This window comes from Desulforhopalus singaporensis (assembly GCF_900104445.1).
Lineage (GTDB): Bacteria > Desulfobacterota > Desulfobulbia > Desulfobulbales > Desulfocapsaceae > Desulforhopalus_A > Desulforhopalus_A singaporensis.
On the sequence record NZ_FNJI01000006.1, the window covers coordinates 57672 to 112395 of the forward strand.

Below are 54724 nucleotides of genomic sequence, written 5' to 3' on the forward strand. Positions count from 1 at the left end.
ACGACATGAAGGAGGTTATCTGTCAGACCGTCGACAACGGGGATTTTTTTGAGATCAAGGAAAATTTTGCACCCAACATTATCGTCGGATTTGCCCGTTACGGCGGACTGCCGGTCGGTATTGTGGCCAACCAGCCGCTCCATCTTTCCGGGGTTCTTGACATAGAGTCATCGGTAAAGGGCGGACGGTTTGTCCGTTTCTGCGACTGCTTCAATATTCCGGTGGTAACCTTCGTTGATGTTCCCGGATTTCTGCCGGGCACCGCCCAAGAGTACGGGGGTGTGATAAGAAACGGGGCGAAGATACTCTACGCCTTTGCCGAAGCCACCATACCCAAGGTTACGGTAATTACGCGCAAGGCCTACGGTGGTGCGTATTGCGTAATGTCCCCGAAGCATCTCCGGGGAGATATAAATTACGCCTGGCCGAGCGCCGAGATTGCAGTAATGGGGGCAAAAGGCGCCTCGGCCATTCTTCATGGCCGCGATGCAAAAGCTGCCGATGACGCCAAAGTCTATCTCGCTGAAAAGGAACAGGAGTACCAGGATAAGTTTGCCAACCCGCTGGTTGCAGCGCAAAGAGGATATATCGACGATATCATCGAGCCGGCAAATACCCGCGCGCGCATTATCAAGGCGCTTGGGCTGCTGGATAATAAACGGGATACCAACCCCATGAAAAAACATGGAAATATTCCCCTGTAACCGCGAAGCTGCGGGTGACCATACAAGGAGAGATGAATGTCTGTTAAAATTTTTATAAAGCGCAAAATAAACAATGACAACATGGCTGAGCTGACTGTACTTCTCAAGAAATTGCGTACGCTCACCCTTGAACAGCCAGGCTACATCTCCGGTGAGACCCTTGCAAGAATCGATAAAAAGGATGAATGCATGGTGATCAGCACCTGGCGGTCGGTGGAGGACTGGAACAAGTGGGTGAACAGCCCGAAAAGAAATGAAGTCCAGGCCGAAATAGACAGGATCCTGGGGCAGGATACGGATTACGCCATATACAGTTCATAACGAGATACTGTTTTCCGGCCTGTCCGGGAGGAGAAAAGAATTCGTTGTGTCACCCTGTAAAAAAGCTCTATCCTGTGACAAGATGCAAAAAAAAATCAACGGGTGATTTGATGGCAGGAAAAAATAAGAAGAAAGCCGCCGCCCTGGCCGCTGTCAGTCTCTTTCTCGAGCAGGAAGAGGCAGCAGCGCTTGAGGAGCAGCAGGCAGCTGTGCCGAAAGCCGGCGGAGCTCAGTACAGTGCATGGGGACATAGTGGTCGCCATGAAATGATGACAATGCGGAGATTGATTCAGTTAAGGACATTTACCCGCTTTTGAAACAGATTTGTATGATAATGTGGTGAGGTAATAGGAGATACAGAATGAGCGATCAAGTAAAGATGACCCAGGTTAACTATGATGCAGACCGGCCAAAAGCAGATAATCCCCTGAAGGTTATGGATCTCTCCCTGCGGGATGGGCACCAGTCCCTGTTTGCTACCCGGGGACGTACCGAAGATATGATACCGGTTGCTGAGATGATGGACGAAGTCGGGTTCTGGGCTATCGAAACCTGGGGTGGTGCAACCTTCGATACGATGCACCGGTTTTTGAATGAGGACCCTTGGGAGAGACTGCGCACTTTAAAGCGTTATATCAAGAAAACCCCCTTTTCCATGCTGCTAAGAGCGCAGAATCTGGTCGGTTACCGGAATTACGCCGACGACCTTGCCTACGCGTTTGTCGACAGAGCTGCCGAGAACGGCATGGATGTGTTCAGGACGTTTGATGCTCTGAACGATTACCGGAACTTCGAGACTGTGGTTAAGCAGATAAAGAAAAGCGGAAAGCATTTTCAGGGATGTATCTGCTACACCCTTACCGAGCCGAGACTCGGCGGGGATGTATATAACCTCGACTACTATACCGCCAAGGCCAAGGACCTCGAGGGTATGGGGGCGGACTCCATCTGCGTGAAGGATATGGCCGGACTGATGTCGCCGTACGACGCCTATCCGCTGATCAAGGCTTTGAAAAAAGCTGTCTCGGTACCGATCCACCTGCACAGCCATTTTACTTCCGGGATGTCGCCGATGACTCACCTGAAGGCAATCGAGGCCGGGGTCGATATCGTCGACACCTGTATGACGCCGTACGCATACAGGACATCCCATGCGGCGGTGGAGCCGCTGGTGATGAGCCTTTTGGGGACCAACCGCGATACCGGTTTTGATATCCGTAAGCTAGCCCGGATCAATGAGGTGCTCGAAAAGGAGATCCTTCCCAAATACAAGCATCTGCTCGACGATTCGAAGGTGTCTATTATCGATATCAACGTGCTGTTGCACCAGACCCCGGGCGGTATGCTGTCCAACCTGGTCAACCAGCTTCGCGAGATGGATGCACTGGACAAGATCGATGAGGTGTATAAAGAGCTGCCGCGGGTACGAAAAGAGCTCGGCCAGATTCCGCTGGTTACCCCGACCAGCCAGATAGTAGGTGTACAGACGGTAAACAATGTGCTGCATGATACTCCCGATGAGAGGTACAAGATGATCACCGGTCAGGTGAAGGATCTCTGCTACGGGCTGTACGGCAAAACTGCGGTGCCGATCGACCCTGAAGTACAGAAAAAGGCGCTCAAGGGTTACGCGCGGGGCGAGGACCCGATCACCTGCCGGCCCGCCGAGGTTCTGGAGCCGGAGCTGGATAAGGCCAAAAAAGAGATCGGCGACCTGGCGGTGGATATGGATGACCTTATCCTTTATGCTCAGTTTCCTGTTACCGGCAAAAAGTTTCTCGAATGGAAATATGGCAAATCCGAGCCGCCGGCAAGTGTCAAGCCTATCACCCTTGAAGATGTGAAGAAAAAGGATGAGCTCATCAAAAAGGCCAAGGCCGGTCAACTGGTCGAGGCAAAACCGGATACCCCTGAGAAATCTGAGAATATCAGAACCTTCAACGTATTTGTCGACAACGAATACTTCAGCGTGGAGGTGGACCCGACCGGGGATGTCAGGACGGTACCGGTGGCCGCCCCGGCCCAGGCCAATCCCGGAGTCGCTGCTGCCCCTGCACCGGCACCTGCCGCGAAAAAACCGGAGCCGAAAGAGGAAAGAGCCGCAGCCCCCGCAGACGGAACTCTGCTTGTTGCACCAATGCCCGGAATGATCGTAAGCTACGAGAAAAAAGTCGGCGATAAAGTGCAAAAAGGCGATACTGTACTCGTGCTTGAAGCGATGAAGATGGAAAACAGTCTCACCGCACCGTGTGACGGCACCGTTCAGGATATCAAGTTCGCAAGCGGCGACAGCGTGGCAAAGGGTGCGGTGCTGTGTGTTATCGTCTGATTCATGGAACAAAACCTGATACACTGAAAACTTTTCGGTTGTTGCAGGAAGTTTGCGGTGTATCGTAACGTTGTGTTATGACAGGGAGCTGGCAGTCAGCTCCCTGTTCTTTTTTAACGAGAGGATGGTGTGATTATCAAGGAACTCAACGGGGTCGTCCCGCAGATAGGAAAGGATTGCTTTCTCGCGGAAAATTCGGTGCTGGTAGGTGATGTGGTGATCGGGGACTACTGTTCGATCTGGTACAATGCCGTCCTGCGCGGGGATGTGAACTATATACGGCTGGGGAACAAGGTGAATATTCAGGATGGCGCCGTAGTGCACTGCACCTACAAAAAATATCCGGCCAACCTTGGTAACAATGTATCGGTTGGGCACAATGCTATTGTTCACGGATGTACCATAAAAGACAATGTTCTTATAGGGATGGGATCGATTGTCATGGATGATTGTGTGGTAGAGTCCAACACCATCATAGCGGCTGGAGCTGTGGTTACCCAGGGGACCGTGGTTGAAGGCGGGTCCATTTATGCAGGGGTTCCGGCGAAAAAGGTAAAAGTTATCAGCGAGGAGCTGATTTCCGGTGAAATCGAGCGGATCGCCAATAACTATCTCATCTATTCCGGGTGGTATAAAGGCTGATCTTCCCCCTTTGGGAGCACCATATGTTAAACGCTGGTCGCAGAAGACCTTGATTGAAAACCCTGCCCTGCCTATTGCGTCAGGATTTTCAACAGCAGGTCCGCCGCCGCAGTTGGAGAGGTGTTCCTGTTCTCGACATCATGTTTGAGGGTTGGAAGCAGCTTTTTTATCTCCGGGTTATTGTAGAACCAGGCGCGTAACCCTTCATCGAGAAGAAAACTCATCCATTCCAGGGCCTGCTCCTTTCTCTTGAACGCCATTTCACCGCACTGTGTTAATTTGTTGCGATGATCGAGCACTGTGTTCCAGATGGTGTCGATGCCGGTTGATTGAGTGGAGCTGCAAGTAAGAACCCTGGGCGACCAGTTGGGCGAGGCCGGCATCAGCATGTGCAGGGCGGTTTCGTATTCTTTTCTTGCTATTTCCGCACGCTGTATGTTGTCACCGTCAGCCTTATTGATAACGATGGTGTCGGCTACCTCAAGCACGCCCTTCTTTATTCCCTGGAGCTCGTCACCGGCTCCGGCAATCATCAGTACCAGGAAAAAATCGACCATCGACGCCACTGTGGTTTCAGACTGACCCACTCCCACCGTTTCAATTATTACAACATCATAACCGGCTGCTTCACAAACCAACATGGTTTCCCTTGTTTTTCGGCCGACTCCTCCGAGGGTACCGCCGGAAGGCGACGGCCTTATGAAGGCGTCGGGATTGATGGCAAGTTTTTCCATACGGGTCTTATCGCCGAGGATAGAACCTCCGCTCCTGCTGGAGCTGGGATCTATGGCAAGTACCGCAACTTTGTGTCCAAGTCCGGTCAACATGGTACCGAAACTTTCGATAAACGTGCTCTTTCCGGCACCGGGTACCCCGGTTATACCCAATCTCACGCCCTTGCCGGTTTCGGGAAGCAATCTGTCGACGATTTCCCTGGCCAGTTCCTGATGGGCGGGAAGAGCACTTTCAATTAACGTGATGGTCCTGGCGAGCATCAGCCGGTTTCCGTTTTTAACTCCGTCAACGTATACTTCTGCAGATTTTAACATGTCGGTCTGTGGTGATGTACCTTGCCGTAGAATGAGTGATGCGCAGAAAAACACGGCGGTTTCAGTGGAGAAGCGAGTAAAACCACCGAAACCGCCGTGCCACCGCACAGGACGGGAAAAGCTTAACTCAGGTATTTTTCCTCGAGCAACCTAAGCGTTTTGTCGGCGGAATCGGGGATTGGCGTTCCGGGACCGAAGACCGCTTTCACTCCGGCTTCGTAAAGGAAATCGTAATCCATCGGCGGGATGACGCCTCCTGCGACGACGATTATGTCTTCACCGCCTATTTTCTTCAGCTCATTGATAAGCTCGGGGATCAGTGATTTATGGCCGGCGGCAAGACTGGAGGCTCCCACCACGTGAACATCGTTCTCAATAGCCATCTTGGCAGCTTCTGCAGGAGTCTGGAACATCGGGCTGATGTCAACGTCAAACCCCAGGTCGGCATAAGCGCTGGCAACCACCTTAAAGCCGCGGTCATGGCCGTCCTGCCCCATTTTGGTCACGAGCATCCGTGGGCGCCGGCCCTGTTTGTCAAAAAACGCGTTGGTGCGGTTCTTGATGTTGTCTATGGCCCGGGTGTCTGCCACAAATTCCGACGAGTAGGCACCGGAGATACACCTTGTGGTTGCAACAAACCGTCCGAACACCGCCTCCATGGCATCTGAAATTTCTCCAACGGTGGCTCGTGCCCGCACCGCCGGCAGTGCAGCTTCAAGAAGGTTGCCGCCGCCTTCGGCCGCAGTTCTCAGATCGGCAAGAGCCTTATCAACAGCAGCCTGGTCTCTGGTCGATTTTATCTCTTTGATCCGGGCAATCTGTTCATCACGCACGGACGCCGGAACTTCGCGGATTTCAAAATCGATTTTCTCGTTGGCGAGCTGGTACTTGTTAACGCCGACAATAACATCGAGCCCCTGGTCGATTCTCGCCTGCTTTCTGGCCGCAGATTCCTCAATGCGCATCTTCGGCATGCCGCTTTCGATCGCTTTGGCCATCCCGCCCAGCTCTTCGATCTCGTCGATTATCTTCTGGGCTTCGTCGATGATGGCGCTGGTCAGGGATTCGAGGTAGTAAGAACCACCGAGCGGGTCTATGACCTTGGTGATGTTGGACTCATCCTGGATAATTATCTGGGTGTTTCGGGCGATCCGTGCGGAAAAGTCGGTCGGAAGCCCGATAGCTTCGTCAAAGGAGTTGGTATGCAGTGACTGGGTTCCGCCAAGTACTGCCGAAAGGGCCTCCATCGTCGTCCTGATGACATTGTTGTACGGATCCTGTTCGGTGAGGGACCATCCGGAGGTCTGGCAGTGAGTGCGCAGCATTGACGACTTGGGATTTTTCGGATTGAAGCCGGACATTGCCCGGTGCCAGAGGAATCTGGCGGCTCTTAACATGGCGATGTCCATGAAGAAGTTCATGCCGATCCCGAAGAAAAACGACAGCCGGGGGGCAAAGGTGTCGATGTCCATACCGCTCTTGAGGGCAGCCTTGACATATTCTATGCCGTCGGCGATGGTGAACGCGGTTTGCAGCACACTGTTGGCGCCCGCCTCCATCATATGGTAGCCGCTGATTGAAATGGTGTTGTACCTCGGCATATTGCTGGAACAAAACGACATGATGTCGGAAATGATCCGCATTGAAGGTTCCGGCGGATAAATATAGGTGTTCCGGGTAAGATACTCCTTGAGAATATCGTTTTGGATGGTGCCGCTCAACTGCTCATGCTTTACCCCCTGCTCCTCTGCGGCAACGATATATCCTGCCAGGATTGGAATAACTGCGCCATTCATGGTCATTGAAACCGACATCTGGTCAAGCGGTATACCGTCAAAGAGTATTTTCATATCCTCTACGGAGTCGATGGCGACCCCCGCCTTGCCGATATCGCCCGCGACTCGCGGATGGTCGGAATCGTATCCTCTGTGGGTTGCCAGGTCAAAAGCTACCGAGAGCCCTTTCTGACCAGCCGCAAGCGCTTTGTGGTAGAACGCGTTTGATTCCTTGGCCGTAGAAAATCCAGCGTATTGTCGAATGGTCCAGGGACGTCCGGCATACATGGTAGCCATGGGGCCGCGAACGTAGGGTTCCATTCCCGGCAGGGTGTTGACCGACTCCATATCCTCAAGGTCTTCGGCTGTATAAAGCGGTTTTACCTTGATCCCTTCCGGGGTCGTCCAGTCAAGGGTTTCAAGGGATTTGCCTTTCATCTGTTTCTCGGCCAGTTCTGTCCACTTTGATAAATTCGGATGTTCTGACATCTTCTACTCCTTGTTAGCTGTTTCTGTACATTTCCCACCACCAGGAGAGTTGAATCAACAGGTGGTAATGACTGGTTGACCGGTCTGTAGAGATTGACTCTAAAGAGTTGCGCTTAGTCACGCTGGCAGAGCTCGACCAGGACGCCGCCGGTGGCTTTGGGGTGGAGAAAGGCAATCTTGGCTCCTCCTGCGCCAATCCTCGGTTTCTGGTCGATGAGCTGGATGCCTTTTTCCTTCAACTCCTCAAGGGCCGCCTCAATGTCGGCAACCCGGAACGCCACGTGCTGAAACCCCGGTCCCTTCTTTTCGATGAACTTGGCCACAGGTCCGTCAGGGGATGTCGATTCGAGCAGCTCGACTTCACTTTCACCTACCGGGAAAAATGCGGTCGTAACTTTCTGGGTATCTACGGTTTCCGCACCTTCGAATTTCAGGCCGAGGATATCGCTCCAGAAGGTCTTGCCGTCATCGATTGAGTTAACCGCTATACCCAAATGGTCTATCTTGAGAATCTCCATATTGTTCCTCCAAAATCAGATTTGTTGTTGGGCGTTGGTGCCATCGATTTTTTACGAAGTGGATTTGGGACCAAAATTGTCGGGGTTGGCCATTCCCTGCCAAACCATTTCAAACATTATGTTCGCCTGCGCGGTGAGAGAACCTTTTTTGCCTCTCAGTATCCACATGAAAAAACTCCTCTGCACAAAGCCCATCAGAAAATCAAGCAGCGTGCCTGCCCTAACGTAGGGGTTAAGGATGCCCTCATCCTGTCCCTGCCTCAATACATCGATCATCAGGCTCATCATCCGCGGCTGGTCAAAAGTTGAATCGGCCATCCAGGTTTTCATCGGCAGTGTCATGAAAACTATTTTCCCGAGCCCTTCGTGCCGCTCATAGTAGTCCAGCTGCAACCAGAAAACTTTTCGCAGTTTTTCCTTGAGGTTTTCAATGCCCTGCAGGTGATCTACGATGCGATCGGTCAATTTGCCCATCCAGATATCAACGAAGGCGAAGACGAGCTGCTCCTTGGAACCGTAGTGTTTATAGATGGTCGTGAAGCTGACCCCTGCCTTGTGCGCAATGTCGCGAATTGAAGCACGGTGGAAATCGGAGTTTGAAAAAATCTCCAGCACGGCATTTTCGAGTCGCTTATGAATGTCACCACTGAGTTGGTCAGCCATGGGATATCATATAGGTTGGGAGTGTTGTTTTATTTATTTGTTTGCAGCGCCGAGTCGGCAGGCTGCGAAAAAATGGTTGTTTGTGTCAGTTTTCTCAATGCAACTCTGCTTGCCGGTGTCTGGGGACCCAGCTGCCCTGGTGCTGCGAGAGTAGTTGTGTAACATTGTTACTCCTCTCTTTCTAAATTATTATCGTTGATTTTTCAAGAAAAATCGCAATAGACTCGCGTTTGCCAAGGAAGAATTTCGGTTGCATAAAACGGTTGTTGTACCTCCGTTGTAAACGAGCGGCCAATTAGATCCGGGTCCACAGGTGTAAAACAGCCGATCAATGATTTCAGGCTACGGGCAGGCTGCTGTCAGCCGCCGAAAAGGGAAAGCAGTACCCCGGCCGAAATCGCAGAGCCGATGACTCCGGCTACGTTGGGTCCCATGGCGTGCATCAGCAGAAAATTGCCGGGATCTTCTTTTTGCCCTACAACCTGTGAAACCCTGGCGGCCATCGGTACCGCCGAGACTCCGGCCGAGCCTATGAGAGGGTTGATGTTGAGATTGAACAGTTTATTCATCAGTTTGGCCAACAGAATTCCTGACGCGGTGCCGATCGCAAAAGCGGTAACGCCGAGAGCGAGGATTGCAAGGGTTTCAATTTTCAAGAACTGTTCCGAGGTGGCGGTGGCGCCGACAGTTACTCCGAGGAATATGGTGATAATGTTGATCAGCGCGTTTTTTGCCGTATCTTCAAGCCGACCGACTACGCCGCATTCCCTGAAGAGGTTGCCGAGCATCAGCATGCCGATCAGTGTCGCCGCTGGCGGTACCATGAGCGAAACCACGACGGTAACGATGATCGGGAAAAAGATTTTCTCTTTCTGGCTCACCTCTCGCAACTGGGTCATCCTGATGACCCGTTCCTTTTTGGAGGTGAAAAGCCGCATGATGGGCGGCTGGATTATCGGTACCAGGGCCATGTAGGAATAGGCGGAGATAGCGATTGGTCCCAGAAGGTGAGGGGCAAGCTTTGAAGAGAGAAAAATTGCCGTGGGGCCGTCAGCGCCGCCGATGATGCCGATGGAGGCTGCTTCCTGGGCGGTAAACAGTCCCGAGCTGATCGCCCCGATAAAGGTGATGAAAATGCCGAACTGGGCGGCGGCTCCGAGAAGGAGGGATTTGGGGTTGGCAATCAGGGGGCCGAAGTCGGTCATGGCCCCAACGCCCATGAAGATAAGGGGCGGAAAGATGCCAAGATGGTCTCCCTGGAACAGGTAGTAGAGCAGTCCTCCGGGTTCTACCGTATGTACGATGTTGTCCTTTATTTCCAGTACGGGTTCCGCCATCAACCCGGCAAAGGGGAGGTTGGTGAGCAGTACCCCGAAAGCGATGGGGACCAGCAGCAGGGGTTCGAATTTTTTCACTATTGCCAGGTAAAGTAGAACACAAGCTACTGCCAGCATTGCAACAGTACCTGCAGTTATGCCGTAAAATCCAGTAGATTTGGAAAATTCCAGTAAGGCTTCCAGCATGATCGGTCTCCTGTTAAGATGATACCACAACCAGGCTCTGGCCGGCGTTAACAGACGCGCCTTCAGAGACATTGATTTCTGCTACGGTCCCATCCCCGGGAGCCTGGATTTCGTTCTCCATCTTCATGGCTTCAAGAACCAGGAGGGTCTGGCCTTTGGTAACCTTTTCTCCGAGTTTTACCATTACCCGTAAGACTGTACCCGGCATGGGGGCGTTGATGGCGCCATCTCCCGCCGGCGCGGGTGTGCTTGCAGGTGCGGGTTTTGCAGGCGCTTGCCGTGCTGGCTGGACTGGTGCGGTCGGGCGGGGGGCAGGATTGGGGGCTGATGTCGCAGGACCACTGGTGCTGGTTTGCTGTAACTCTTCAATCTCTACTCTGTATTCGCTGCCGTTTACCACTACTCTGAATATTTTCATCTTCGGTGTCCTTTCGGTTGTCGACTACAATCTGTTGTTCATCTGTTCCACAAGGCCAGCCCTGTTCCAGGCTGGGGTATCGTGTTCGACGCGTTGGATGTTTTTTATAACGATGCCGGATGGCGGCACCTTCAGGACCAGGGCCAGGGAGGCTGTTATCGCCGCCACCAGCTCCAGGTCGTCGGTCTCGGGGCGCTCTGGTTCTTCCGGGGCTGCTGGTGCGACCTGGTCGAATTTCTTGACGGAGGTGGTGACAGCTCTTTTCGGGTGAAGGATTCTGTTTGTCCAGGAGATGATGAAGAGCAGAATGATCAGTGCCGCAAAGGTTATTCCCATCCCCAGGATAGTGGTGATAACACTTGCTGTCATCTTATCAGAGAAAGCAAGCCCTTTGACAATTGAAGGGTTGGCGAATTGAGCCAGAAGTTCTGTTGCTGTCATAGCGGTGTCCTCTTGTTATAATGACAGGTTGCCGTGTTTTTTGCCGGACGTTTTGCCCGTTTGCCTTTCGGCATGTTGCAAGCGTCGGTGATTCTCTGGCGGGTTGTGCGGGGGGGCTGCGACGTCATTCACGAAACCGTGTTCGGCCCCTTTGTGTGGAGTTGCGAATTTGGCACAGTGTCCTTCCAGTATTTGCTGTTGTGCAGCTTTTCCCTTTATTCTTGCAGGCCCTGTTGCCGGGTTTGCAGCGAGATGGGGCTGGTATTGGAGGAATTTGCCGTTTTTAACGATGTGAATTGGTGCGTCGGTTATTTCAGAGGGGCCGGTGGTGGCGAAATACCGGGAATATGGGGAAAAGATCCGGCAATCAAGCTGGTCGCAACCCTTGACCGCCGACTCTGGCTCAAGGGTCATCTTGCCTGTGGTGCGCTGCTGTTCGATTCCTCCCGCTCCTCCCTGACCGATTTTTTCTTTTTCCTGCCGCAGGGATTCGCTGTTATCCAGAGACATGTCTTGAGCTCCTTGATAGTCTTGTATCCGGCTGATGCTTCAGTATTGCCAGGGTGGTTCGGCCGATGCCACCTGCTCTAATTTTATGGCTGGACCGATGGTCCGCGCCTGTTCCACTCTCCTGTTCTTGTTTTTTGGCTCGCTATCGATGGTGCGGCGGGTTGAAAAAACACCGCTTTCTTTGTTCGTGCTGTTTCGTTGACGTGGTCATCCGTCTAACGTTGTTACTTTATCTGTCTGGCAGTGAAAAATATCAGAGACCAGGATCGCAATGCCGTTCAAAGATACCATATCTCGCCGATAAAAAGACAATTTTTATTTATTTTAGTATTGTTGTTTTTGTTCTGCTGATCGCCGTAATGTTCTAGATATGCACTAAAAAATAAGAACAAAATAAAAAATAGTTATTGTGTTTTGGGCCGATGTGTAACAACGTTACATAACGTAGTTAATGTATTGGCCGATTATTTGTCAAGGGAAATTGAGAAAAGTATAAATTATTTTGTTTAAAAAACTGATGAGAAAATGTTCTGGTGAGAGTGCGGGAGGCAAGATTATCATAACAATTTTTTGTTGCTGGCAAACCTGCCGCACTCTGTGGTGGTGATAGCTCGCGTTAAATATCGGGCGATCCGGTTATAATTACGTGTTATAATGCTTTATTGGATTTTCCCATCACATGGAACAGGTGCCGAAAAGTTCAGGAGGAATATCATGGAAACTGTAAAATTTCGGGCGATGGTTGTCGAGCAGACCGGTGAAAACAGCTATCGAAGATCCATACAATACAGAACATTGAGACAACTGCCAGAAGGTGATGTGCTGATCAGGGTGGCATACTCTTCACTCAATTACAAGGACGCACTTTCGGCAACCGGCAACAGGGGTGTTACCAGGAATTTTCCCCACACCCCGGGCATCGACTGCGCAGGGGTTGTGGAGTCGAGCCGGTTGGACCGGTTTAAACAAGGCGATAGGGTCATTGTCACCAGCTATGACCTGGGAATGAACACCGCCGGAGGGTTCGGGGAGTATATAAGAGTACCGGGTGACTGGGTCGTTTCGCTCCCGGATGGTCTCAGCCTGCGGGACAGCATGGTTTACGGCACCGCGGGTCTTGCAGCGGCGATGTCGGTATATGCTCTTGTTAAAACGGTAAAGCCGGAAGACGGCGACGTCCTCGTTACCGGAGCAAGCGGCGGTGTCGGCTCGATTGCCGTTGCCCTGCTGGCGAAGCTGAATTACCGGGTAGTCGCGGTTACAGGGAAGAAGGACGCTGCCGGTTTTTTGACAAACCTGGGGGCAGCCGGTATCATAAGCAGGCAGGAGGCCCTGGCGGGTAGCGACAAGCCTATTGGTAAAGCTCTGTGGGCAGGGGTTGTCGACACGGTGGGAGGGGAGATTCTCGCGTCTGCACTGAAGTCGACCGGGACGAACGGGGTTGTGACCTGTTGCGGCAATGTGGCCTCCGCCGAACTGGCGATCAACGTTTATCCTTTTATTCTTCGGGGAGTCTCTCTGGTGGGGATTGACACCCAGAACTGCCCGATGGATCACCGGGTCTCCATCTGGAACAGGTTGGCAGGCGACTGGAAAATTGACCGTTTGCAAGAGCTTGCAAGGGAGGTCGGACTGGACCGATTGAGTGGAGAGATAGATCGTATTCTCCACGGAGAGCAGAGAGGCAGGGTGGTGATCCACGTAAATGAAGATATATAAAACAACGAGACTGGGGTATGAACAGGACAGGATTGGTATACGACGAGAGGTTTTTACTGCACGATACCGGATTGTATCATCCCGAGTGTGCTGACCGGATCAGGGTGATCTATAAACATCTGGTTGAAACCGGGATAATCGAGAAGCTTGTTGTCATTGGCGCCGAGAAGGCAAATCAGCGGTGGATAGAGCAGGTTCACAACATTCACTACATAATGAAATTTGAAGAATCGTGCATGTACGGTCTGACGGAATTTGACCACCCCGATAACGCCATATGTCGGGATACGTACGAGACTGCATTTTTGGCAGTCGGCGGGGTGCTTAAGGCGGTTGACCGTATTATGGACGGGACAATCGATAACGCTTTCTGCGCGGTGCGTCCTCCGGGGCATCATGCAGAGCTCGATAAGCCTATGGGCTTCTGTTATTTCAACAATGTGGCAATAGCTGCTCGTTATGTTCAGCAGGAGTATGGGATAGAGAGGGTTGCCGTCATCGATTTTGACGTGCATCACGGTAATGGGACGCAGCACACCTTTGACAGCGACCCGTCGGTCCTCTACTATTCGATCCACGAACATCCTTCGTTTGCCTATCCCGGTACCGGCAGGGAGTTTGAGACAGGCACCGGGAAAGGCAAAGGTTTTACCGTTAACTCCCCGGTGCTTCCCGGCAGGGGGGATAACGACTATTGCAAGCTGCTGACCCAGGATCTTGTCCCGGCAATGAAAAAATTCAACCCGGAATTTATCCTGATTTCAGCAGGGTTTGATGCCCATGAAACGGATCTCATGTCCGGGACGATGCTTACGGCAGACGGCTACGATTTTATTTCCAACCTCATGATGAACCTGGCTAACAGATTTACCGACGGCAAAGTGGTGTCGGTGCTTGAGGGGGGGTATAATCTTGAGGTATTGCCGGTGTTGGTTGAAAATCATATCCGAACCCTGGCCGGACTTCGAAGATAGACGGTGTCGCCGATTTTGGTTTTTTATACAACTTATAAAAAGTGAGTCGAGGGAGGTGCTATGTTTGTAAAGGAAAGGATGGCGACCGGGCTGGTAACGGTCGGGCCGGAAATGAAAATCCTCGAAGCAAGACAGCTGATGATCGAAAAGAATATCCGTCACCTGCCGGTGGTCGATGATGCCGGACAGCTTCTCGGCCTTGTTTCTGACAGGGACATGCGTGATGCCATGCCGTCCAGGTTGCTTGAACCCCAAGACTACAAAAACAGTCTCGAAAAGATCGGCAACAATACGGTATCCGATATCATGACCGTGGATCTCCTGCGCATTTTCCCCTACTACACCATCCAGGACACCCTGTTGCTGATGCAGAAGAAAAAAGTGGGCGCGTTCCCTGTTGTCAATGACGAGGGGACGCTGCAGGGGATCATGTCCACAAGGGATCTGCTGAAGGCTTTTGTCAATGTTCTCAATATCGACGAACCGGGGAGTCTGCTCTGTATAGTTGTGGAAAACAAACCGGGGCAGATGAAAAAGATCGTGGATGTAATAACCGAGGAGAACATTTCCCTTGGCAGCGTACTGGTAGCCAGATACTGGGAGAAGGGTAAGCGTGCAGTTTTCCCGTATCTGCTGACCAATAACGTGATAACTGTAAAGAAAAGACTTCAGGGGTTGGGGTTTGAAATGATCGACCCTATGCAGTGGTATATTGATCAGCTGCCTTCCTGACCGGTGTGGGAGGGTAATTTTTGTAAATTGCCCTCCCGCCCAACCGGCAACCGACCGGCCATGTCATGTCAGCCGCTGCACCAGTATCGGTGTCCTGGCTGCTGAATGCACCAGATGTTCGGGCTACTCAGGTTGTTGCTCCCGGGCCAGTTCTTCTGGGCTCATCGTCCAGAATGGCGTTCCGTCTCTGGTGAGTCGAACCTTGAATTCGAAATGTTCTCCCTGTTTCACCTTTGCCGCTATAAAGACATCCTGGTCGTCTATGACCGCCCAGCTGCCTTTTACTTTTGTTTTTACTCCGGTCTGGATGCCGCTCTGTTTTGGGGACGCGAACTCCCAGGGGCAAAGGTGTACCAAAATCTCGTCGTCGCCCTCCTTGATAATGAAAGCAGTCCCCGGTGCCATTCCCGGCAGCGGCACTATTTTTTTGAATTTTGTTATCGAACCCTTGAGGGAATCACGTTCCTTGTAATCATACATCTGGTTGTATTCGGATTCCCTCTCCCAACCTTTGTAGTTGCTCTGCTCCGCCGCTTTGATGGCTGGCGGGGTGATCAGCAGGAGAAAAAGCAGCGGCGCAATAAAAAAGTGGATTCTGTTCATTTTTTTCCTATCCGGGTTAAGGCCTGATCACTTCTTGATCGTTGTTGCATCTCTATCCAGCCACCTCTGTGTGCTGTTGTAATTTTACTGATTTTGCCGGAAAAAATCTTCGAGAAAATTTTTCCGCCAACCCGCCGTCTGTTTGAGTTGCTTGAACTCGAACGATTTCTTGCCGCGCAAAGTCTTGATCAGACGTTTGAGCTCATTGCTGTTTCCCAGCAGTGACGGCGCGATGCCCAGCAATTGACATTTTAAATCAATGAGGTTGTTGAGCCTCTCAAGGCTTTCCTTGTCGCTTTTGCTCAGCCGGATCGCCCGCTTGGGTTGCGGGTAGGTGGAGTTGTCCTGTGCCAGGGTCGTGTCGACTATGGCCGTGACAACCTCGCCGAACTGCTTTACTGCCCTTGCGGATATGGAGGTTTTCTCTGCAAGTTCCTGAACGGATGTTGGCTTGCTCCTGGCGATTTCGACAAGTAAGGTATCCTTGACGATAAACCCCCGCGGCCTGTTGTTTTTCCGGGCGACCCCTTCCCGCCAGATTGTCAGGTTCTTGGCAATGGCAAGTTCCTGCGCGTTGAGATTATTGCTGCCGCGCAGTTTACGGTACCGATCGGTGGTGGATGTCCCGTTGTAGTTCGCCGGATTGTTAAGGTTGTTCAGCTCCTCTTGGAGCCAGGAGCGGATTTTCGGTCCGATTATGCGGTTAAGCAGGACAACCCTGGTTGCCCGCAGGTAGCGTACATCGTCCAGGGCGTAGCGAATCTGGTTTTCGGTAAGGGGTCTTTTAAGCCAGTTGGTCCTGGTCTCGTCTTTTAGGATCGTGATGTCCAGCAGTTCTTTGATCAGCTTGCACAGGGAAAGGGTTGCCGGCAGATTGCAGAAACCTGCTGCAAGCCTTGTGTCGAAGATGTTTTGCGGTACAGCACCGGTGGCCTGCTCAAGGATCGCCAGGTCCTGGGGGGCATCGTGGAAAATTTTGATTACCGAGCGATTGGACAGCAGTTCGCCAAGGGGGGTCAGATCTTTGATGGCGAGAGGGTCTATAATATAGCATTGCTCATCGGAGAGAGCAATCTGGATCAGGCCGAGCTGGGGGTAGTAGGTGCGCTCCCAGACAAACTCGGTGTCCATGGCGACGGCATCGACTTTGTGGGCCTGGTCCATTAACAGCTGCAGGTCATTTTTGTCTGTAATTATCGTGTCAGGTCTTTCCATAAGCTTGAGGTCGAGTGTTGTTCGTGCTTAAAATAAAGGTAAAATATGATAGCTGTTGTATAGTAACTGCGGCAAGCGCTGCCGGTACTGTTCCTGAATAAGCGCTGTTTTCTGGACACACTCATTGTGTTCTCGGCGGCAGCATACGTTGTGCAGGTAACAGTACCACAGCGTTGGCAAGACATAAAGCCACATTAATGACAAGGGTCGTTCTTCTGCTGTTTTATTTCCTGGGCAGGCGTTAAGGCTGGCTGTAACTCGCTGGTGCGGTATCGGTGGCTCCCCGGTTTTCCTGTGCGGAACCGCTTGGTGCGGCGGGGTGTGCCTTATGTCGGATAACTGGCAACAGTAGGGTCTTTTTTGTTACGGTAAGGGGCATGAATTATGGGTTTTTATCTGCTGAAGAGAATTTTACTGATGGTCCCCACGTTGTTTGGGGTGATGCTGATCACTTTCTGTATCACGCAGTTTGTTCCAGGCGGACCTGTTGAGAAGATGATCTCGCAATTGCAGGGAGTGGGCCGGGCGGGGGCCGAGGTCGCATCCGGGCCGACGCTTTATCAGGGAGGATCGGGCCTTGACCGGGAAAAAATAGAGCAGTTAAAAAAACTATACGGGTTTGACCAGCCTCCGGTTGTGCGGTTTGTGCAGATGATGAAGAAATATCTCATCTTTGATTTCGGCAGCTCGTACTATTATCATCGGAGTGTCGTCGATCTGGTGATCAGTAAAATGCCGGTTTCGATGTCGCTGGGGCTGTGGAGTTTTGTCGTGGTGTATGGCGTATGCATTCCCCTGGGAATCAAGAAGGCGATACGGCACGGATCAAGGTTTGATCTGGTGAGCTCCACGGTAATTCTGATCGGCTACGCCATCCCCGGATTTGTTCTTGGGGTGTTGTTGATAGTTCTTTTCGGCGGAGGCAGCTTCTGGTCGGTTTTTCCGTTGCGGGGCCTCGTTTCGGAAAACTGGTCCGAGCTGTCCGTTACGATGAAGGTCCTCGACTATTTGTGGCACATGGTGATGCCGATTACCGCGTCTGCGGTGGGGAGCCTCGCGGTGATGACCATGTTGACCAAGAATTCGTTTCTTGAGGAAATCAGAAAGCAATACGTGATAACCGCACGAGCGAAGGGTCTTGGGGAGGGGAAGGTGCTGTACAAGCATGTCTTCAGAAACGGGATTATTCCGATTATCACCGGGTTTCCCGGGTATTTTATCGCATCTTTTTTCACCGGCAGCCTGCTGATAGAGACTATCTTTTCACTTGACGGTATGGGACTGCTGGCCTATCGGTCGGTCCTTGACCGCGACTATCCGGTGGTTTTGGGTACGCTCTATTTTTTTACTATAATAGGATTGATTTCACGGCTGCTCTCGGATCTCAGCTATGTCGTCGTCGATCCTCGCATAAGCTTTGAGGCAATCGATGAATAGGGTGGTCGAAAAACAGCATGAACCTCGGGGTGCAGGCAGAGGGCCCCGTTTCCGAAGCTGGCAGCGATTCAAGCGCAACAAGCGCGGGCTGTACAGCCTTGTTATTTTTTTCTGCCTGTTTGGCGTAAGTATGTTTGCTGAGTTTATAAGCAACGACAAACCCCTTGTTGTCCACTACGACCAGCACTATTATGTCCCTCTCTTCAGGTTTTATCCGGAGACCACCTTTGGTGGGGATTTTGCAACAGAGACCGATTATCGGGATCCTTATATCCTTGAAAAATTGGAGCAAGGGGACAACTACGTGATCTTTCCCCCAAACAGACACAGCTATAACTCCATCAACCTGGAAATAGATGGTCCGTTGCCGTCGCCGCCGACCGGCGATAATTTTCTGGGAACCGACGACAGGGGCCGGGATGTGCTTGCCCGGATCATCTACGGATTTCGCCTCAGCGTGCTGTTCGGGCTGGCACTGACATTTACCGGAACCCTGATCGGTGTGGTCGCCGGCGCCATCCAGGGGTACTTCGGGGGCAAAATCGACCTGGTGCTTCAGAGGTTTATTGAGATCTGGGGAGCGATGCCGGAACTTTACCTGCTGATAATTTTTGCGTCGATATTCAAGCCCGGTTTCCTGCTGCTGCTCGTGCTGTTGTCTCTTTTTTCCTGGATGGGGTTGTCCGATTATGTGCGGGCCGAGTTTTTAAAGAGCAGAAATCTCGATTATGTTAAAGCGGCCCGTGCGCTTGGGGTCGGCAATATTACGATAATGGTCAACCATATTCTGCCCAACGGGCTTACCCCTGTGGTAACCTTTCTGCCTTTTCGCGTTTCCGCCTCGATCCTGGCTCTTACCAGTCTTGACTTCTTGGGGCTGGGGGTACCTCCGTCAACGCCAAGTCTAGGTGAGCTGCTCGCTCAGGGAAAATCGAACATCGAGGCGTGGTGGCTCTCGCTGTCGGCGTTCGGGGTGCTGGTCGGAATGCTTGTTTTACTGATTTTCATAGGAGAAGCGTTGCGCGAGACCTTTGACCCGAGAAAGGGATGATCTGTGTGTTTGTTATGAATGGTCTGGGGTGCAGGTGGTCTTGTTTTGATTATCTTGCTGTAACCATAAAGGATTTCCTACCATTGACATCTCGACCGGTTGGATATATTCTACCCTGACGGCCTGAATGTTCGCATGTCGCGCCGGTTAAACCGAAAGATCGGTTCCGACCGTTCTGAAATCACTTAAGATAAGAAATATGATAACTGATTTTCTTGCAAAGTTGGGTAACACCGGGCTGTACGTTCTCACTGATCTGGGACGGATGACCCTGTTTCTGCTGCAGGCCCTGATGGGGATCTTTCGCCGTCCGTTCAGGTTCCGGGAACTGCTCCGGCAGTTAAGGTTTATTGGGGTCGGATCTCTTGCGGTGATTTTTTTTACGGCGATTTCGACCGGTATGGTGCTCGGGCTTCAGGGGTACTATTCGTTGAATAAATTCGGCGCTGAGGGCATGCTGGGGTCTGCGGTGTCGTTGACCCTTATTATGGAGCTCGGGCCGGTGTTGACAGCGTTGATGGTTGCCGGAAGGGCGGGGTCGGCGATGTGTGCAGAGTTGGGCATTATGCGAATATCAGAGCAGATAGACGCGCTGGACTGCATGGCTGTTGACCCGTTTCGTTATCTGATCTCCCCTAAATTCATGGCGACGATAATTTCCATTCCATTGCTTACTGCACTGTTTGATGTGATCGGCATAGCCGGAGGCTACGTTGCGGGGGTAGGGCTGATGGATGTGAGTCCGGGAAGCTATATAGACGGAATGAAAACCAGTGTTACCAATCATGACATCTGGCTCGGTACGGTCAAGTCCTGTTTTTTTGCCCTGTTAGTGGTCTGGATCAGCTGCGGAAGGGGCTATTTCGTACAACAGATAAGAGGGGCCGGATTTGGCGCTGAAAGTGTGAGCCGGGTTACCACTCAGGCGGTGGTGCTCTCTTCCATTTCGGTACTTGTTTTTGACTATCTTCTTACCGCGGTGCTTCTCTGATGACGACGGCTGCAATAGAATTTAAAAACGTGCATAAAAGTTTTTCCAGAAAAGACGGGACGGTGCAGCGTGTTCTTGACGGTGTCGATTTTGCCATCCCCACGGGCAAGACCACGGTTATTGCCGGGGGAAGCGGTCAGGGTAAGTCTGTTACCCTGAAAATTATTCTTCGCCTGATGTCCGTTGATTCCGGAGAGGTTTTTGTACATGGCAGGGAGATCGGAGGGTTGCGCGGCCGGTCGCTTGAGATGCTGCGGACCCAATTCGGGGTCCTGTTCCAGGGGTCAGCGCTGTTTGATTCCCTGACGGTATTTGAAAATGTTGCATTGCCTCTGCGGGAAAGGACGAAGAAAAGCGAAGATGAAATCTATGAACAAGTGAACAACAGCCTTGCCCAGTTTGAGCTGGAGGGCCATGAAGCAAAGTACCCGGCCCAATTGAGCGGGGGGATGAAGAAGAGGGTTGGTCTTGCAAGAGCGATGCAGCTGCATCCTTCCATTATGCTTTTTGATGAGCCGACAACGGGACTTGACCCGGTCATGACCCGGGAAATTTACCATCTTTTTGCCGATACACAGGCGGAGTTTGGCTTTACGTCCGTTATTGTAAGTCATGATATTCCGAAAGTATTCAACCTCGCCGATCAGGTGATTATACTAAACAGAGGAGTTATGGATGTATTTGACAGCCCTGAAGAAATTCAGTGGTCGGAAAAACCCCATGTACAGGAGTTTGTGGAAATGACGATGGGGAAAATCTATCAGAGTCAGCTGGAGGAAAAATGACAAAAAAAACTCTGGAGATGTCGGTGGGGGTGTTCATGCTTCTCGGGTTTGCCGCATTTGTTTATCTTGCGCTGCAGCTGGGAGAGGTGCCGTTTCTGAAAAATAACGACAGTTACATTATCCGTGCGGAGTTTGACAATGTCGCCGGGGTTAAAAAAGGTGCTTCGGTGCAGGTGGCGGGCGTTGTTGTCGGGGATGTGGCGGATGTGCGGCTTGGTGACCGGGAGGTTGCCATTCTGGCGCTACGGCTGGAAAACGGTGTCAAGGTGCCGACGGATTCGATCGCTTCGGTGAAGTCCCAGGGGATTATCGGCGATAAGTATATCCAGCTGAGTCTGGGAGGGGACGAGGAAAACATCGATCCCGGCGGAGTGATAGTGGAGACCGAGTCGTCGCTGGATATTGAATCGCTGATCTCCAAATTCGCTTTTGGCAGCGCTCAGTAACAACATCTGGCGCGCCGGTATTGCCGGTGGGTGCAGTTTAATTTTTACTAATAAATGAGAGATGAAAAAGCTATTCAGAGCTGTTGTGTTCGGATTATTCCTGGTCGGCTGTGTGCTTGTAGGCGGTGGGTCTGCCTATTCCAGCGGACCGACCAACGATCTCAAACCGGTGCTTGACGACCTGATGCAGGTCCTGGCCGACAAAGATCTCAAGGGGGTTGCCAATACCGCCAAGCGGCGCACCAAGATCATGTCTGAGATAAAGCGGGGATTTGATTTTACCGAAATGTCAAAACGGGTTCTGGGACAGACCTGGCGGGATATCTCAAGTGAGGAGCGGGTCCATTTCACCGCGTTGATGACCAAGCTCCTGGAAAATGTCTACGTAGGAAAGCTGGAAGGGTATTCAGGACAGAAAGTGGAGTTCTCCGGTGAAATGATAAAAGGGAAAAGGGCGCAGGTGTCGACCATGCTCGTCGATCATGATATGCAGATACCGATCCATTATATCATGCAGCTCGATGGTGCGAAATGGATGGTCTATGATATAAATATCGAGGGGGTAAGTCTGGTCCGGAATTACCGGGAGCAGTTCAAGTCCATACTGAGAACCGAAAAATTCACCGGCCTGGTGAAAATAATTGAAGAAAAGAACAGATCTTTTCTTGAGACGGGTCAGTGAAATGAACAGGCAAAGGCATAAAGAATCGTCCCTGTCCCGGGGGCTGGCTTTTTTGAGCGAGCGGGACAGGGAGATAATGACCGGCGAGATGGAGGAGATTTTCTGTCGCGGCGGCAGCACCCTCTTTACCATGGATGAGCCGGCGGAAGGGATGTATGTTCTGGTCGAGGGGAGGATCGCGGTGCAGAAACCAACAGGCTTTGGCGACAGGATACAGGTGGTCGCCCTTCTTGACCCGGGTGCTCCAGTGGGTGAAGGAGGCCTTTTGCAAGGTTGGATGCGCAGTTCGACCCTGGTTGCGGTGACGGACTCCAGGTTGCTGTTTCTATCGACCGAAGCGTTTGAGAAACTGGAAACAGATTATCCGCAGCTGGCGCTTAAGCTGGTTAAGTGGGGGATCTCCCGTCTGTCTATGAGACTGAAAAAAAATTCCGAGCGTCTGGCCAGAATTCTCTGATTATCAGTCAACATGCCTGGGTATCGGTGCAATATCAAGCGGTTGAGCACCGTCTGCATAAAGCGGGTAATAGCAGTGGCAATCCGGGGCTGTTAGATTTTCTCAGGGCGGATCTTTTTTTTCTGGCCATTCGTTTACAAATTGATTATTTTTCCTAGTTTTTAATTTCCGGTGAGCAGCAGTTGTTGCTGAAATAACTTTATGAAACTGCATTTTGACGATATCACAGCACGGCCAAGTTACTTTACTGTAAAGGAAAATAGCTGGCATGCAGAGGGTGATGGGTGCTCATTTTCGGGTACTGCAAATATAACTGCATCAAAACTGGATGGCGAAAGAGTCTCTCTCAAAGGGAGGTTCGACGGGGTGTTGACCGCTCCCTGTTCGAGGTGCGGAAAAAAAGTGAGCCGAAAAGCGGAAAACAGCTTTGCTTACCTGGTGACAACAAAACCGGAAACGATTCCGGAACTGCCGGAGATAGAATGCAGTGATGACGATGTCAATACCCTCTATCTCGACACTCCGGTGATTGATATTGCAGAAATCGTGCAGGAACAGCTCTATCTTGAGGTTCCTCTGCAGATACTCTGTGATGGGAACTGCAAAGGGATCTGCCCCGGCTGCGGAGCCGATCTTAACAGTGAAACATGCACTTGTGTGAAGGATAACAGTAATTCGCCTTTTGCTGTTCTTGGTAACCTAAAAAAGAAAACCAACTAATCTGATGGTATAACAGAATATACCGAATTTGGAGGATACAATGGCCTTACCTAAAAGAAGACACTCCCATTCCCGAACAAGGAAAAGACGGTCCCATGACGCCCTGACTGCCCCCGGGCTGTCGGTATGCGGAGAGTGCGGTGAACCGAAGGAACCGCATCGCCTCTGTGGAAATTGCGGGAAATACAAAGGGAGAACTGTTTACTCTCTTGATGCTGAATTGGAATAGGAGAGTGGTGTGCATATAGCCCTGGACGCCATGGGCGGAGACCATGGTTCGGAAGAGCTGATCGCCGGGGCTCTGCAAGCAGTTGAAGAGACGGGTTTATATGTAAGCCTGGTCGGTGACGAATCCCTTCTTAACTCGCATCTTGAGACATTAGCTCCCGATTCCCGGACCGCAAAAAAAATAACTATAGTTCACTCATCCGAAGTTGTGGGAATGAATGAACACCCAGCGACCGCTATCCGCAAGAAAAAGGACTCCTCGGTGATGGTGGCCTTCGATCTGGTGCGGCGTGGTGTGGCGGATGCTGCCGTGAGCGCAGGGAATTCCGGAGCGACAATGGCCGCCGGCATCAGAAAACTCGGCAGGCTGAACGGGATCTCCCGGCCGGGAATAGCATCCGCTTTTCCAACCCGCAAAAAGCCTGTGGTAATGATGGACATTGGCGCCAACGTCGACTGCAAACCGGTTCACCTGTACCAGTTTGCAATTATGGCTTCGGCTTTCTCCAAAATTACCGGGGTTCAAAACCCCAAAATAGGTCTGCTCACCATTGGTGAGGAAACCGGTAAAGGGAACAGCCTGGTCAAGGAGACGTACCCCCTGCTGGAAAAAAGCTCGCTTAATTTTATCGGCAATGTGGAAGGGCGGGATGTATTTCAGGGTGATATCGATGTTATTGTCTGTGACGGGTTTGTTGGAAACATCTGTCTCAAAGTCAGTGAAGGGCTCGCCGATGCTGCCATGCAGATGCTTCGTGACGAGATAATCAAATCCTGGATCGCGAAAATCGGCTATCTTCTTACCCGTAAGGCATTCAGGTCGTTCAAAAAACGTGTCGATTACGCAGAGTACGGGGGAGCCCCTCTTCTCGGTATCGACGGGGTTGGTTTTATCTGCCACGGAAAATCCACGTCACACGCGATCAAAAATGCAATAATCAAAGCTGCCCAGATGGCGAAAGGCAATATCAACAGGGATATACTGGCAAGCCTCGCAGCGGGAAATAATGTAGAACATTTGGAGATGTAATGGGAACTGTGGTTCTCGGGACCGGATCTTGTCTGCCCGAAAGAGTCTTAACTAATACAGAGCTGGAATCCATTGTCGACACCAGCGATGAGTGGATCCGTGCTCGCACGGGAATAGTTTCCAGGCGAATAGGCGGCAAAGGTGAACTCAACTACCAACTGGCGGCAAAGGCGGCGAGAAGAGCTCTGGCAAACGCCAATGTAGAACCGGAGGAGATCGGCCTGGTCGTCGTCGGAACTATCAGCTCGCACATGCAGATGCCTTCAAGCGCCTGTTTTGTGCAAGATGAAATCGGCGCAAAAAATGCCTTCGCCTTTGATCTCAACGCCGCATGTTCCGGCTTTCTCTATGGACTCGATCTTGCCGATAAATACATCCGCGCTGATCATTCCATGAAGGTTCTGGTCATCGGTGCTGAAACCTTGTCAAGCAGACTTGACTGGCAGGACCGCAACACCTGCATACTTTTTGGTGACGGGGCTGGTGCTGCTGTTTTCGGTTATGCGGAAAATGAGCGCGGGGTGATTGGCTCCAATATGCTTTCCGACGGAAGCCTCTGGCGTCTTCTGCATATGCACGGCCCGCAAAGTTCCAATCCCGACTTGGTAGTGGAAGACTGGTCCGGCGCCTACATCCGCATGGAAGGAAGGGAAGTGTTCAAGCATGCGGTCAAGGCGATGGACACCGCAGTCAGGGTTCTGCTGGAAAGAGAAAATATCAGTATTGACGAGGTGGATGTGGTTATTCCCCACCAGGCCAATATGAGGATTTTGAACAAATTGATTGACCGTCTAAAAGTGCCACAGAGTAAAGTATTTATAAACGTAAACAAGTATGGTAATACATCTGCTGCATCTATTCCGATCGCCCTCGACGAGGCGAATTCTTCGGACTTTATTGCAAAGGGTAATACGATACTATTCTGTTCCTTTGGCGGAGGTTTCACTTGGGGAGCAGCCCTGATGAAGTGGTAAACAGGAGATATTTCATGGATTATTTTTTATCTGAAGAACAGCAGATGATCGTCGATATTGCAAGACAGATCACTGACGAGCGCATTATTCCGAATAGGGCAGAACTTGACGAAAAACATGAATTTCCCCGTGAAATTTTAAACGATATGGCCAAAGCCGATCTGTTTGGGGTGCCGATCCCGGAAGAATATGGAGGTTTTGGCGGCGGCTGTTTCGACATAGTTCTCACTGTGGAACAATTCGGCCGGGGCTGTATAGGAGTCGGGACCGCATTTGCGGCCAATTTTCTCGGAGTCTATCCGATAATACTTGCCGGTTCCAAAGAGATGAAAGAGAAATATCTGCCGGACGTTGCCGCAGGTAAAAAATTTGGCGCATTCGGTCTGACCGAGGCCAACGCCGGATCGGATGCTTCAGGCATAAAGACCACGGCGGTGCTCGACGGTGACGAATGGGTGCTTAACGGCACCAAGCAGTGGATCACCAACGGAGGCGAGGCGCAAATCTACTCTGTTGTGGCAATAACCGACCGAAGCCGGGGACCGCGGGGAGCATCTATATTCGTTGTCGAAGAAGGGGATCCCGGTTTCTCCTGTGGACCGAAGGAGAAGAAGATGGGAATCAGGGCGTCGTCGACCACCGAACTGATTTTCAAGGACTGCCGTATTCCCAAGGACAGGCTCGTTGGGCGCCAGGGGACTGGTTTTATAACTGTCATGAAGACTCTTGACCTGTCCCGGCCCGGAATTGCCGCCCTGGGAGTCGGTCTTGCCCAGGGGGCTCTTGACCAGGCGGCAGCGTATGCGAAACAGAGACAGCAGTTTGGCAAACCCATCATCGGTTTCCAGGCTGTTCAGCACATGCTTGCCGATATGGCGATAGGAATCGAATCCGCAAGGTCACTGGTTTACTCCTCAGCCAAGCATATTCAGGCCCATCCGAAAGATATGTCCAAGGTAAGCGCAATGTGCAAGGCTTATGCAACAGATGTGGCGATGAAGGTTACCACCGACGCCGTTCAGGTCATGGGCGGTTACGGATACATGTGTGAATACCCGGTTGAAAAGATGATGCGCGATGCCAAGATCCTGCAGATCTATGAAGGCACCAACCAGATCCAGCGCAATGTCATCGGCCAGGAGATCAATAAAGAATATTCCTGAAAAAATACGGAAAAACAACACTGGTTTTCCGGTTGAACATACAGGTTTTGAATGAAGATAATTGTATGCATAAAACAGGTTCCCGATACCAAGGACGTACGTCTGGACCCTGAAACCAACACCCTTGCACGGGAGGGAGTTGAGTCGATCATGAATCCTTACGATCAACACGCTCTTGAAGAGGCGGTTCGATTGAAGGAGCAGTACGGAGGGGAGGTTGTAGCGGTAACCATGGGCCCGCCCCAGGCCGAGGAGATGCTGCGACTGGCAGTGAGCTGCGGCGCGGACGATGTGGTCTTGGTCTCCGACCGGTCATTTGCCGGGGCCGATACCTGGGCAACCTCATACACTCTTGAGAAGGCATTGAAAAAAATAGGGGATTTCGACCTTATCCTCTGCGGCAAGCAGGCGATCGACGGCGATACCGCCCAGGTTGGGCCCGGTCTGGCCACGAGGCTGGATATTCCTTATATAACCTGTGTTCAGAAGATCCGGGAATTCACCGAAAACAAGCTGGTGCTCGAGAGGATGATGGATGACGGCTTCGATGTGGTCCGGGTGGAGTGTCCGTTGCTTGTCACGGTAGTAAAAGATATCAATGAGCCCAGGGTACCTTCTCTTAAAGGTAAGATGAGGGCCAAGAAGATCGATATAACCAAGCTGTCGGCTGATGATATCGGCGCAGACCCGGCCTGTATCGGTCTGCCTGGCTCCCCCACCAAGGTGGTGAAGGTGTTCGCCCCCGAACCACGGGGGGGACGCGCCGTTTTCGAGGGAAACCTTGATGAGCAGATTGACCAGCTGGTCGACAAACTAATGCCATATCTGTCCTAGATCGGAATATTGAGATTATGTTGAAAGTAAGTGAAGAGTTGTGCATCGGTTGTGGAATCTGTGAAGACAGTTGCCCGTTTGGTGCCATAGAAATAGAGGATGGTCTGGCCGTAGTCGGAGATAACTGTACTCTATGCGGAGCCTGTGTCGAAAGCTGCGAAGTCGGTGCCTTGTCGCTTGAGGTTATGGAGAAAACCGTCCAGCAGGATCTCTCAAGCTGGCAGGGGGTCTGGGTCTACTGTGAATTCAGGCGGGGGGAGCTGGCGCCGGTGGCGCTAGAACTTCTCGGCGCCGGACGACGGCTGGCTGACAAAAGAGGTGTGCCGCTTGGTGCAGTGCTTATCGGATACCAGACTGGTGATACCGCAGCACAGTTGATCGGACATGGGGCGGATACTGTTTTCGTGGTTGATTGTGAGCCCATGCAGGTTTTCCGCGAGGATGTCTACAGCAGGGTCCTGACCTCGCTGATACGGTCCCACAAGCCGGAAATCGTGCTTGCCGGTGCCACCGCCATCGGAAGATCATTTATCCCCGGAGTGGCTGTCAAACTCAATGCCGGTCTTACGGCAGACTGTACCGGGCTTGAGATACGTGAAGAAGACGGCGCGTTGTTGCAGACCCGGCCGGCGTTTGGCGGAAATATCATGGCGACGATCGTGTGTGAGGATTCACGGCCGCAGATGGCCACGGTGCGTCCCAAAGTTATGAAGGCTCTCGAGTTCGACAAGGCTAGAGACGGGGAGATTGTTCCGGTAGAGCCAGAACCAGATCAGATAACTAGCTGTATCGAGGTTGTTGAAGAGGTTGTCTCGGAAGAGGTAAGCGTTAATATCCAGGAGGCGGACGTTCTTATTTCCGGTGGTCGCGGTCTCGAAAGTGAAAAAGGTTTTGATCTGATCCGCGAACTCGCCAATGCAATGGGAGCCAAGGTGTCGGCGTCAAGAGCAGTGGTCGACGCCGGATGGATCCCCTATCCGCACCAGGTCGGCCAGACCGGAAAAACCGTGGCGCCGAAGCTCTACATCGCCTGCGGAATATCCGGAGCCATCCAGCACGTGGCCGGAATGCAGTCGGCGGAGACCGTGGTGGCAATTAACAGGGATGAAAACGCCACTATTTTTGACGTTGCCGATTACGGTATAGTGGGCGACCTTTTTGAAATCCTCCCTAAACTGATACGAAAAATCGAGGAGCGCCGGTAATTATGCGTCTGGACGGAAAAGTAGCTGTGGTGACCGGGGGCAGCAGGGGGATTGGCAGGGCAATATGCATAAGGCTGGCTTCAATGGGTGCTTTTGTCTATGTGAACTATGTCAGCCGCTCCGATGCAGCTGAAGAGGTTAAAAAAGAGATTGAAAAGCTAGGAGGGCAGGCTGAAATCATCGGTTTTGATGTGGCCGACGGTGATGCGGTGCAGCAGGCGTTCAAGGAGATAGTAAAAAAATCGGAGTCCATCGATATTCTGGTCAATAACGCCGGAATAACCAGAGACGGCCTGTTGGCGAGGATGAAGGAAAGTGACTGGGACTCTGTTTTAGATACCAATCTCAAAGGCGCTTTTTTCTGTTCCAAGGCTGCCTCCAGGACTATGATGAAAAAGAAGAGCGGCCGTATCGTCAATATTACCTCGGTATCGGGATTTGCCGGTAATTCCGGTCAGGCCAATTATTCCGCCGCCAAGGCAGGACTCGTCGGCTTCACCAAGGCGACGGCAAGAGAGTATGCGTCGAGGAATATAACGGTGAACTGCGTCGCCCCTGGGTATATCGAAACAGAGATGACCGATGCTCTGGGTGACGAGGTGCAGCAGCAGATTAAAAGTGAAATTCCGCTGGCTATTTTCGGACAGGCAGAAGACATTGCCGCAGCGGTAGCCTATCTTGTTTCAGAGGATGGGCGCTACGTAACCGGACAGACTCTGCATGTCAACGGTGGAATGTATATGTAGTACAGGTAGAAGAAGATAATTATCAATTGTAAGTATGTAGCAGTTTTAAAATTTGTAGTTAATGTCAAATAAGGAGATTTATCATGGCTATTCAAGATGAAATGATCGATATAATTGTTGAACAGTTAAGCGTTGACAAGGATAAAGTGGTACCTAACGCCTCTTTTGTCGATGATCTGGGAGCGGATTCTTTGGACCTCGTGGAGCTTATCATGGCGATGGAAGAGGGATTTGATATTGAAATTCCAGATGAAGATGCTGAGAGCATTGCAACCGTACAGGATGCAATTGACTACGTAAATAAGCATCAGTAAGCCTTTTGGCGTAAACAGCAGCAATTTTAATACCCAATTTTGCATCGCATGGCGAGGAAAACAGACTAAAGGAGCAGTATCGTGGAGCGAAGGGTAGTTGTTACCGGTGTAGGTCTTGTCACACCAGTTGGCATTGGTGTTGAGAAAAGCTGGAAAAATATATGTGCCGGTGTGAGCGGCATTGACTTCATCGAACGTTTCGATACCAGCGATTATGGAGTTAAAATTGCTGCTGAAATAAAAGACTTTCAGGCAGAAGATTTTTTCGACAAGAAAGAGGCGAAACATCTCGATCTTTTTGTGCAGTACGGGATGGCCGCAGCGCGTATGGCCATTGAGGACAGCGGTTTTACAATCGACGATGGGAACAGCGGTCGCGTAGGAGTTATTACCGGATGCGGCATGGGTGGACTGCCGACCATTGAAAAATATCACAAAGTCAGTCTGGACAGGGGGCCGAAAAAAATCACCCCGTTTTTTATTCCGATGGTGATTCCGAACATGCCATCGGGACATATTTCCATGGCTATCAAGAGCAAGGGACCAAACCTGTCATTGACTACGGCTTGCGCAGCCGGTACCCATGCGGTGGGCGAGGCATATCGCCATATCAAATACGGCATGTGTGATATGGTGGTGAGCGGCGGTACCGAGGCAGTTATCTGCGGCCTCGGGGTCGGGGGATTTTCCGCGATGAAGGCGCTGTCAACCAGAAATGATGACCCCAAGGGAGCGTCGAGACCTTTTGATAAAGATCGTGACGGGTTCGTGATGGGGGAAGGCTCCGGAATGCTCATTCTGGAGGAGTACCAGCACGCCGTGGACCGAGGAGCTCATATCTACGCGGAGATTTGCGGGTACGGTCTGAGTAGTGACGCCCATCATATTGCAGCTCCGCCGGAAGATGCCGAGGGTGGTGTCAGGGCCATGAGGATGGCGATCGAGGATTCCGGGCTTCCTCTTGACGGATTCGACTATATCAATGCTCACGGCACTTCGACCCCGCTCAACGACAGGTGTGAAACGCACGCTATCAAAACCGTATTCGGTGAGCTTGCCAAAAACATTGCGATCAGTTCCACCAAATCGATGACCGGACATCTGCTGGGGGCTGCGGGGGGAATAGAATCGGTCTTTCTGGCGCTGGCGGTCAACGACCAGATTGCCCCACCAACCATCAATCATAACGAACCCAGCGCTGAATGCGATCTGGATTATACGCCAAATGTAGCAAGAAAGATGGAGATACGTGCGGGACTGTCCAACTCGTTCGGTTTTGGCGGGACCAACGCTGTGGTTGCGATGAAGCGGGTTCAGGAATAAAGGGGGCACGGAAGATAGATGAAAATCGTTGTCGCAGCTGATCACGGCGGATACGAACTGAAACAGAAAATCAAGGCACATCTTGCGGACAAGGGTGTCGACTTGGTCGATGAGGGATGTTTTTCCGGCGAATCCGTGGACTATCCGGATTTTGCGAACAAGGCTGTTGCGAAGATCGTCGGAGGTGACTGTCAGAGAGGGGTTCTTATCTGCGGCACCGGCATCGGCATGTCGATAGTAGCCAACCGTAACATGGCCATCCGAGCCGCCCTGTGTCACGATGTCCATACCGCCAGAATGAGTCGTGAACATAACGACGCCAACGTACTTTGTCTCGGGGCGAGGATCCTCAGTGTTGATGACGCGCTTGCGATGGTCGACACCTGGCTTGAAACCGAATTCTCCGGTGGACGGCACCAGCGGCGGATTGAAAAGTTCAGCCGCTAGACAGGGCGTGACAGATTAATTTATAAATTCCTAAAGCCGGTTTTGCGCATCTGCAAAATCGGCTTTCAAGTTTTATGTTTCCGTTGTTGGCTTGCGCTTTGGTCTTTGCTGCCAAGGAAACAGGAGGTCCTATGAAATGTCCATACTGCGACCATCTCGATAATAAGGTCGTCGATTCCAGGCTCAACAAGGATGCCACGATTACCAGGAGAAGGAGGGAATGCCTGGCCTGTGAGCAGCGTTTCACCACCTATGAGCGATTGGAAGTTATGCTGCCAATGCTGGTGAAAAAGGATGGGCGCCGGGAAGCATGGGATCGCCACAAACTCATTGCCGGTCTGGAAAAGGCTTGTGAAAAAAGAAACGTCAGCAGGGACAAGATCGACGAGTTTGCCGACAATATAGAACATAAACTGCAGGATTATGGTGCCAAGGAGATTCCTTCCGGGGTTGTGGGCGAATGGGTCATGGAGGGCTTGCCGGGACTGGATGAAGTCGCCTATGTCCGGTTCGCCTCCGTGTACAGGCACTTTAAGGATGTTAATGAGTTCATGGATGAACTGAAGACCTTGCTCGATTCAAAGGACAATAATGAAGACGGCAAATGATGAACACTATATGCAGATGGCCGTGCAGGAGGCCCGGAAAGGTCAAGGGCGAACTTCGCCTAACCCCTGTGTTGGAGCCGTTATTGTCAAGAACGGCAAGCTGGTAAGCAAAGGATACCACAAAAAGGCCGGAACTCCCCATGCCGAAATAAACGCTATAACCGCATCCGGATCGGTGGATCTGGCCGGAGCGACCATATACGTGACTCTTGAGCCCTGCAGTCATACCGGCAGGACACCGCCGTGTTGCGAGGCGCTGGTCAGCGCCGGGTTTTCAAGGGTCGTTGTCGGGATGACTGACCCGAACCCCAGGGTAAACGGCAGAGGAATATCGTTTCTGCGGCGCCATGGAATTGCCGTGGATACTGGCCTACTTGAAAAGCGTTGCGTAGAACTCAACTATCCTTTTATAAAACATGTCACCCAAGGCACGCCCTGGATGATCATGAAGGCCGGAGTGAGTCTTGACGGCAGGTTGAATTACCAGGCAGGCAAGAGCGGTTGGATCACCGGGGAAGAATCAAAAAAAGAGGTGCACCGGCTGCGGGATGTCGTCGATGGTATAATGGTCGGCAGCGCAACGGCAATAATTGATAATCCGTCCCTTACCACCAGGCTGAACGACAAAAAAGGCAAGGATCCGGTACGAATAATTCTCGACTCGCATCTTGCAGTTCCGCTTTCATCAACCATTTTTAACCAGGAATCATCGGCGCCTGTGTGGCTGGTTTGCGGCAAAAATGTGTCCAACGAAAAAACAGCGAGGTTCAGAGATAAGAACATTGAGATAATCCAGGTCGATGGCGACGAAAATGGCCTTGACCTGAGACAGGTACTCACTGTCCTGGGCAAACGTGATATCTGCTCGGTACTGGTGGAAGGCGGGGCGCGTCTGCACGGGGCTTTTCTCAGAAAGCGATTGTACGATTACGCCCATCTCTTTTATGCGCCGCTTTTTGCAGGAGACAGGGGTGTTCCGCTGGTGTCCTCTTTTGAGGTGAAAGACCGCGAGAGCGCTCCAAGACTTGAGCATCCGCAAATGAAAAGACTGGGTGAGGATTTTATGGTAAGTGGAAAAATCCTCTATCCTTAACCTGACATGTTGTGGACGGATCAGGCGCTTTGCCGGTTTTTGAGATAGTCCTCACACTCCTTGAGGGTTGCAAACGTAATGGAAAGGGTCACCTCGTCTTTTTCAAAGGCCTGGCAATGGGCCAATGAGTGGGTTTTGGGGAGTGATAATTTCTTTACAGACAGGTTAAAATCTTCTTCGGCTTTTTTAAACGACGGTTTCAGGGACTGTTCAAGCACATCTGCAAGATGGGCAAATTTCTGTGGATTGTTGAGTTCGGGATGGTTGAGGATACCTGTTATCACAGGTTGGCGTACAAAATCACTTATGGTAATCCGGTTTTTGTAGGCGTTGTCCCTGACCAGGTGAAATAATCTTTTCTGTTTGGAGCCGCCGAGTTTGAGTGATTGAAATACCTTGACAAAAAACTCTTTTTCCCTGTTGTCCTGAAGCTGCAGCATCTCTCCGAGGATCTGGTCCTGGATGTCTCCACGATGGGCAGCAATAATCAGTGACTCATCCTGGTCGAGCAGGGCGGTCAGCATTTCATGGTAGGCTCTTTTCCTCATTATCTGCAGTTTATCGACAAACCGCGTTTCTATCTCGTCTTGGGAACAGTGGGAAGAGGCGATCTTAAGAAATCGGGCTTTTTCGGCAATTGTCAGGGGAAGTCCCGAATAGAGTTGGTCTTCCAGCACAATTTGCAATATCATTAACGGAGCCGTGGTTGCTTCTAGTACCAGACAGTTGATTGCGTCACCTGGAAGGTTTTTTGCGTAAGATATTCGCCTGTAACCGGTGACTGGGTGGAACCGGTTTTCATGTGTTTGAGCGGGGATAACTATCGGCGGGTTGAGTATGCCGACAGAACCAAATGATGCGGCAAGCTGTTCCGGCAGATGGGTAAGGGTCCACGGGTGAAGATTCCAGTCGGTTGTCAATACGATGGACTGCAGCGGGACACTTTTGAGCGCAAGATACATGTTAAAGTCCGGTGGTTTTGGGTGGCGATGGTTGGAGCAGAGAGTGGGGTCTAACCTGGCGCCTGAAACAGCAGTACCTTGGGGATAGTGCCACAAGACCCTGCTGTTTCAGGCTCAGCGTACAACTGGAGTTCTCTTCCTGTTGAAAATGAAAGGCTCTTAATGTTGATTGTTATGATTGGTTGATTTTATCACGCAGAATTCCCGATGGTTTAAAGGTGACCACCCGCCGCGCATCCAGGGTGAGTTCGTCGCCGGTCTGCGGATTTCTTCCCCTCCTGGCATTTTTATATTTAACGTTGAATTTACCGAACCCGCTCAACAGCAGATCTGAACCGCTTATCAGGGAATTCTTTGATATGCGGAGAAAAGCTTCCACCGAATCCGTCGCCTGGGCTTTCGTCAATCCTTCATGGTGCTTGTAGACCTGCTGTACCAGGTCAGCCTTGGTAAGAGTCATATGTTGTCCTCCTTAAATGTTTGTTGTTGCAGACTATCCGCTGATTAATCATATACTTTTGAAATATAATGTCAAATGTATATGAGCAAATGTCAGTACCAGTGATTATCGTTTTGCACTAGTAAATTGTAGCACTTGGTTGTTTGGTGATAAAGCTCTTTTACATGAGTGATCCAATTTGGAAAATCGGCAGATACATGGCAACCACGATGCCGCCGATCATGCCGCCGAGAAATACCATCATGAAGGGTTCTATCATCGCCGTTAGATTTTCAACCGCCTGATCCACCTCTTCGTCGTAAAAATCGGCTATTTTCTCCAGCATGGAGTCAAGGGCGCCAACCGACTCGCCGACGTTGATCATCTGGACCACCATGTTAGGGAAAACACCGGTTTCTTCTAGCGGATCGGCAATAGGGCGACCTTCAGAAATAGCGTCGCCGACCCGATAGACCGCTTCTTCAATGACTTTATTGCCGGAGGTCTTGGCTACCACCTGAAGAGCCTCAAGGATGGGGACACCGGCGCTGAGCATAGTGCTGAGGGTCCTGGTGAATTTTGCCACAGCGACTTTTCTAAGAAGCATACCTATGATTGGAGCCTGCAGGATTGCCCGGTCGATAAATTTTTGGCCCCTCTCGGTGCCATATATCCTCTTGACCGACAAGGCCAAGAGGAAAAACGCAATAATCAGGTAGAACCAGTAGGTCTTCACGATGTCGCTGGCGCTCACGACTATCAGCGTGGGCAGTGGAAGACTGCGCCCAAAGCTTTTAAACATTGAGTCGAACACGGGAACAACGAAGATCAGGATGACCGCCAGGATCAAGATGGAAATACAAAGCACCACCGTCGGATAGGTGAGAGCGCCTTTAATCTTCTTTTTCAAGGCCATGGCCTTTTCCATAAAAATGGCGAGCCGTGTCAGGATGGTGTCGAGGATTCCCCCGGTCTCTCCGGCCTCAATCATGTTGGTAAAGAGGTTGTCGAAAACCTTCGGCTGCTTTCGCATGGCGTCTGCCATGGTGGCCCCGGCCTCGACATCCTGGCGTATCTCTTTGAGTGACTTCTTGAATGTGGGGTTGCTCTGCTGCTTTTCGAGTATCTCGAGTCCCTGGACCAGGGGGAGTCCGGCATTGATCATGGTCGACAGTTGCCTGGTGAATACCACCAGGTCCTTGCCTGTGACCCTCGGCTGAAAGATGGGAATATTTTCCAGCAGATCCTTTGGCTTTTCCTTGATAACCGGATCGGTAATTCGAAAACGTTTAACCTGGGACAGGGCGGCGGCAAGGTCGACAGCCTCTACTTCTCCTTTGCGTTTTTCTCCGTAGGAGTTTTTTCCTTTCCAAATATATACAGGCATTTTATCTCCAGTAAGTCGCAGGGGACCGTAAGTATGTTGTATTAATATGGTTGGTGATGGTTGGGTAATTTTTTGGTAAATTTATTGTATATCATGAGGTTAGAGAATACAAGATAGTGCAGTGATCTTGCTATTTAAATCTTACTGGTAGCCAGGAAATGATGATGCGTAGTATCAGCCTGCACCCATTATAATAAATCTCTTGTTTAGTGTGAATGGTTTTGTTATACTGGAAAATTTAGAGCACATGCAGAGTGATTCTGTTGTGTGGATTCCCGGTAATGATTGCAAATGGCGCAGCAGAACATGAAGCGTCCTATATTTTTGATGGAGCGGAGGAAAAAAGAAAATGCAGAACAAGGCCACGGCAAACTATGGAGATGGTCGTTTTCAACCTGTTATAGAAAAGTGTGAGGGATGCGGGCGTATTGTAGAACAGGAAGGTGTTCAATATTGTAAAAGTTATCTCTACCCATCTGCCAAATGGAAGCTGGGGTTGTGTAATTTTGCAACACATGCCAAGCCTGAGATCAATGTCGTGACAGTAAGGATCAACCCACTTAAAGCGGCAAAACGGGCATCAAAGCGTAAATAAAATCTGCTGCCAGCAGGTTTGTCAGTCGATGAAAAAAGGGGGTGTGCTCACGGCATACCCCCTTTTTTCGTTGTCCCAGTGAACCGGCTTTTCGGCCGGCTCCCTTGCTCAGCGCTTACCGAAAATTGCGGTTCCTACCCTTACGATGGTTGCTCCCTCTTCTATGGCGATGTGAAAGTCACTCGACATTCCCATGGATAGTTCGATATACTCTCTGTCTCTGAAGAATCCCTGTTGCTTTAATTTTTCTGAAAAAAGTCTGAGATTACTGAAGTATGGTCTTGATCGTTCAGGTTCCTGTTCCAGGGGGGGCATGGTCATAAGCCCGCAAACTTCGAGCATTGGCAACTCTTCGAGCTGGCCAATCAGTTCGGCTGCCTGCTGTTCTGTTGTTCCGGCTTTTCTCGGGTCGTTGCCGATATTCACCTGGACCAGGATTTTTATCTTTTTTTGCAGTGTTGCCATGTGGTTGTTGATTTTTTTTCCCAGCTTGATGCGGTCAACGGTCTCTATCATGTCACAGGACTCTGCGGCAATCTTCGCCTTGTTGCTCTGCAGGTGGCCGATGAAATGTATCTTTACATCACTGGGAAGATCGCCGACTTTTTGCTGCAGCTCCTGTACGTAATTTTCCCCAAAAAGTTTTTGACCGGCGTTGCTCGCCTCAACAATCTTGTCAACCGGAAAACGCTTGGAAACTGCTACTAGTTTTATAGTGTTCGGGTCACGCCCCGCTTTTTGGGCACTGGTCTCTATTGTCTGTTTTATTTTGTCAATGTTTTCTGCAATCATCGCTTATCAGTTCCTGAGGTTAAACAGTTTGTAGGCATTGTCGGTAGTTACCCTGGCAATTCTATCGGTAGTTGTGTTCCTTAATTCCGCCACCCTGGCTGCGGTGTAGCCGACATAGGCGGGTTCGTTTCTCTTGCCCCGGAATGGGGTTGGCGCAAGAAAAGGGCCGTCTGTCTCCAGCACCATTTTGGACAGGGGAATGGTGGCGGCGACTTCCATCAGCTTTTTTGCGTTCTTGAATGTTACTATACCGGGAATCGAAATCAACATTCCAAGGTCCATGATTTTTTTTGCCATATGGCAGTCGCCGCTGAAGCAGTGCATTATTCCACCGGCCTCAAGTGGGGCTGCTCGTTTGAGGATGTCGAGGGTGTCGTGGTCCGCTTCCCTGTTGTGAATGATTACCGGAAGCTTCAGCCGGGCTGCAAGCTCGAGCTGTTTTTCAAAGTGTTCGCGCTGTACTTCAGGTGGGGAGTGTTGTTTTACGTAATCAAGGCCAATCTCGCCATAACCAACTATATGGGTACGGTTGGCAGTGTACAGTTGTTCGAGCTTTTGATAGGTCTCATCGGTCATATTTGCAACATCATGGGGATGTGTGCCTATGGCAGCTGTTATCTGTTTATAGCTTTGCGCAAGTTGTACCGCTCGTTTTGAGCTGGAGAGATCAATGCCAATGGTTATGATGTTTTTTACATGGCATTGTTTTGCTCTTTTCAGTACGCCGGCAAAATCATCCTGGTAGCCATCCATATCGAGGTGGCAATGGGTGTCGACCAAAAATGTATCTGGAGCAAGGTCTGGGATGCAAAGTTCTGTGTTTTTCATCGGTTTTAAATATTGGGTTTTGTCAATTAATTGCTTTTGTACCCAAAGAAAAAGCTGGTGCGGGGGGCCCGATTGACGGGGTTTGCCCAACCGTTGCCGTGCTGAGTGAGCATCCCGGGGAGGTAAAAACAATTGGCAGTCGTAGCGGGATCAGATTGTTATAGAAGAAAAAAAATAAACCTTCATATCAACTTTAATCTATCGTATAGTGTTACCATTAGTGAAAATGGTCTCGCATCAAAGTAATCATATGTAATATATACTGCATAATTTAAAATTTAACATATGTTTCGGGTTAATAATATTGCAGCAGCCAACTTTACAGTGAGGTTTGTGGAATGAACTACGGGATTGTCAGCCAGGAGCAACTCGAACAGATTAATGAGATACTGACTGAAAAGCTGATCAAGATCGGCGTCGAGTGTGTCATTATGATAGACATGGCTGGGAACATAATAACTACAAAAGATAATGGCGCAAGTAATTATGATGTTTATTCATTTGCCGCCCTTGCCGCAGGGAATTTTGCAACGGTGGATGCCATGGCAAAACTCGTCGGCGAACAAGAATTCTCATTATTGTTTCATAAAGGGGAGGAGTGCAATATTCATTTCAGCAAGATCGATGACGAATTATTGCTGATCTCGATATTCGGCAAGGATATTTCCCTTGGGTATCTCAGGCTCAATGTTGTTGATGCCATAGACAAAATAAATAATTTCTGGGATAAGGAATAATTTTCGGTTTGGTTGTCCGGGATGAGGGATCAGTCTTGAATCCCATTGATATCCTTAACGGCGAGCAACAGGGAGATAAACGTTGAGTTTTATCAACTTAAAAGAAAAAGTTGTTCAGGTGAAAATAGTCTATTACGGCCCGGGGATGTGCGGAAAAACCACGAACCTCGAGTATGTCAATAGAGCGTATCGAAAGCAGATTGCTTCAGAGATGGTGAGCCTGAAGACCCATGGCGACAGGACGCTGTTTTTTGACTTCCTCCCCTTTGATATCGGCAAGATCAAAGGCTACAATATAAAGATTCAACTTTATACGGTACCAGGACAGGTAAAATACAACGCAACCCGTAAATTGGTTCTCAGGGGGGTTGACGGAATTGTTTTTGTCGCGGATTCGATGGAGAAGCAGCGGGCAAAAAATATACGTTCCCTGAACCAGCTTCATGAAAATCTGCTCACCTATAATGAAAGTATTTTTAAGCTGCCTCTGGTGATGCAGTACAATAAAATAGATCTCAAAGAACACGGGATACCTGTTCTGCCTACCTCGGTACTGCAGCAGGATCTGAACAGTCGCCTTAAAGTTCCGTATTTTGAAGCGAGCGCAATTACCGGATATAACGTGGCTGCAACGTTGAAGAAAATAATCTCTTCTACTGTTATCTCAATTCAGAAAAAACTACTCTAGAGAGCATTGTGGTGGAACAGCAAACTGGAAATCAATACGATGATGATCTGACAATTGATACAGAGGAGTATGATGACTCTTATTATAGCGGAAGTGAAAATTTGTTCGATTATGTGGCAGACGAAGATCTGCCTATTACCAGGTTAAAGAGTCTGGTGCTTTCTATCGACTGGGAAATTACCGATGATATCCTGCTGGAGTTCAACGAAGAACTGATTGGGTTGAAGGAATACTGGGCCGACAGCAGGATAAATCTCATCTATCTTCAGGCGCTGGAAAAAATAAGCAAGTATATTTACACTAAAAAAGCCGATGCACATCCCAGTGCAATCAAACTGCTCCTCACCCTCTACCAGAATCTTGAAAAAATAGTCCTGGAAACCTCCTGGAGCGACGAGCAGAAAAAGGAATTGCTCTATGAAGATGTAAGGAGGTTTGAACAGCTGAAAGCGCACATAAAGAATGAGGCAATGAAGGAGTCGAATGGTTCGGCTAGAGACCGGGGTGGCAACGAGGACCGGAAAAGAACCGCTAAAAAGCAACTGTTAAAGCTCAAATCCATTGTCTTGGGAATTGATTGGGAGATTACCGACGAAGACCTGAGCGGGCTTCGCCATGAAGTTCAAAGGCTCGATGGTGAACTGGGCCAAAGCAGACCGAAAAAAATTCTGCTCCAGGGGATCGGATCTCTGGGAGCGTATATTGACCAGAAAAAGTCCAACGCTCACCCGGAAGCCTTCAAGGTTCTGCATATTTTTTACTCAGCCTTGGAAGCGATGGTGGTCGGCAACCTCAGTCTGGAGGAAGAAAAGGAGATACTCTTTCCGGCTGTTACAAAATTCAACGCTTTCAAGACAGTGCTTGAGGAAGCTGCTGCCAGTGCGAAAAGCGACCAGACAAAGGTCGATGGGGGAGAAGATTCAGGAACTGCTCCAGAATATCAAAATGAAGACGATGAAGATGGTGAAATCAGACCTGCTTTTGCCGATATTCCTGAAGACGAAATTCACGGTTTCCAGGCTCAAGAGGAGGCTGAGTCCCTTGGCTTTGCCAGTCCTGACGATGTCGTCTCTCATGTTGGAACGTTCTTTGCCGACGAAGACCTGCAGGAAGATATGCTGCCTGAAACTGCCGGAAAAGAAGGCGCGGTCCTCCCTGAAGGTGATGCCGGCTTAGAGCGTGGATTTGACGTACCCCGCGACGTGGCGTTACAGGGCGTGGATGTCGAATCGGATGCGGACGATGAACTCGATGAGCCCGCTTTGCCAGAACTCGACGGAGACTATGCGCCTGCTCTTTGCGATGAAGAAGGGGATGTTACAAGCGACTGGGCCTTTGCCGATGATTCGTCCGGAGAGGAAGTTTCAGGGGATGAAGTGGATGGAACCGTTGAACGGTTTTTTAGTGATGAAGGGGAGAAACAGCAAAATGCGCCTGATGAAGACGGTGTCGGCCCGGATAACGCAATAGTTTTCACCCTGGTAGATCAGGACGTCGACTACCGAAGCGAATTGCGTCTCGGGGTCGGTGAGATGGTGCAGAACCAGAGCAGCGCTGAGGTTGCCAGGATAAACAGCGTAATTGAACGTCTTGAGAAGATATGGTCGGAAAGCGCTGTTGAAAAAACATTTCTTGAGTTGCACACTGTACTGCTTGATCATATCAAGAAGTTTCAGGCAAACGCCGATCCGGATGTTTTTGAACTGTTACAGTCTGTCAATATGTCACTGGACAGCGCGGCTCTGGTCAGCGTACAGAAAAAACATGAACTGCTCTACTCTTCAATTAAGAACGTGCTGAAATGGCAGCAAAAGTTTGTGGAAGAACGGGTTCTTTGAGCCTTTCACTTATCGCATCCAGGCTGCTGCCGAGAAGATTCCGTAAATAAAAAGCCACCCCCAGACGATTCGGAGGTAAAATCTGCTGTTGCGGTTGTCGGGATGGCTGGCGGCAAGAGCCGCCAGGAAGATGGCCGGTGTGGCCACCCCGGCAAGAAAAGGATGGAGATACCTGAGCAGCTCCTGCAGGCCCAGGAAAAACCATGGACCGGCGATATAGGTAATACCAAGAGATTCCGGGTCCATCGGCGCGGGAAACAGTGCGCAATAAAAGAGGACGAAGCAGATCAGCGGCAGGTGCTTTTCAGCTTTTACCCGGTACAATCTCAGGTGTTTCCAGAGCAGCATCAGCAGGGCGATATCCAGGCCTATGACGTGGTGAACGTAAACCCGTTGCAGGCCATTGTCTGACAAAGAGAAGAGAAAACTGTTCAATATCGGACCTGCCAGGGGAATGGTGCGCATGATACCTTCGGCTATATTTCCAGCTGCATAGCCGGTAATGTCGCCTCGAAGAATATATCCGGTGAAGAGCAGCAGTACAATGACAACCAGGCTGATTATGAGCTTGAGCCATTCGGTTGTTTCGTATCTCGTGGTCCTGGAATAGACCGCCAGCAGGTGGATGCAGCTGAGGAAGAAAAAGAGCTGGCTCGAATAAAAATGAAGGGACCTGAAGAACTCTCCGAATGGAACCAGAAGATCTATGGCCGCCGTGGAATAAAACGGCTCGGTCCAGTCGTATTGCAACCCCACAATGATTCCGGAAAAAAGAGATATATAGAGAGCCATTAAAGCCCAGGCCCCCCAAGACGCGTCTCTGGCATTATTGAGCCAATCTCTTTTTACCAGAGTGACAGGCCTTACGAACGGATTACGTCGTGACCACATAGCCCGGCTCGTTATCCTTTTTTTCGACGGGCAAAAGTGCAAGAGGTGTCTTGGCGGGTCCCCGCGTGACAGTTCCGTCGCTGGCGTTGAACTGACTTTGATGACAGGGGCATTCGATTATTTCCCTGTTTTCGTGGTAGTTCACCCTGCAGCCCAGGTGGGTGCACTTGCGTGAAAGCGCCCAACGTCTGGTGCCATTGTCAAAGAGAATGAAATCTTCCGCTACGATATAGCCCGACGCCGGCACCTCTTTGTTTACCTCTACGTAGGTTGGTTTTCTGGGTACCCTGTAGCCGATAAATCTGAACAGAGGATAAGCGAACGCCAGGGCGGTGGAGAATAAAAAAAATGCCCTGCGGCTCAAAAGGTATCCTGTGTCACGAAAAACGTTCATGTCCTGTCGATGATTATCTAAACCGTTCAAGCAAAGCCCGGTTGACATGGGGCGGTACAAGATCGCTCACGTCGCCACCGTTTCGTGCGGCATCTTTAATGATTGTCGAACTTATATATATCCAGCGAAATCCCGGCATGAGGAAAACGGATTCCACTTCCCTTTGAAGTTTTCTGTTCATCAGGGCGAGCTGGAATTCGTAGTCGAAATCGGAAACGGCCCGGATACCACGGACAATTGCCTTGGCGTTTTGTCTATAGGCATAATCAACGGAAAGACCGGATACTGAATCCACCTGAACCTTTGGGTTGTCGACAAAAGTCTCTTTGATCATTTGTATACGTTCATCAAGGCCGAAAACGGGATCCTTGCTGATATTTACCGCTACTGCCACAATGACTCGGTCAAAGAGATTGAGCGCACGGTTGATAATATCCACGTGACCCATGGTGATCGGGTCAAATGTGCCAGGATAGATGGCCAGCGTGGATTCCTGCTTGTTGTCTGTCCCCATTAGAAAGGCTCCTTAACTATTGTGGTGTGGCCGGAAGTACCCAGACTGACAATGATACGTCCTGCCTCTGTGTTTCACTTGGTTGCGACGTGATAAAAGAAAAAACCGACCTCCCCATAACTTCTCTTGTCATAAAAAACAAGTTTTTCAGGAGGGGCCGGAAAAGAATAACCGGATCGTTCTTCCAAAATAAGTATCCCGGTTGGTTTCAGTAAATTTTCCCGTGCGACAATGTCAAGTACAGTTTCACCGATCCCGGTACCGTAAGGCGGATCGGCAAAGATCAGGTCAAAACCTTTGTGGGTGGTGTCTTCGGGTAACACCTTTTTTAAAAACTTTAATGTCAGATCGTGCTTGATAACCTTCACCTCACCGTGAGGGTGGGCGCCTTTGAGGCAGCTGAGAACATTTTTTTTTATCAGCTGCAGGGCGAGGCTGGTGTGGTCGATCATTATCACAGATCGTGCGTTGCGGCTAAGCGCCTCCAGGCCGACGGCACCGGTGCCGGAGCAGAGATCAAGAACGGCGGCGCCGACGATTTTGCTGCCGATGATGCTGAAAAGGGCTTCTCTTGCCCGGTCCGAGGTGGGGCGTATGGTTTTATTTTTACCGGGCGGTGCCGCAAGACGCATCCCCCTGGCAAACCCGCTTATTATTCGCATTGGCGTTCAGGTCGTAAAAAAGATTCAAAAAACCATGCCAACCGGATTCCCTGTGGTGAGCATTGTATCGCAAAGAAAAAGTAGCAGATCTGTTGGTGCCACCACAGCGCTTGATAGTGCCTTGTCTGCAGGGACACGGCGTGTCGCTGACAGTACCCCTCGAGACCGGAAACTTATTTTTTCAGCACCCCTATCACCGTCTCCCCGGCACGAACTTTATCGCCGACTGCAACTTGTATTGCGGTGTCCGCCGGCAGATAGAGATCGACCCGGGAACCGAACCGGATAAGCCCGAAGCGGCGTCCCTTTACAATTACATCACCCGGTTCGAGCCAGCAGACTATACGCCGTGCAATGAGACCGGCAATTTGCACGAAGGCCAGTTTCTGTCCGGCGGAGGTCGTGATCACTGTCCCGCAGTACTCGTTTTCCAACCCTCCTTTAGGGCTGTCCGCCGAGTAAAATTTCCCAGGGCGGTAGAGCACGCTTTCCACTTTTCCGTCAAATGGTATTCTGTTGACGTGAACGTTGAAAACATTCATGAAAATAGAAATCTTGCAGACACGATGTTTGGTGAAGACCGCATCTTCAGTCTCTTCGACACTAATTACCTTGCCGTCTGCTGGAGAAACCAGGGCATCGTCATCCGGCGGAACAAAACGCTCGGGGTCACGAAAAAACGCTAACACGAAAAGTGACACTAAAAACGCGATGGCGGTAAGCACCGGGTAGCCACAAACAGCAAGCAACAGGGTGATAAAGGCTGCCAGGCCAATAAAAGGATAGCCCTCTCGGGCGACGGGCACTTGTGGTGTGAGCATATGACCGTTTTGGCTGAATATTATTTTGTTTTACTGGCGCGCGCCATGGCGATGGTGCCGGTACGGACAATCTCTTTAATGCCGATCGGTCTGAGAATGTCGATAACCGCCTGGATCTTTGATGCGGGGCCGGTCACTTCAACGGCATAGCTTCTGGCGCTGACGTCAATCACCTTGCCCCTGAAGATGTCTATGATCCGCAGCACCTCGGCGCGGGTATGGGATTCGGCTTTGACCCTGATCAGCACCATCTCCCGCTCAACATATTCTTTACCGGCGATATCGGTTACTTTGATTACGTCTATCAGTTTATGCAGTTGCTTGGTGATCTGCTCGATAATAGCGTCGTCTCCCCTGGAAACAACGGTGAGGCATGACACCCCGGGTTCAAGAGTTTCGGCGACACAGAGACTTTCGATGTTAAACCCCCTCCCGCTGAAGAGGCCGGTCACCCTTGAGAGCACTCCGGGTTTGTTTTGCAGCAGTACAGAAATAGTATGTTTCATCTTAAAGATCCTGATAATAATAGATTTGATAGCAGAAGACTAAACAAGCAACATTTCTGTAGTCGCTTTACCCGCCGGGACCATGGGGTAGACGTCTTCTTCTCTTTCTATCTTGAAATCCATCAGTACGATGTTGTCTGTCGCCAGTGCTTCCTGTATAACCGGCTCAACCTCGTCTTTGGTTGTTGCCCGGAGACCTACCGCACCGTATGCTTTTGCCAGATCCACGAAATCCGGTGTCACATTCATGGTGGTTGAGGCGTATCTCTTGTTGTAGAAAAGCTCCTGCCACTGGCGGACCATTCCGAGAAAGCCGTTGTTGAGAATGGCGACTTTAACCGGACAATTATACTGTTTGGCGGTTGCCAACTCCTGGATGTTCATCTGGATCGAACCATCACCGGCAACGTCAATGACCATCTTGCCCGGAAACGCCATCTGTGCGCCAATTGCCGCCGGAAGTCCGAATCCCATGGTGCCCAGTCCGCCGGAGGTGACGAAATGACGCGGATGCGCAAATTTATAAAACTGTGCCGCCCACATCTGGTTCTGGCCGACTTCCGTTGTGATGATGGCCTCTCCCCCGGTATGTTTATGGAGCATTTCAATCACGTACTGGGGTTTTATTATGGAATCATTTTCCTTGTAACAGAGGGGATGTTTTGACATCCATTCGCGGATGGTTTCGCGCCACGGCCAGTTCCGGTCAGGTTCTTCATCGAAATTGATACCACTGTTTTCGTCAAGCCACTTGTTGATGGCCGTCAGAGCCATTTTGCAGTCGGCTACTATAGGAACGTGGACTTTGACATTTTTACTGATTGAGGTGGGATCTATATCAATGTGGATAATCTTCGCATACTTTGCAAAATCATCGAGTTTTCCGGTCACCCGGTCATCAAATCTGGCGCCGACCGCAATAAGGAGATCGCATTTGGCAACCGCCATGTTGGCGGCAAAGGTGCCGTGCATACCCAGCATGCCCATTGACAGTTCAGCGTCGCCGGGGTAGGCGCCGAGACCCATGAGGGTCATGGTCACCGGAATTTTCAACTTGGTTGCAAGTTCTGTCAGCTCCTTGCTGGCGTTTGACGAGATGACACCGCCGCCGACATAGAGCACCGGATTCTTGGCGGCGATCATTTTCTTACATGCTTTTTGTACCTGGAACGGATGCGGGTTGTAGTTTGGCTGATAGCTCTGCAAAGAAACAGGTCTTTGCGGGGGATAGAGCATTTCGCCGGACATGAGATCTTTGGGCAGGTCTACGAGAACAGGTCCCGGACGACCGGATTTGGCGATATGGAACGCTTCCCGCAAGGTAGGCACCAGGTCTTCAATTTTGTTGACGAGATAGTTGTGCTTGGTGCAGGGTCTGCTGATCCCGACAATATCCACTTCCTGGAAAGCATCGTTGCCTATAAGAACCCGTGGTACCTGTCCTGTCAGGACAACCAGCGGGATAGAGTCCATGTATGCCGTGGCAATGCCGGTAACGCCGTTGGTTGCCCCCGGCCCGGAAGTGAGCAGGGCCACTCCCACTTTTCCGGTCACCCTGGCCATGCCGTCGGCAGCATGCACCGCCCCCTGTTCGTGACGAACCAGGACGTGGTTGATTTCAGAACCCATCAGGGCATCGTAGAGATCGATAACAGCTCCCCCGGGATATCCGAATATGGTTTTAACTCCCTGCTCGAGAAGACAATTGACTATTGCTTGGGCTCCGGTAATTTTACCCATCAGACCATTTCCTTGTTACTGATAATTGTTTGTCATTTGAAAAAAATGCTTGGTGCATCAATAAATTTTAAGCAAGAGCAAAATATATCTGTCGAACCTGTTTCTGTCAACCGGCAAAGAACCGTAGGTTACTTCAATTTCGCTGTCGACAGTGGTGCGTCCATCAATCTTTGGTCAGGCGGTGAAAGATGCCCTTTGAATACGCCAAGAGCTGAAAAACAATAGCTGTTTTTTCACAAATGCAGGGGGATGGCAGAAAATCAGCTTGACAAGAATTCAACAAGATGTAAATCTTAATCGTACGAATCAGGTTACAGACAATAAAAAACAAAATGTTAATTATAAACTCGCTACTATCTCTTCTCCTAAGTGACTCGTTAACCCGTTCCGTGGTTAATGCGGAGGAGTTGTAGTCTGCGCTAAGCTGGCAAAATTATTCCCCCGAGGCCACGGTTGAAAAACCGTGGCCTTTTTTTTTGACCGATTTATCTGTCGTAAAACAAGGAGATGCGATGAAACAGAAATATATCAACAAATATCGTCCCTATCCTGCGGTAGTCATGCCACAGAGAAGCTGGCCGGACAAAAGGATAGAAAAGGCTCCGACCTGGTGCAGCGTAGACTTGCGTGACGGCAACCAGGCGTTGATTCAGCCAATGAATCTTGAGAAAAAACTTGAAATGTTTCGTCTCATCACCGGTATGGGATTTAAGGAAATAGAGGTCGGTTTTCCTTCAGCTTCGGAGGTGGAGTATGAGTTTACCAGGGTGCTTATAGAACAGAACCTCATCCCGGAGGACGTGGTAATACAGGTTCTCACCCAGGCACGGGAGCATCTCATCCATAAAACGTTTGAATCGATAAAAGGTGCCAGGGAAGTTATCGTTCATCTGTACAACTCAACCTCTGTTCTTCAGCGCAGAACTGTTTTCCGCATGAACCGACGGGAGATTGTCGAGCTTGCCGTCAAGGGGGCGCAACTTCTCAAGGAGGAAGAAAAAAAATATCCTGAAACCCGATTTCGTTATGAATACTCTCCTGAAAGTTTTACCGGCACCGAGCTCGAATTTGCCCTTGAGGTCTGCGAGAGGGTGATGGAGGTCCTGCAGCCGACCAAAGAAAACAGGTTGATTATCAATCTTCCGGCAACGGTTGAGCTTGCCACCCCCAACATCTATGCCGATCAGATAGAATGGTTCTGTCGCAACATGACCGATCGCGAGTCGGCAATAATCAGCCTGCACACCCACAATGACCGGGGGTGCGCGGTGGCGGCAACGGAATTGGCGTTGATGGCAGGCGGAGAACGGGTCGAAGGGACCCTGTTCGGTAACGGGGAAAGAACCGGTAATGTCGATATAGTCACCCTGGCGCTGAATATGTTTACCCAGGGAGTCGACCCTGAACTCGACCTCTCTGATATAAACAAACTGATCGACGTTTACGAGCGCATATGCCGTCTGCCGGTCCACCCTCGTCATCCGTATGCCGGGGAACTTGTATATACTGCTTTTTCCGGGTCCCATCAAGATGCAATAAACAAGGGGATGCAGGCTTATCAGGATGGCGACTCAGGACGTTGGGCGGTTCCTTACCTGCCAATAGATCCGTCCGACGTCGGTCGGACCTACGAGTCGATTATCAGAATCAACAGTCAGTCAGGTAAGGGCGGGGTGGCGTATGTCATGGATAAGGATTTCGGCTTCAAGCTGCCCAAGTCGATGCATCCGGAATTTGGCAATGTGATTCAGCGGGTGACCGACAAAGAGGGCAGGGAGCTGCAGCGCAGAGAAATCTTCAAGACGTTTGAACAGGAATATCTCAAAATCGACACCCCATATAAACTGAAAGGCTTTCATGTCGCCAAGCGGCATATCAGTGCCGAGATCCCAGAATCAAGGGCGGAGATTGAAGCAACGTTATCGATAGACGGCAGGGACGTTGAGATCTTTGCCAAAGGTAATGGTCCCCTTGACGCCTTCTGCACCGCCTTGAAGGAAAATATCACGGGTGATTTTCGGCTGACCAGCTACCATGAGCATGCCCTTGAAGGAGGATCCAGCGCCAACGCCGCCGCCTATATTGAAATAAGGTATCCCGACGGGCTGAAGGCTTGGGGAATAGGTGTTGATACCGACATTATTGTCGCGTCAATAAAAGCTGTGCTGAGCAGTTTGAATCGTCATAGTAACCTGAAACCGAGGAAGTGACATCTTCTCGTATCCCTCCCGGTTCATTACCGTTGGCGGACGGTGGATCGGGAGGGGGCCGAATTCTTCAAGAAAGCAACTGGTGTCCGGCTCAACCATGACTCGGGTGGGCGGTTAAAATCCTGCGAGAAAGGTTGCCACGCCTATTGCCGCCAGCCAGATATTGGTGATGTTGGAGACGGTAATGTTGAGTATTGCGGCAAGAATTTTCTTTCGTCTCAACAGGCCAAGACATGACTTGAATTCTGGCCAGCTGGTAAGGGTTGCCAGGACGATAAAGCCTATGACCCCTTTGGGTGCAAGTGAATTGGCCGCGGCAAAAGAGACGATCGGGTCAAGGTAATATCCGCTGACTACCAGTATGCCGATTGAAGGTAGGAACCAGTAGTTGGGGTTGAAGCTGTGAGGTTCTTCCAGGGGCAGTTCGGTTTCCATCGGCCGGAGGTAAAACAGGGTTGAGGAGACCACGACACTGGCTGCGAGCCAGTAGAGATAGAATGAGCGGGGGAGAAGGAAGAACCCACCGGCCGCAAATGTTGTCAAGGATACCGTGGTGATGGTGTAGAGCCGGTTTGATCTGAACAGTCGACTGAACTGTCCGCAAACAATCGCAGCAACAAGCAGAAGGATCGGGTTCATGAAATTCGAACCCAGGGGGGTCGATGCGGCAAAGATGATATCGCCTGCGACCAGTCCTACCAGCAGACATACGGCTTCCGGGCCGTTGGTTATGAAACCTGTCAACGTTCCGATGCCCTTGGTATTCTTTAAGGATTCAATGATAATCTCAATGGAAATTCCGATAAGAAGCATTGCGACAATGACACCGACTGCGCCAACTGTCGCTAGGAGGAGGTTTCCCCCGAAAAGTAGGGCGCTGCCGCAAAAGAAACAAAGAACCAGAAGCCAGGCTACCAGGTCAAGCTTTTCGATGCTGTTTTTTAAAAAGTTTTTCACGGTGGATAGAGTTACGGCAGGTTTGCTCTCTGGCTTGTTAAAAAATCAATAACGTCTTTCTTGCCAAGCCATACGGAACTGAGGACGTTGGCGCCGATTTTGATTGCCGGAATCATCCTTACGCCGTCGGACCAGGTCCTTGCCGGGTGTTTTAATATATCTATTTCCTCAAGTTTTGCGCCGGCGTTATCGCTTAAGAAACCAAGCAGATGCTGTTTTACCAGGTAGCATCGCGGGCACAGAGATGATTTGTAAAATGTAATGTGCATGATCGGTGGAGAAAAGTGTTGCCGAAAAAGAGTTTTAACGGGTAAAGCGTTTTGCGGATATAGTGATCGACACCATACCTAAACGGTGATATTTTCTCAACCCGAGACTTCTATTTTAAAAAAAACGGACAAAAATACGACAACGCAGGGGCGTTGACGATTTACTGCTTTGAATATACGATATTTATCCTGCGATATGGTATACTTTTAGGAACAGTGTAAAAGAAAATATTCAGGAGTCTTACGTTGACTCGTTATGATAACGCAAGGGAGCCGGCTTTGCCGGGGAGGAGGTGCAATGTTTATTTATGAATATATGACATCAGATCCGATAACCGTACCTTCGTCCACTCTCCTCCCGGAAGCGCGGCAGATACTAAATGAATACGGTATCAGGCATCTCCCGGTCATCGATTCCCGGAGTAGGCTGATCGGGATGGTTACCGATAGAGATCTCCGCTCCGCATATCCGTCATCCGTGACCAGTAAATCTGATGCTGTTCTTGCATTTGAGCAGGTTGGCAAAACCACTGTGGAAGAGATAATGACCACGACTTGCGCGACCCTTGACCCTCATTCCTCCATCGATGATGCGCTTATCCTGTTTGATCGCTACAAAATAGGTGGCATTCCGGTTGTCAGCGAAGAGGATGTTGTTATCGGGTTCTTCTCTCTTCTCGACCTGACCGCTGCGTACCGAAAGCTTTTTGGTGTGGCGGAGGAAGGCTCGATTCTGATAGGAGTGGAGGACGACGGGAGGGACTATATCCTCAGCGAGCTGACAGCACTCCTTGACCGCAACAATATTCCTCTGACCAGGTTGATACGACTTGCAGAGAAGGAAGATGACGCAAGGATCTTCATGCGGGTGACGACGCAGAGGCCTGCTGAGGTCTATAAGCTATTGAAGGTAAAAAAATTTCATGTCATGGAGCCGTGACCGGCGTTGTTTCTTGGCAACGGGAAACCGCGGCTTGAGAGTTGTATGGGGGAAGAGTAGGTGAGGGGCAAAAACGATAGGAACAATATGGCGCAGCCAGGTAAAACATACATGGACGACACCGAGGCATCGGCTGAAGGGTGCCGGAGATGCGGCAGCTGCTGTGAGGAAGGGGGACCGGCCCTGCATTTTGAAGATCTGGATAAAATAAAAAGTGGCAAACTGCCAAAAAGCAGCCTTATCACCATAAGAAAGGGGGAGCTTGTTCATAATCCCACAAAACAAGGGGTCTGGCCTGCCGGGGTTGAGCTCATTAAGCTGCGAGGCACCGGTAATACCTGGTGCTGCTGTTACTATAACAGGGACACAGGGTGTACCATTTATGATTTCCGGCCGCACGCATGCAGGGTATTGACATGCTGGGATACGGCAGAAATTATGGCGATAATGGAGAAAAATACTCTGGATCGCTTGTCGATCATGGAAGAGGACGATGAGCTCGTTCCCTATATAAAGGAGCACGAACAGCAGTGTTCTCTGGCGTTTTTACAAAACCTGCTCGAAGATAAAAGCGCGGTTTCCGCATCGGAAAAAAAGAGAATTGAAGGGTTGGTCAACTTCGATCTGCTGTTCCGGGATGGTGTTGTCCGGCAATATCATCTTAACCTTGAAGAAGAACTGTTTTATTTCGGCAGACCGCTGTTCCAACTGTTGCAACCGCTGGGAATAGGTATACATCAGCACAAAGGACGGCTCGGCCTGGACTGGTAACTGGTGACCACTGTGGGGGGAATTAAAACCGCCGATCAGTTTCTGGCGACAGGGGTTGGGGGGATCGAATCGAATAACCCTACGTTGGCCACAGGGCTGCGGAATACTCTGGGTATTTTTTGCACGGGGAAAGCATCCGGTGAAAAGAGCGGTTCCAGGCGGATTGCACTTTTTCTCTTACTGGTCACGGAGGGTCAGTAAGAGAAAAAGTGTTGCCTTACAATCAATTGTTACCAGGACTTGCGAGCGATCTCTTCGCCTCTGGTGGAGATTGTGATCTGTTCGACCGGTACGTTCTTGCCGGCACGCTCCATGGCCTGGCGGATAATTGCACTCATCGCCGAGCAGCAGGGTACTTCCATGATCAGTACCGTCAGGCTCTTCAGGTTGCAGGTGGCTATGATTTCTGCAAACCTCTGGATATAGCTTTCGGCATCGTCAAATTTGGGACATCCCATCATAACCGTTTTTCCCTCCAGGTAATCCCCCTGGAAATTCCCAGCCGCCACCGCGGTGCAGTCCGCCGCCACCAGAAGATCGCAGTTCTGGAGAAAAGGTGCATGGGGCGGAATAAGCCGTATTTGCACCGGCCAGTGGGTCAGGGCGGAGTCGGTCGACTGCGCCGGAGCGATTTTCTTGGGCATATTGGCGGATTGGCATGGGGAAACAGTTTTGGTCTCTCCGGCCGGTTTGAAAGACTGGATATGGGTTGAGGCGCACCCGCAGTCCATGGTTTTTAATTTTTCGGCACCGCTTGCCTGATCCTTTTCCTGTTGTTCCAGATATTTTTCCACCGCTTCCTCGTCGAACTCATCGGCCTCACGCTCTATGATTTTCAGCGCTCCGGTGGGACAGGAGCCAAGACAGGCGCCAAGACCGTCGCAGAGGTTGTCTGCCACCAATTTTGCCTTGCCGTCTATAATCTTCAGGGAGCCTTCTGCACAATCAGGGACGCACAGGCCGCATCCGTCACATAATTCTTCATCAATTTTTATTATCTTTCGTACCGTTTTCATGAAGTTCCTCTCTGTAAGACAATTTTTTTGGATAACAGTGACCTTGCCATATCGGCCTGTACGGTCGTTCCATCGTTTATGTCTTTATATTACCACAGAGTAAGCATCTCTCTTTGATTTGAGTCAAGTAGTCCTGAAAATATTATGGAAATTTTGTCTTATTTTAAAATTTGTCCCGAAGGTAACAAAAAAGGTCATGACAAGCGGTTGTCCTTTGGAACTGTTACGTAATCCAGCTATAAAAAAATAAGGGCGGAGCATCGATGAAGATGCTCCGCCCTGCATGACGACCTGTTACTTATGGGTCACAGACGCTGATAAATCGTTACCCCAGAATAGTTGCCAGATCTTCTTCGGGGGTCTCGGCAACCGGTTTGCACGCAAAATTTTCCACCAGAACGTTGAGCACGTTTGGCGAGATAAAAGCAGGCAGCGAGGGCCCGAGGCGAATATCCTTGATCCCGAGGCTGAAAAGGGTGAGCAGGATAACCACCGCCTTCTGTTCATACCACGACAGAACCAGCGACAGCGGCAGGTCGTTGACGTCACACTCGAAAGCTCCTGCCAGCGCCACCGCAATCTGGATCGCCGAGTAGGCGTCATTGCACTGGCCAACGTCAAGCAGTCTGGGGATTCCGCCTATGTCCCCAAGCTTCTTGTCAAAAAACCTGAATTTGCCGCAGGCAAGGGTGAGAACCATGCAGTCTTGCGGAACTTTTTCGACAAAATTGGTGTAATAGTTGCGCCCGGGCTTGGCGCCGTCGCATCCGCCGACCAGGAAGAAGTGTCGTATTGCTTTTGACTTGACGGCTTCAATAACCTTGTCGGCAACCCCCAGTACGGTGTTGCGGGCAAAACCGGTCAGTACCGAACCTTTGTCGCTGTCTGCGGTAAATCCCGGCAGCTCAAGCGCCTTTGCTATCACCGGGCTGAAATCCTTGTCGCTGCCGATGTGAACTAGACCGGGCCAGCCGACCAGTCCGGTGGTGAACACGTTGTCTTTATATGTCTCGGCCGGTTTCTGGATACAGTTGGTGGTGAAAAGAATTGCCCCGGGAAATTCGGGAAATTCTTTCGCCTGGTTCTGCCAGGCTGTCCCGAAGTGGCCGTAGAAATGGCTGTATTTTTTCAGTTCAGGGTAGCTGTGACACGGAAGCATTTCACCATGGGTATAGATATTGATGCCTTTGCCTTCGGTCTGCTGCAGCAGTAATTCAAGATCTCTGAGGTCGTGACCGGAGATGAGAATAGCCTTGCCTGCCTTGGCTCCGAGGGGAACCTCCGTCGGTGTGGGATGGCCGTAGGTTTCGGTATTGCCGGCGTCAAGAAGCTCCATCGCCTTGAGGTTGGTTTCTCCGCACTTCAGGGCAAGACCCACCAGCTCATTGAGCGGCTGTCCGGTGTTGGTCATCTCAGCCATGGCCTGATATATATAAGTATAGATCGATTCATTTTCCTTCCCCAGGATTGCCGCATGGTCGGAATATGCCGCAAGACCCCTGATTCCGTAAAGGGTGATCTGTTTCAGCGAACGGAGGTCTTCGTTGTCATCGAGGGAGTTGATGAAATCGAGCTCCTTGCCCTGGGCTATAAGGGCTGCAAGGTTGG

The 54724-nt window shown here is 50.6% G+C and carries 61 protein-coding genes (2 of these 61 only partly in view); 35 read left to right on the top strand and 26 right to left on the bottom strand.

The window, feature by feature from the left end; all coding sequences use genetic code 11:
* The 5 genes from BLQ17_RS05330 to BLQ17_RS05350 form a co-directional block, all read left to right on the top strand.
* Positions 1–704 carry the 3' portion of an acyl-CoA carboxylase subunit beta gene (locus BLQ17_RS05330; RefSeq protein WP_092220550.1) on the top strand. It extends 847 nt beyond the left edge of the window, so the window shows 704 of its 1551 coding nt (coding positions 848–1551); the start codon falls outside the window, past its left edge; it ends in the stop codon at positions 702–704.
* A gap of 36 nt (positions 705–740) precedes the next feature.
* Positions 741–1025 carry an antibiotic biosynthesis monooxygenase family protein gene (locus BLQ17_RS05335; protein ID WP_092220552.1) on the top strand — a complete coding sequence of 95 codons (285 nt, stop codon included), beginning with the start codon at positions 741–743 and terminating at the stop codon, positions 1023–1025.
* 110 nt (positions 1026–1135) lie between these two features.
* Entirely contained in the window at positions 1136–1342 is a 207-nt protein-coding gene (locus tag BLQ17_RS05340; protein WP_092220554.1) for a hypothetical protein, read from the top strand.
* 44 nt (positions 1343–1386) lie between these two features.
* Positions 1387–3354 carry a pyruvate carboxylase subunit B gene (locus BLQ17_RS05345; RefSeq protein ID WP_092220556.1) on the top strand — a complete coding sequence of 656 codons (1968 nt, stop codon included), beginning with the start codon at positions 1387–1389 and terminating at the stop codon, positions 3352–3354.
* A gap of 129 nt (positions 3355–3483) precedes the next feature.
* Positions 3484–3996: a gamma carbonic anhydrase family protein gene (locus BLQ17_RS05350; RefSeq protein ID WP_092220558.1), complete on the top strand. Its 513-nt coding sequence runs from the start codon at positions 3484–3486 to the stop codon at positions 3994–3996.
* 71 nt (positions 3997–4067) lie between these two features.
* Here BLQ17_RS05350 and meaB read toward each other — a convergent pair whose 3' ends face one another.
* The 8 genes from meaB to BLQ17_RS05390 all read right to left on the bottom strand — a co-directional run bounded on the left by meaB (position 4068) and on the right by BLQ17_RS05390 (position 11382).
* Positions 4068–5045 (bottom strand): methylmalonyl Co-A mutase-associated GTPase MeaB, encoded by a 978-nt coding sequence (gene meaB, locus BLQ17_RS05355; protein ID WP_092220560.1) that lies wholly within the window; start codon positions 5043–5045, stop codon positions 4068–4070.
* Positions 5046–5167: 122 nt separating this feature from the next.
* Positions 5168–7309 (bottom strand): methylmalonyl-CoA mutase, encoded by a 2142-nt coding sequence (scpA, locus tag BLQ17_RS05360; RefSeq protein WP_092220561.1) that lies wholly within the window; start codon positions 7307–7309, stop codon positions 5168–5170.
* 113 nt (positions 7310–7422) lie between these two features.
* The gene (gene mce / locus BLQ17_RS05365) at positions 7423–7827 is read right to left on the bottom strand and encodes a methylmalonyl-CoA epimerase (protein ID WP_092220563.1); all 405 of its coding nucleotides are present in this window, start codon (positions 7825–7827) and stop codon (positions 7423–7425) included.
* A 51-nt stretch (positions 7828–7878) separates the two neighbouring features.
* Positions 7879–8490: a TetR/AcrR family transcriptional regulator gene (locus BLQ17_RS05370; RefSeq protein WP_092220565.1), complete on the bottom strand. Its 612-nt coding sequence runs from the start codon at positions 8488–8490 to the stop codon at positions 7879–7881.
* Positions 8491–8849: 359 nt separating this feature from the next.
* Positions 8850–10013: a sodium ion-translocating decarboxylase subunit beta gene (locus BLQ17_RS05375; protein WP_092220567.1), complete on the bottom strand. Its 1164-nt coding sequence runs from the start codon at positions 10011–10013 to the stop codon at positions 8850–8852.
* A gap of 13 nt (positions 10014–10026) precedes the next feature.
* Entirely contained in the window at positions 10027–10431 is a 405-nt protein-coding gene (locus BLQ17_RS05380) for a biotin/lipoyl-containing protein (RefSeq protein WP_092220569.1), read from the bottom strand.
* 24 nt (positions 10432–10455) lie between these two features.
* Positions 10456–10872 (bottom strand): OadG family protein, encoded by a 417-nt coding sequence (locus tag BLQ17_RS05385; RefSeq protein ID WP_092220571.1) that lies wholly within the window; start codon positions 10870–10872, stop codon positions 10456–10458.
* Between the two features lie 15 nt (positions 10873–10887).
* Entirely contained in the window at positions 10888–11382 is a 495-nt protein-coding gene (locus BLQ17_RS05390; RefSeq protein WP_092220573.1) for a hypothetical protein, read from the bottom strand.
* A 714-nt stretch (positions 11383–12096) separates the two neighbouring features.
* Here BLQ17_RS05390 and BLQ17_RS05395 point away from each other — a divergent pair.
* The 3 genes from BLQ17_RS05395 to BLQ17_RS05405 are packed head-to-tail and all read left to right on the top strand — an operon-like array spanning position 12097 to position 14807.
* Complete coding sequence (locus BLQ17_RS05395) at positions 12097–13101, top strand: YhdH/YhfP family quinone oxidoreductase (protein WP_092220575.1); 1005 nt, start codon at positions 12097–12099, stop codon at positions 13099–13101.
* Positions 13102–13118: 17 nt separating this feature from the next.
* Positions 13119–14075: a histone deacetylase family protein gene (locus BLQ17_RS05400; RefSeq protein WP_092220577.1), complete on the top strand. Its 957-nt coding sequence runs from the start codon at positions 13119–13121 to the stop codon at positions 14073–14075.
* Between the two features lie 60 nt (positions 14076–14135).
* Positions 14136–14807, top strand: a complete 672-nt coding sequence (locus tag BLQ17_RS05405) for a CBS and ACT domain-containing protein (protein WP_092220579.1) — start codon at positions 14136–14138, stop codon at positions 14805–14807.
* Between the two features lie 123 nt (positions 14808–14930).
* Here BLQ17_RS05405 and BLQ17_RS05410 read toward each other — a convergent pair whose 3' ends face one another.
* Together BLQ17_RS05410 and rnd are read right to left on the bottom strand one after the other, a co-directional pair.
* A complete protein-coding gene (locus tag BLQ17_RS05410) occupies positions 14931–15410 on the bottom strand; it encodes a MamS/MamX family magnetosome protein (protein WP_092220580.1) in 480 nt (159 codons plus the stop codon).
* Between the two features lie 84 nt (positions 15411–15494).
* Positions 15495–16625: a ribonuclease D gene (gene rnd / locus BLQ17_RS05415; RefSeq protein ID WP_092220582.1), complete on the bottom strand. Its 1131-nt coding sequence runs from the start codon at positions 16623–16625 to the stop codon at positions 15495–15497.
* Positions 16626–17009: 384 nt separating this feature from the next.
* Between rnd and BLQ17_RS05420 the strand changes: the two genes are divergently transcribed.
* From BLQ17_RS05420 to ribD, 20 genes are all read left to right on the top strand, one after another.
* On the top strand, positions 17010–18062 hold the full coding sequence (locus BLQ17_RS05420) for a microcin C ABC transporter permease YejB (RefSeq protein WP_092220584.1): 1053 nt from the start codon (positions 17010–17012) through the stop codon (positions 18060–18062).
* Positions 18055–19113, top strand: coding sequence for an ABC transporter permease (locus BLQ17_RS05425; protein ID WP_092220586.1), 1059 nt, complete (start codon positions 18055–18057; stop codon positions 19111–19113). Before BLQ17_RS05420 ends, BLQ17_RS05425 begins: the two co-directional genes overlap by 8 nt.
* Before the next feature lie 199 nt (positions 19114–19312).
* Positions 19313–20104, top strand: a complete 792-nt coding sequence (locus BLQ17_RS05430) for an MlaE family ABC transporter permease (protein WP_092220588.1) — start codon at positions 19313–19315, stop codon at positions 20102–20104.
* Positions 20104–20889: an ABC transporter ATP-binding protein gene (locus BLQ17_RS05435; protein ID WP_092220589.1), complete on the top strand. Its 786-nt coding sequence runs from the start codon at positions 20104–20106 to the stop codon at positions 20887–20889. Before BLQ17_RS05430 ends, BLQ17_RS05435 begins: the two co-directional genes overlap by 1 nt.
* Positions 20886–21335, top strand: coding sequence for an outer membrane lipid asymmetry maintenance protein MlaD (gene mlaD, locus BLQ17_RS05440; protein ID WP_092220591.1), 450 nt, complete (start codon positions 20886–20888; stop codon positions 21333–21335). The genes BLQ17_RS05435 and mlaD overlap by 4 nt, the downstream gene beginning before the upstream one ends.
* 61 nt (positions 21336–21396) lie before the next feature.
* Complete coding sequence (locus BLQ17_RS05445) at positions 21397–22017, top strand: MlaC/ttg2D family ABC transporter substrate-binding protein (RefSeq protein WP_092220592.1); 621 nt, start codon at positions 21397–21399, stop codon at positions 22015–22017.
* 1 nt (position 22018) lies between these two features.
* The gene (locus BLQ17_RS05450; protein WP_092220594.1) at positions 22019–22474 is read left to right on the top strand and encodes a cyclic nucleotide-binding domain-containing protein; all 456 of its coding nucleotides are present in this window, start codon (positions 22019–22021) and stop codon (positions 22472–22474) included.
* A gap of 201 nt (positions 22475–22675) precedes the next feature.
* Entirely contained in the window at positions 22676–23194 is a 519-nt protein-coding gene (locus tag BLQ17_RS05455; RefSeq protein ID WP_092220596.1) for a DUF177 domain-containing protein, read from the top strand.
* 40 nt (positions 23195–23234) lie between these two features.
* The gene (rpmF, locus tag BLQ17_RS05460; protein WP_092220598.1) at positions 23235–23423 is read left to right on the top strand and encodes a 50S ribosomal protein L32; all 189 of its coding nucleotides are present in this window, start codon (positions 23235–23237) and stop codon (positions 23421–23423) included.
* Positions 23424–23432: 9 nt separating this feature from the next.
* Positions 23433–24452: a phosphate acyltransferase PlsX gene (plsX, locus tag BLQ17_RS05465; RefSeq protein WP_092220600.1), complete on the top strand. Its 1020-nt coding sequence runs from the start codon at positions 23433–23435 to the stop codon at positions 24450–24452.
* The gene (locus BLQ17_RS05470) at positions 24452–25426 is read left to right on the top strand and encodes a beta-ketoacyl-ACP synthase III (RefSeq protein ID WP_092220602.1); all 975 of its coding nucleotides are present in this window, start codon (positions 24452–24454) and stop codon (positions 25424–25426) included. Before plsX ends, BLQ17_RS05470 begins: the two co-directional genes overlap by 1 nt.
* 14 nt (positions 25427–25440) lie before the next feature.
* A complete protein-coding gene (locus BLQ17_RS05475; RefSeq protein WP_092220604.1) occupies positions 25441–26589 on the top strand; it encodes an acyl-CoA dehydrogenase family protein in 1149 nt (382 codons plus the stop codon).
* Positions 26590–26640: 51 nt separating this feature from the next.
* Positions 26641–27423, top strand: coding sequence for an electron transfer flavoprotein subunit beta/FixA family protein (locus BLQ17_RS05480; RefSeq protein ID WP_092220606.1), 783 nt, complete (start codon positions 26641–26643; stop codon positions 27421–27423).
* 17 nt (positions 27424–27440) lie between these two features.
* Positions 27441–28628, top strand: coding sequence for an electron transfer flavoprotein subunit alpha (locus BLQ17_RS05485; RefSeq protein WP_092220608.1), 1188 nt, complete (start codon positions 27441–27443; stop codon positions 28626–28628).
* Positions 28629–28630: 2 nt separating this feature from the next.
* The gene (gene fabG / locus BLQ17_RS05490) at positions 28631–29374 is read left to right on the top strand and encodes a 3-oxoacyl-[acyl-carrier-protein] reductase (RefSeq protein WP_092220610.1); all 744 of its coding nucleotides are present in this window, start codon (positions 28631–28633) and stop codon (positions 29372–29374) included.
* A gap of 83 nt (positions 29375–29457) precedes the next feature.
* Positions 29458–29688 (top strand): acyl carrier protein, encoded by a 231-nt coding sequence (acpP, locus tag BLQ17_RS05495; protein WP_092220612.1) that lies wholly within the window; start codon positions 29458–29460, stop codon positions 29686–29688.
* 81 nt (positions 29689–29769) lie between these two features.
* Entirely contained in the window at positions 29770–31011 is a 1242-nt protein-coding gene (gene fabF, locus BLQ17_RS05500; protein WP_092220614.1) for a beta-ketoacyl-ACP synthase II, read from the top strand.
* 18 nt (positions 31012–31029) lie between these two features.
* Entirely contained in the window at positions 31030–31458 is a 429-nt protein-coding gene (gene rpiB / locus BLQ17_RS05505; protein WP_092220616.1) for a ribose 5-phosphate isomerase B, read from the top strand.
* A 131-nt stretch (positions 31459–31589) separates the two neighbouring features.
* Entirely contained in the window at positions 31590–32066 is a 477-nt protein-coding gene (gene nrdR, locus BLQ17_RS05510; protein ID WP_092220618.1) for a transcriptional regulator NrdR, read from the top strand.
* A complete protein-coding gene (gene ribD, locus BLQ17_RS05515; RefSeq protein WP_245695001.1) occupies positions 32050–33159 on the top strand; it encodes a bifunctional diaminohydroxyphosphoribosylaminopyrimidine deaminase/5-amino-6-(5-phosphoribosylamino)uracil reductase RibD in 1110 nt (369 codons plus the stop codon). The genes nrdR and ribD overlap by 17 nt, the downstream gene beginning before the upstream one ends.
* Before the next feature lie 20 nt (positions 33160–33179).
* On the opposite strand, the gene BLQ17_RS05520 is transcribed toward ribD, so the two are convergent.
* The 3 genes from BLQ17_RS05520 to BLQ17_RS05530 all read right to left on the bottom strand — a co-directional run bounded on the left by BLQ17_RS05520 (position 33180) and on the right by BLQ17_RS05530 (position 35947).
* The gene (locus BLQ17_RS05520; RefSeq protein WP_092220620.1) at positions 33180–34121 is read right to left on the bottom strand and encodes a ParB/RepB/Spo0J family partition protein; all 942 of its coding nucleotides are present in this window, start codon (positions 34119–34121) and stop codon (positions 33180–33182) included.
* A 172-nt stretch (positions 34122–34293) separates the two neighbouring features.
* On the bottom strand, positions 34294–34581 hold the full coding sequence (locus BLQ17_RS05525; protein WP_092220621.1) for an integration host factor subunit alpha: 288 nt from the start codon (positions 34579–34581) through the stop codon (positions 34294–34296).
* Between the two features lie 160 nt (positions 34582–34741).
* The gene (locus BLQ17_RS05530) at positions 34742–35947 is read right to left on the bottom strand and encodes a type II secretion system F family protein (protein ID WP_092220622.1); all 1206 of its coding nucleotides are present in this window, start codon (positions 35945–35947) and stop codon (positions 34742–34744) included.
* 349 nt (positions 35948–36296) lie between these two features.
* Here BLQ17_RS05530 and BLQ17_RS05535 point away from each other — a divergent pair, with 349 nt between their 5' ends.
* The gene (locus BLQ17_RS05535) at positions 36297–36542 is read left to right on the top strand and encodes a PxxKW family cysteine-rich protein (protein WP_092220624.1); all 246 of its coding nucleotides are present in this window, start codon (positions 36297–36299) and stop codon (positions 36540–36542) included.
* Between the two features lie 108 nt (positions 36543–36650).
* Here the strand turns inward: BLQ17_RS05535 and BLQ17_RS05540 are convergent, their stop codons facing one another.
* Together BLQ17_RS05540 and BLQ17_RS05545 are read right to left on the bottom strand one after the other, a co-directional pair.
* Positions 36651–37334: a YggS family pyridoxal phosphate-dependent enzyme gene (locus tag BLQ17_RS05540; protein WP_092220626.1), complete on the bottom strand. Its 684-nt coding sequence runs from the start codon at positions 37332–37334 to the stop codon at positions 36651–36653.
* Positions 37335–37340: 6 nt separating this feature from the next.
* The gene (locus BLQ17_RS05545) at positions 37341–38114 is read right to left on the bottom strand and encodes a TatD family hydrolase (RefSeq protein WP_245695002.1); all 774 of its coding nucleotides are present in this window, start codon (positions 38112–38114) and stop codon (positions 37341–37343) included.
* 386 nt (positions 38115–38500) lie between these two features.
* On the opposite strand from BLQ17_RS05545, the gene BLQ17_RS05550 reads away from it, so the two are divergent.
* From BLQ17_RS05550 to BLQ17_RS05560, 3 genes are all read left to right on the top strand, one after another.
* Complete coding sequence (locus tag BLQ17_RS05550) at positions 38501–38899, top strand: roadblock/LC7 domain-containing protein (RefSeq protein WP_092220630.1); 399 nt, start codon at positions 38501–38503, stop codon at positions 38897–38899.
* Between the two features lie 82 nt (positions 38900–38981).
* The gene (locus BLQ17_RS05555) at positions 38982–39587 is read left to right on the top strand and encodes a GTP-binding protein (RefSeq protein ID WP_092220632.1); all 606 of its coding nucleotides are present in this window, start codon (positions 38982–38984) and stop codon (positions 39585–39587) included.
* An 11-nt stretch (positions 39588–39598) separates the two neighbouring features.
* The gene (locus tag BLQ17_RS05560; RefSeq protein ID WP_143005443.1) at positions 39599–41425 is read left to right on the top strand and encodes a hypothetical protein; all 1827 of its coding nucleotides are present in this window, start codon (positions 39599–39601) and stop codon (positions 41423–41425) included.
* Positions 41426–41434: 9 nt separating this feature from the next.
* Here BLQ17_RS05560 and BLQ17_RS05565 read toward each other — a convergent pair whose 3' ends face one another.
* The 7 genes from BLQ17_RS05565 to ilvB all read right to left on the bottom strand — a co-directional run bounded on the left by BLQ17_RS05565 (position 41435) and on the right by ilvB (position 46953).
* Positions 41435–42316: a cytochrome b N-terminal domain-containing protein gene (locus tag BLQ17_RS05565; protein WP_092220636.1), complete on the bottom strand. Its 882-nt coding sequence runs from the start codon at positions 42314–42316 to the stop codon at positions 41435–41437.
* The gene (locus tag BLQ17_RS05570; protein WP_176761101.1) at positions 42300–42710 is read right to left on the bottom strand and encodes a Rieske (2Fe-2S) protein; all 411 of its coding nucleotides are present in this window, start codon (positions 42708–42710) and stop codon (positions 42300–42302) included. The genes BLQ17_RS05565 and BLQ17_RS05570 overlap by 17 nt, the downstream gene beginning before the upstream one ends.
* Before the next feature lie 13 nt (positions 42711–42723).
* Complete coding sequence (coaD, locus tag BLQ17_RS05575; protein ID WP_092220640.1) at positions 42724–43224, bottom strand: pantetheine-phosphate adenylyltransferase; 501 nt, start codon at positions 43222–43224, stop codon at positions 42724–42726.
* A gap of 74 nt (positions 43225–43298) precedes the next feature.
* Positions 43299–43886 (bottom strand): 16S rRNA (guanine(966)-N(2))-methyltransferase RsmD, encoded by a 588-nt coding sequence (rsmD, locus tag BLQ17_RS05580; RefSeq protein WP_092220642.1) that lies wholly within the window; start codon positions 43884–43886, stop codon positions 43299–43301.
* A gap of 173 nt (positions 43887–44059) precedes the next feature.
* On the bottom strand, positions 44060–44707 hold the full coding sequence (locus tag BLQ17_RS05585; protein WP_092220644.1) for a phosphatidylserine decarboxylase family protein: 648 nt from the start codon (positions 44705–44707) through the stop codon (positions 44060–44062).
* 20 nt (positions 44708–44727) lie between these two features.
* Complete coding sequence (gene ilvN, locus BLQ17_RS05590; RefSeq protein WP_092220646.1) at positions 44728–45213, bottom strand: acetolactate synthase small subunit; 486 nt, start codon at positions 45211–45213, stop codon at positions 44728–44730.
* 39 nt (positions 45214–45252) lie between these two features.
* Positions 45253–46953 carry a biosynthetic-type acetolactate synthase large subunit gene (gene ilvB, locus BLQ17_RS05595; protein WP_092220648.1) on the bottom strand — a complete coding sequence of 567 codons (1701 nt, stop codon included), beginning with the start codon at positions 46951–46953 and terminating at the stop codon, positions 45253–45255.
* A gap of 512 nt (positions 46954–47465) precedes the next feature.
* Here ilvB and leuA point away from each other — a divergent pair.
* Positions 47466–49163, top strand: coding sequence for a 2-isopropylmalate synthase (gene leuA, locus BLQ17_RS05600; protein WP_092220650.1), 1698 nt, complete (start codon positions 47466–47468; stop codon positions 49161–49163).
* 114 nt (positions 49164–49277) lie between these two features.
* On the opposite strand, the gene BLQ17_RS05605 is transcribed toward leuA, so the two are convergent.
* Both BLQ17_RS05605 and BLQ17_RS05610 read right to left on the bottom strand, forming a co-directional pair.
* Positions 49278–50120 (bottom strand): sodium:proton exchanger, encoded by an 843-nt coding sequence (locus BLQ17_RS05605; protein ID WP_092220651.1) that lies wholly within the window; start codon positions 50118–50120, stop codon positions 49278–49280.
* An 11-nt stretch (positions 50121–50131) separates the two neighbouring features.
* Complete coding sequence (locus tag BLQ17_RS05610) at positions 50132–50389, bottom strand: thioredoxin domain-containing protein (RefSeq protein ID WP_092220653.1); 258 nt, start codon at positions 50387–50389, stop codon at positions 50132–50134.
* A gap of 298 nt (positions 50390–50687) precedes the next feature.
* Here BLQ17_RS05610 and BLQ17_RS05615 point away from each other — a divergent pair, with 298 nt between their 5' ends.
* Together BLQ17_RS05615 and BLQ17_RS05620 are read left to right on the top strand one after the other, a co-directional pair.
* Entirely contained in the window at positions 50688–51329 is a 642-nt protein-coding gene (locus tag BLQ17_RS05615) for a CBS domain-containing protein (protein WP_092220655.1), read from the top strand.
* 111 nt (positions 51330–51440) lie between these two features.
* Positions 51441–52100, top strand: a complete 660-nt coding sequence (locus BLQ17_RS05620; protein ID WP_176761102.1) for a YkgJ family cysteine cluster protein — start codon at positions 51441–51443, stop codon at positions 52098–52100.
* Positions 52101–52330: 230 nt separating this feature from the next.
* Here the strand turns inward: BLQ17_RS05620 and BLQ17_RS05630 are convergent, their stop codons facing one another.
* Both BLQ17_RS05630 and hcp read right to left on the bottom strand, forming a co-directional pair.
* On the bottom strand, positions 52331–53116 hold the full coding sequence (locus BLQ17_RS05630) for an ATP-binding protein (protein WP_092220660.1): 786 nt from the start codon (positions 53114–53116) through the stop codon (positions 52331–52333).
* Positions 53117–53441: 325 nt separating this feature from the next.
* Positions 53442–54724, bottom strand: partial view of a hydroxylamine reductase gene (gene hcp, locus BLQ17_RS05635; RefSeq protein WP_092220662.1) — the 3' portion only. The gene runs 352 nt beyond the window's last position; 1283 of the gene's 1635 nt are visible here — the last part of the coding sequence; its start codon lies beyond the right edge, outside the window; it ends in the stop codon at positions 53442–53444.

What these genes read in the sequence shown, in the direction of transcription:
- BLQ17_RS05370 (WP_092220565.1), bottom strand. Translation starts at nt 8,490, where the DNA reads ATGGCTGACCAACTCAGTGGTGACATTCATAAGCGACTCGAAAATGCC.
- BLQ17_RS05435 (WP_092220589.1), top strand. Translation starts at nt 20,104, where the DNA reads ATGACGACGGCTGCAATAGAATTTAAAAACGTGCATAAAAGTTTTTCC.
- ilvB (WP_092220648.1), bottom strand. Translation starts at nt 46,953, where the DNA reads ATGGGTAAAATTACCGGAGCCCAAGCAATAGTCAATTGTCTTCTCGAG.
- BLQ17_RS05455 (WP_092220596.1), top strand. Translation starts at nt 22,676, where the DNA reads ATGAAACTGCATTTTGACGATATCACAGCACGGCCAAGTTACTTTACT.
- BLQ17_RS05385 (WP_092220571.1), bottom strand. Translation starts at nt 10,872, where the DNA reads ATGACAGCAACAGAACTTCTGGCTCAATTCGCCAACCCTTCAATTGTC.
- leuA (WP_092220650.1), top strand. Translation starts at nt 47,466, where the DNA reads ATGAAACAGAAATATATCAACAAATATCGTCCCTATCCTGCGGTAGTC.
- BLQ17_RS05450 (WP_092220594.1), top strand. Translation starts at nt 22,019, where the DNA reads ATGAACAGGCAAAGGCATAAAGAATCGTCCCTGTCCCGGGGGCTGGCT.
- BLQ17_RS05550 (WP_092220630.1), top strand. Translation starts at nt 38,501, where the DNA reads ATGAACTACGGGATTGTCAGCCAGGAGCAACTCGAACAGATTAATGAG.
- fabG (WP_092220610.1), top strand. Translation starts at nt 28,631, where the DNA reads ATGCGTCTGGACGGAAAAGTAGCTGTGGTGACCGGGGGCAGCAGGGGG.
- BLQ17_RS05425 (WP_092220586.1), top strand. Translation starts at nt 18,055, where the DNA reads ATGAATAGGGTGGTCGAAAAACAGCATGAACCTCGGGGTGCAGGCAGA.
- BLQ17_RS05615 (WP_092220655.1), top strand. Translation starts at nt 50,688, where the DNA reads ATGTTTATTTATGAATATATGACATCAGATCCGATAACCGTACCTTCG.
- BLQ17_RS05400 (WP_092220577.1), top strand. Translation starts at nt 13,119, where the DNA reads ATGAACAGGACAGGATTGGTATACGACGAGAGGTTTTTACTGCACGAT.
- scpA (WP_092220561.1), bottom strand. Translation starts at nt 7,309, where the DNA reads ATGTCAGAACATCCGAATTTATCAAAGTGGACAGAACTGGCCGAGAAA.
- rpiB (WP_092220616.1), top strand. Translation starts at nt 31,030, where the DNA reads ATGAAAATCGTTGTCGCAGCTGATCACGGCGGATACGAACTGAAACAG.
- BLQ17_RS05620 (WP_176761102.1), top strand. Translation starts at nt 51,441, where the DNA reads ATGGACGACACCGAGGCATCGGCTGAAGGGTGCCGGAGATGCGGCAGC.
- BLQ17_RS05395 (WP_092220575.1), top strand. Translation starts at nt 12,097, where the DNA reads ATGGAAACTGTAAAATTTCGGGCGATGGTTGTCGAGCAGACCGGTGAA.
- rnd (WP_092220582.1), bottom strand. Translation starts at nt 16,625, where the DNA reads ATGGAAAGACCTGACACGATAATTACAGACAAAAATGACCTGCAGCTG.
- rpmF (WP_092220598.1), top strand. Translation starts at nt 23,235, where the DNA reads ATGGCCTTACCTAAAAGAAGACACTCCCATTCCCGAACAAGGAAAAGA.
- BLQ17_RS05390 (WP_092220573.1), bottom strand. Translation starts at nt 11,382, where the DNA reads ATGTCTCTGGATAACAGCGAATCCCTGCGGCAGGAAAAAGAAAAAATC.
- acpP (WP_092220612.1), top strand. Translation starts at nt 29,458, where the DNA reads ATGGCTATTCAAGATGAAATGATCGATATAATTGTTGAACAGTTAAGC.
- BLQ17_RS05335 (WP_092220552.1), top strand. Translation starts at nt 741, where the DNA reads ATGTCTGTTAAAATTTTTATAAAGCGCAAAATAAACAATGACAACATG.
- BLQ17_RS05520 (WP_092220620.1), bottom strand. Translation starts at nt 34,121, where the DNA reads ATGTATCTTGCGCTCAAAAGTGTCCCGCTGCAGTCCATCGTATTGACA.
- BLQ17_RS05610 (WP_092220653.1), bottom strand. Translation starts at nt 50,389, where the DNA reads ATGCACATTACATTTTACAAATCATCTCTGTGCCCGCGATGCTACCTG.
- BLQ17_RS05375 (WP_092220567.1), bottom strand. Translation starts at nt 10,013, where the DNA reads ATGCTGGAAGCCTTACTGGAATTTTCCAAATCTACTGGATTTTACGGC.
- mce (WP_092220563.1), bottom strand. Translation starts at nt 7,827, where the DNA reads ATGGAGATTCTCAAGATAGACCATTTGGGTATAGCGGTTAACTCAATC.
- BLQ17_RS05485 (WP_092220608.1), top strand. Translation starts at nt 27,441, where the DNA reads ATGTTGAAAGTAAGTGAAGAGTTGTGCATCGGTTGTGGAATCTGTGAA.
- meaB (WP_092220560.1), bottom strand. Translation starts at nt 5,045, where the DNA reads ATGTTAAAATCTGCAGAAGTATACGTTGACGGAGTTAAAAACGGAAAC.
- BLQ17_RS05445 (WP_092220592.1), top strand. Translation starts at nt 21,397, where the DNA reads ATGAAAAAGCTATTCAGAGCTGTTGTGTTCGGATTATTCCTGGTCGGC.
- BLQ17_RS05565 (WP_092220636.1), bottom strand. Translation starts at nt 42,316, where the DNA reads ATGTGGTCACGACGTAATCCGTTCGTAAGGCCTGTCACTCTGGTAAAA.
- BLQ17_RS05475 (WP_092220604.1), top strand. Translation starts at nt 25,441, where the DNA reads ATGGATTATTTTTTATCTGAAGAACAGCAGATGATCGTCGATATTGCA.
- ilvN (WP_092220646.1), bottom strand. Translation starts at nt 45,213, where the DNA reads ATGAAACATACTATTTCTGTACTGCTGCAAAACAAACCCGGAGTGCTC.
- BLQ17_RS05405 (WP_092220579.1), top strand. Translation starts at nt 14,136, where the DNA reads ATGTTTGTAAAGGAAAGGATGGCGACCGGGCTGGTAACGGTCGGGCCG.
- BLQ17_RS05540 (WP_092220626.1), bottom strand. Translation starts at nt 37,334, where the DNA reads ATGATTGCAGAAAACATTGACAAAATAAAACAGACAATAGAGACCAGT.
- BLQ17_RS05340 (WP_092220554.1), top strand. Translation starts at nt 1,136, where the DNA reads ATGGCAGGAAAAAATAAGAAGAAAGCCGCCGCCCTGGCCGCTGTCAGT.
- BLQ17_RS05530 (WP_092220622.1), bottom strand. Translation starts at nt 35,947, where the DNA reads ATGCCTGTATATATTTGGAAAGGAAAAAACTCCTACGGAGAAAAACGC.
- rsmD (WP_092220642.1), bottom strand. Translation starts at nt 43,886, where the DNA reads ATGCGAATAATAAGCGGGTTTGCCAGGGGGATGCGTCTTGCGGCACCG.
- BLQ17_RS05630 (WP_092220660.1), bottom strand. Translation starts at nt 53,116, where the DNA reads ATGAAAACGGTACGAAAGATAATAAAAATTGATGAAGAATTATGTGAC.
- BLQ17_RS05410 (WP_092220580.1), bottom strand. Translation starts at nt 15,410, where the DNA reads ATGAACAGAATCCACTTTTTTATTGCGCCGCTGCTTTTTCTCCTGCTG.
- BLQ17_RS05525 (WP_092220621.1), bottom strand. Translation starts at nt 34,581, where the DNA reads ATGACTCTTACCAAGGCTGACCTGGTACAGCAGGTCTACAAGCACCAT.
- BLQ17_RS05470 (WP_092220602.1), top strand. Translation starts at nt 24,452, where the DNA reads ATGGGAACTGTGGTTCTCGGGACCGGATCTTGTCTGCCCGAAAGAGTC.
- BLQ17_RS05420 (WP_092220584.1), top strand. Translation starts at nt 17,010, where the DNA reads ATGGGTTTTTATCTGCTGAAGAGAATTTTACTGATGGTCCCCACGTTG.
- BLQ17_RS05570 (WP_176761101.1), bottom strand. Translation starts at nt 42,710, where the DNA reads ATGAACGTTTTTCGTGACACAGGATACCTTTTGAGCCGCAGGGCATTT.
- BLQ17_RS05345 (WP_092220556.1), top strand. Translation starts at nt 1,387, where the DNA reads ATGAGCGATCAAGTAAAGATGACCCAGGTTAACTATGATGCAGACCGG.
- BLQ17_RS05480 (WP_092220606.1), top strand. Translation starts at nt 26,641, where the DNA reads ATGAAGATAATTGTATGCATAAAACAGGTTCCCGATACCAAGGACGTA.
- ribD (WP_245695001.1), top strand. Translation starts at nt 32,050, where the DNA reads ATGAAGACGGCAAATGATGAACACTATATGCAGATGGCCGTGCAGGAG.
- nrdR (WP_092220618.1), top strand. Translation starts at nt 31,590, where the DNA reads ATGAAATGTCCATACTGCGACCATCTCGATAATAAGGTCGTCGATTCC.
- BLQ17_RS05535 (WP_092220624.1), top strand. Translation starts at nt 36,297, where the DNA reads ATGCAGAACAAGGCCACGGCAAACTATGGAGATGGTCGTTTTCAACCT.
- BLQ17_RS05585 (WP_092220644.1), bottom strand. Translation starts at nt 44,707, where the DNA reads ATGCTCACACCACAAGTGCCCGTCGCCCGAGAGGGCTATCCTTTTATT.
- coaD (WP_092220640.1), bottom strand. Translation starts at nt 43,224, where the DNA reads ATGGGGACAGACAACAAGCAGGAATCCACGCTGGCCATCTATCCTGGC.
- BLQ17_RS05380 (WP_092220569.1), bottom strand. Translation starts at nt 10,431, where the DNA reads ATGAAAATATTCAGAGTAGTGGTAAACGGCAGCGAATACAGAGTAGAG.
- BLQ17_RS05430 (WP_092220588.1), top strand. Translation starts at nt 19,313, where the DNA reads ATGATAACTGATTTTCTTGCAAAGTTGGGTAACACCGGGCTGTACGTT.
- mlaD (WP_092220591.1), top strand. Translation starts at nt 20,886, where the DNA reads ATGACAAAAAAAACTCTGGAGATGTCGGTGGGGGTGTTCATGCTTCTC.